We start from the raw sequence: 57,671 nt of genomic DNA on the forward strand, positions 1-57,671 counted from the left end.
AACAACAGGCCGAACTCCACCACATCCCCACCAACACCCGCCTCGTCTCCTTCGTCCCCCTGCACGCCCTCGCCCCCACCTGCTCCGCGGTGATCAGTCACGGGGGGACCGGCACGTTCCTCACCATGGCGGGGCAGGGGGTGCCGCAGCTGATCGAGCCGTTCATGTTCGACGACGGGCTCCGGGCCGAGCGGCTGGCCGGGCTGGGGGCGGGGCTGGTGGTGCGCGGCGGCGAGGCCACCGGAGCCCGGGTGCGCGAGGACCTGCTGCGCCTGCTCGGCGACCCCTCCTACACCCACGCCGCCGCACGGCTCCGCGAGGAGATGCACACCATGCCCACCCCCAACGACCTCGTCCCCGAACTGGAAAGACTCACCGCCCACCACCGCGGCGGCACGGGGACCGGCTGAGGCCGCGAGGCCGGGGCACCCGGTGGGTGAAGCGTCGGTCCCCGCGCCGCTCGACCGCGACGCGACGGGAGGACCCCGGCCCTCAAGATCTCGTTGCCCGATCACGGTCGGTCCACGTCCGGCATCGTCAGCCGGTTCCGGTGCCGGAGACGCAGGTCGCGAGGATCGAAATCGAACAGGGCGACGGAGGTCCTCAAACCCGGGAGAGGCTCAGAGCAGCCGCAGCGCGGAGGCGATGCCGCGGACGCTCTTGAAGGCCCGGGGATCCATCATCTCGAACGCCACGTCGATCCCCATCTCGTCGCGGATGTGACTCACCAGGATGGCGGTGTTGAGCGAGTTGAGGATCCCCCACTCCAGCAGCGGGGTGTCCTCGTCCAGCTCTCCCTGCGGATCCCCCGACAGGAACCGCTCCCTGATGAAGGCGATCAGCCGGTCCGATATCTCCCGCTCGGACAGGTCGGTGGTGGTCATGGTGGTCGTCTCCTTCACAGCCGGCCATACGGCGTGGTCTCCGAGCCCAGTGCGGCCCGGTCGATCTTCCCGTTGCGGGTTCTGGGCAGCTCGCCGACGAAGTGGAACTCGTCGGCGATCATGTAGGGCGGGAGTCGTTCCGCGCTGTGCCGCTTGAGGCTCAGCACGCCCGGTGTCCTGTCGCGTACGGGCACCACGAACGCGTGGAGCCGCGCGTCGGCGCCCTCGCCGCCGACGATCACGGCGACGTCGGCCACCTCGGGGTGACCGCCGAGGACGGCCTCGACCTCGCCGAGCTCCACCCGGTGGCCGCGTACCTTCACCATGTGGTCGCGGCGGCCGAGGTAGTCGAGCGATCCGTCGGCGAGCACCCGCACCATGTCGCCGGTGCGGTACGGGCCGCGCTGCGGCGCGGCACCCCAGTAGCCCCGCATCACGGTGGGCCCCTCCACGACCAGCTCGCCCTCCTCGCCGGGGCGCGCCTCCCCGCCGTCGGGCCGCGTCACCCGAACCGTGTCGCCGCAGGCCGCGCGGCCGATGGGCACCGAGCGGTCGCGGGTCAGGTCGCCGGGGACGACCTCGTGGAAGGTGCAGACGTTGGTCTCGGTCGGGCCGTAGAGGTTGAGCAGCCGTGCGCGGGTCCAGCCCGCCAGGTCGCGGACCCCCCCGATCGGGAAGGGCTCGCCCGCGAAGAGCAGCGCCCGCAGCGCGCCGGGCGCGGGCCTGTCGAGCAGGCCGCCGTCCCGCATCATCAGGGTGAGCGCGGACGGCACCGAGTACCAGACGCTGACGCGCTCGCGGTGCAGGAAGTCCACCATCCTGGCGGGGGCGTAGGCGAGCTCGGACGGGACGAGGCAGACCGCCGCCCCCGCGGAGAACGCCGCGTACAGGTCGAGCACCGACAGGTCGAAGGTGAAGGGCGCGTGGTTGGCGAACCGGTCGTCCGGCCGCGCGTCCAGCTCGGCCGCCGCCCAGTCCACGAAGGCGCGGGCGGCGCGGTGGCTGACACACACCCCCTTGGGAGTTCCGGTCGAGCCGGAGGTGTAGAGCACGTACGCCAGGTCGTCGGGGTCGACCGGATGGTCGACGGGCCGCACCCGGTCACGGTGCTCGCCGGGGTGCTCGTCGGGGTGTTCGCCGGAGTGCTCGTCGAGGTCCACGGCGCGCACGTCCGCCTCCAGGTCCTTGACGAGTCGCCGCAGCCGGTCGCCGGAGCCGCAGACGGCCCGGGGGCGGCAGTCGCGGACCATGGCGGCGACCCGGGCCACCGGCGTCGTCTCGCCGGCCGGCACGTAGGCGGCGCCCAGGCGCAGCACGGCCTGCATCGCCACGACGGCGAGCGGTGACTTCTCCGCCCAGATCACGACGCGGTCGCCGGGCCGCACACCCTCGCGGGACAGCGCGTGCGCCAGGACGTCGGCCCGGCGGTCGAGCTCGGCGTAGCGCATCTCGCCCGCCGGGCCCGCGACGGCCAGGTTGTCGGGGAAGCGGGAGGCGCTGTCGATGAGCAGCCGGTGCAGGCTCACAGTCCGAGCCCTCTCGCGACGAGTTCCCGCTGTATCTCCGTCGTACCGGAGAAGATCGTGCTCGGCACCGCGTCGCGCAGCTGGCGTTCGACGCCCGCGGCGCCGAGATAACCGGTGGCGCCGAATATCTGGATCGCGTCGAGGCTGCTCGCCACGGCCGCCTCCGAGACGGCGATCTTCGACAGCGCCGCCGCGGTGGCGGCGTCGGGGTCCTTCTCGTCCAGCGCCCAGCACGCCCGATAAAGCAGGAGCCTGGCTCCCTCCAGCCGCTGCTTCATCGTGACCAGCCGGTGCGAGACCGCCTGGAAGTCGCCCAGCGCGCGGCCGAACTGGCGCCGTGCACGGGCGTGTTCCACCGCCCGGCGCAGTTGCTCCTCCATCATCCCGAGGTAGACGGCGGGCAGGCACGCCCGCTCCCACGCCATCGAGCCCTGGAAGACGGCGCTTCCGCCGCCCTCAGGGCCGAGCCTGAACCTGGCGGGGACCCGGCACCCGGAGAACTCCACCCGCCCGGCCGGGCAGCTGTCGAGGCCCATCTTCGCCATCGGCTCGCCCACCCGGACCCCCGGCAGATCGCGGGGCACCGCGAAGGCGCTGATGCCGAGGAAACCGAGGGCGGGATCGGTGACGGCGTACGTGACGAGGACGTCGGCCATCGGGGCGTTGCTGGCGAAGGACTTCACGCCGTCGAGCACGTAGTGGTCGCCGCGGTCGCCGTCACGCCGGGCGGTGGTGGCGAGCCTGCTCACGTCGGATCCGGCCTCGTCCTCGGTCATCGCGTTGGCCGCGATCAGCTCCCCCGAGGCGAGGCCGGGGAGCAGCTCCGCGCGCACCTCCTCGCCGGCGTTGTCGCGGATCGCGACGCAGCAGGCCAGCAGGTGCGCCGAGACCGCGAAGGCGAGGCCGGTGTCGCCGCACCCCTCGGACAGGGCCTCCAGGCACAGCGCGGTGTCCAGGGCGCCGAGGCCGCCGCCGCCGTGTTCCCCGGGCAGGCACAGGCCGGTGGCGCCCAGTTCGGCGACGGCGCGCCAGCGCTCGCGGGTGAACGGCCGCGACGGCGACTCAGACGGTGGCGCCGACAGTTGCTCCGATGACGGCCCCGACGCGTCGTGGAGGCGCTTGCGCGCGCCGTCGAACATCGCGTCGCGCCGCTCGCGGCGCGCGCCGGTGAGACCGAACTCCATGAACCGGTCCTCCCCTTCCGAGACGGCTCCCCCTAGGTCCACGGGGGAGTGCTGAGGATCTCCAGGACCGCGCACGAGATGGTGACGCCGGGACCGATGCCCCCCAGGAGCACGTGGTCGCCGGGGCCGAGCTGCCCGGTCGACAGCAGGTGGTCCAGGGAGACGAGGTGGTCGCTCGCGCCGAGATGGCCGACGGTCCTGGCGTAGTCCCAGCTGGACTTCGACATGGGCATCCGGAGGACCGACATCCAGCGGTGCTCGACGGCCTCGGGGGAGAGGCTGGTGAACACGGTCCGGGTGAGATCGTTCGCCGTGATGCCGGCCTCGGACAGGGTGCGGCCGAGGACCCGCATCATCCGCTGCTGCACGATGACCCAGGCGAGCGCCAGGTCGCCGTCGACGGAGCACATGCGGCCGAACTCCTCGGCACGCGCGCTGAAGTCGACGGCCTCACCGGTGGTGGCGCTCGGAGGGAAGAGCGGAGTGCCCGCGCGGTGCAGTTCCTCGGCCTCGGGGACGGAGATCGAGCTCACCGAGAGCAGCCGGGCGAAGCCGGTCTCACGGCTGAGCACCACGGCGCTTCCCGCGTCGCCGAGGACGAAGTCGGGACCCGAGCACCACCGGTCCATCCGGGCGGTGCCGAAGTTGTCGGCCGTGACGATCAGCGCGTCGCGCCGGCGCGGATCGCCCGCCATGAACCCCCCGGCCAGCTCCAGGGCACTGAGCACGCCGTTGCACCCCTGACGCACCTCAAGGGCGAGCAGGTCGCCGCCGACGAGATGACGCTGCAGGTAGTACTGCGGCGACCAGCCGTCGGGGCCCTGGTGCCAGACGTCGGCGTACAGCAGCAACCCGAGGTCCCCGGCGTCGGCCCCGCCGCGTCCGATCGCCTCCCGCGCCGCCCGCAGCGCCATCTCGGGAGCGGGGATGTCACCGGCGACCGCCGCCCCCAGCATGTCGTGGACCTTGGCGTGCTCGGCGGAGCACAACCCGTCGGCGACCGCCGACTCCACGCTTACCGTCGGGGGGACGAACGCGCCGATCCCCCTGACGAAGACCTCCGGTGTGCGCAATGGCGTACCTTTCTGCTCGCCCGGCTCCTCACGCCGGCCGGCGCGAGGAGCCGGTGGGCCGCAACTCCGGTGACCCGTCCCGCAGCTGGGAGGTCGCCTCCAGATAGCGGTCGATCACGGTCCTGTGGTAGTCGGGACCGAAGTCCATCTCCTTCACCGCGGGCACCAGCCTCCGCAGCTTCTCCACGGATATGTGATGGGACGTGCCCTCGTCGATGATCTGCCTGCGGGCCGTGACGCCCAGGCGCGACTCGAGGTGGTCGACGATCAGCTTGATCGGCACGGACTCGCCGGTGGCGACGTTGACCACCTCCTGGGTGATCCGCTCGGCCAGCAGCATGTCGATGACCCGCACCCAGTCGGTGATGTCGATCAGGTCCCTGCGCGCGCTGCGGTACATCGTGAGGTTGTCGGAGCGGATCTGCTCGATGAGGGAAGGGATCAACCGGTTCGCCGGGACGTGCGGGCCGACGACATAGCCGAGCCGCAGGATGAGGTGGCGCACCCCCGAGTCCTGGATCCGCCGCTCCAGCGCGAGCTTGTGCCATCCGTACGGGGTCACGGGTTCCACGGGTTCGTCCTCGCGGCCACGGCAGCCGGGACCGCCGTACATGCTCATCGAGGCGGTCGAGAAAAAGACGAGTATCCGGTCCTGGCGAAGGCTCTTTGTGATCGTCTCCTCGACCAGAGCGGTTTCCCGTTCGTAGTCGGAATCGGAATTCTTCCACAGAGACACCCCGGCGGCGAGAATCGTCATCTCCGGGTGTGCGTCGCTGATCGGCCGCAGATGTCTCGCGAGAAAACCATTTCCGATGATCTCCATTCCCAGCACCGCTTTCCAGCTCTGGAGGTTAACGTATCGGTTCCGTTCGTCACCATATAGCGACGCGTGTAATAAGAAAGCTCCCCGCTCCCCGCGGCCGGAGGCCGTTTGTCCCGCCAGCGAGACAGATACGGGTTCCGGGGCGGTCAATGGGAATTCCGCGGCCTTCGCCGCGCTTCGGATCGCGTGCCGGGGGCGTTGGCGGAAGTGGTTCCCGCGGGGTCCGGGAGTGCGCGCCCCGGTGGGTCTTCGCACCGGCTGCCGGGGGTGCCGGGGGAGCGCGACGGCGCGTCTTCGCGCCGGGTCCCGGACGGCGCGGTCGTGCGCCTTCGCGCCGGGTCACGGGCCGGCCGGCACGTCCGCGCCGGGTCCGAGGTCCGCGGCGACCGAGGCGGCCCTCTCCTTCTTCAACGGCTCCCACCAGCTGCGGTTGTCCGCGTACCAGCGAGCCGTCGCCGCCAGACCCTCCGCGAAGGGGGTGAGCGGCCGGTAGCCCAGCTCGGCGGTGATCTTCGAGCTGTCGACCGAGTATCGGCGGTCGTGCCCCGGGCGGTCCTCCACCTGCCTGACCATGGACCAGTCCGCTCCGGCGATGTCCAGCAGTGCCCGGGTCAGCTCCCGGTTCGTCAGCTCGGCGTTGCCCCCGATGTTGTAGATCTCACCGGGCCTGCCCCTCCAGGCGACCAGGGCGATCCCCCGGCAGTGGTCGTCGACGTGCGTCCACTCGCGCACGTGCAGGCCGTCGCCGTACAGCGGCACGCGCTCCCCGTCCAGGAGGTTGGTGACGAACAGCGGGATCACCTTCTCGGGGAACTGGTAGGGGCCGTAGTTGTTGGGGCAGCGGGTGATCGAGACGGGGAAGCGGTAGGTCCTGGAGAACGCCCGCGCCAGCAGGTCGGCCGCCGCCTTCGAGGCGGAGTAGGGGGAGTTGGGCTCCAGCGGGTGGCTCTCCACCCACGAGCCCGACTCGATGGACCCGTAGACCTCGTCCGTGGAGACGAGCACGAACTTCCCCACCCCGGCGCGCAGGGAGGCCTCGAGCAGCGTCTGGGTGCCCACCACGTTGGTCGCGACGAAGTCGGCGCCGCTGTCGATCGACCGGTCGACGTGGGTCTCTGCGGCGAAGTGCACGACGAGGGAGACGCCCTTCATCACCCGCGCCATCAGCGAGGCGTCGCAGATGTCCCCCTCGACGAACTCCAGCCGGGGGTCGTCGACGACGGTGGACAGGCTCTCCATGGTTCCCGCGTAGGTCAGCTTGTCCACGATGACGACCCGGACGTCCTCGAACCCCTCGTAGGCGCCGGAGAGCGTGCGCCGGACGAAGTTCGAGCCGATGAATCCGGCACCGCCAGTGACCAAGATCCGCATTTGCCTGCACCTTTGCTGTCAGTCACGCGAGTGATCGAGCGATGTCCATGACGTACCGGCCGTATGCCGACTGCCTCATCTCGGTGCCCCGGTGGTAGCACGCCTCGGCGTCGATGAATCCCATGCGCAGGGCGATCTCCTCCAGGCAGGCGACCCGCACCCCCTGGCGGCGTTCGAGGATCTGCACGTACTGGCTCGCCTCGAGCAGGGACTGGTGCGTCCCGGCGTCCAGCCAGGTGAAGCCCCGTCCCAGCGGCAGCAGTCTCGCCTTGCCCTGCTCCAGGTAGACCCGGTTGACGTCGGTGATCTCCAGCTCGCCGCGGCCCGAGGGCCGCTGCTCCCTGGCGATGTCCACGACCTGCTTGTCGTAGAAGTACAGGCCGGTGATGGCCTGGTCGGAGCGGGGAACGCTCGGCTTCTCCTCGATGGAGACCAGCCTGCCCTCGGCGTCCAGCTCCCCGATGCCGTACCGCTCGGGATCGCTCACCGGGTAGCCGAACATGACGCAGCCGTCCAGTTCCTCCCGGGCCCTGCGCAGCAGGTCGGGAAAGCCCGCGCCGTGAAAGAGGTTGTCTCCCAGCACGAGCGCGCAGGGATCCCCGTCGATGTGCGAGTCGCCCAGCAGAAACGCCTCCGCGATGCCGCGCGGTTCCCGTTGCGGCACGTAGGTGAAGTTCACCCCCACGTGCGACCCGTCACCCAGAAGCGCGTGCAGTGACGGAAGGGTGTCCGGCGTGGAAATAATGAGGATGTCGCGTATCTGTGCCAGCATCAGCACCGCGATGGGATAGTAAATCATCGGCTTGTCGTAGATGGGAAGCAACTGCTTGGAGGTCGCGAGGGTCAGCGGATGCAAACGCGTCCCGTTTCCTCCGGCAAGGACTATGCCTTTCATCGGAGCTCCTGCGTTTTTGTCTGCGGCGGTGCCTGAGACTACTGTTCGAGCTCCTCAGGAAATCAACCCCCGCCGTCCCGCAAAATGGTATTGCCTTTTGGCGGAACAAATGTGATAGGGGTTGGAGTGTGTCCCGTCGGAAACCTGTCGCGACGGGGCACGGCCTTCGCCACTCCGCGTTCGCGCGCCCGGAAGGACGAGTATGCGTATTCTGTTCGCAACCTACGCTGAGAAGTCGCATTTCCTGGTCATGGTTCCGCTGGCGTGGGCGCTGCAGGCCGAGGGGCACGAGGTGCGGGTCGCGAGCCAGCCGGACCTGACCGACGTGATCACCCGGTCGGGGCTGACCGCGGTGCCGGTGGGCAGGGACCACAGCCTGTGGCGGGCCAACCGGGCGTTCGGCTTCTTCGACCCCCGCAAGAAGCACAAGAGGGCGGTGCCCTTCTTCGACATGGCGGACGACCACCCCGAACAGCTCACCTGGGAGCACTTCAAGCGGGGATACGCCCAGTTCGTCCCCTGGTGGTGCCGCCTGGTCAACGAACCCATGATCGACGGGCTCACCGAGTACTGCCGGAGGTGGGAGCCCGACCTGGTCATCTGGGAGCCGGTGACCTACGCCGGGCCGATCGCGGCGAAGGCGTGCGGAGCGGTCCACGCGCGGTTCATGTGGAGCCTGGACCTGTTCGGCCGGATGCGCGGCCACTACCTGCGGGCGAAGGCGGAGCAGCCGCCGCAGGAGCGCGAGGACATGCTGCAGGCGTGGATCGCCGCGCACGGCCGCAGGTTCGGCGTGGAGTTCTCCGAGGAGATGACCACCGGTCATTTCACCATCGACTACACACCGCCCTCCCTGGAGCTGCCGCCCGACCCGGCCGCGGGGCCGGAGCCGCACCGGGTCCCGGTCCGGTTCATCCCGTACAACGACCGCGCGGTGATCCCGCCCTGGCTGCGGGTCGCGCCCGAGCGGCCGCGGGTCTGCCTGACGCTGGGGACCACCTCGGCGGAGAACCTGGACGGCTATCTGGTGCCGGTCCAGGAGATCCTCGACGGGCTCGCCGACCTCGACGTGGAGATCGTCGCCACCCTGCCGGAGCACCACCAGGCGCAGCTGGAGCGGGTGCCGGACAACGTGCGGCTGGTGAGCTTCGTCCCCCTGCACGCGCTGCTGCCGACCTGTACGGCGGTGATCGACCACGGCGGGAGCGGCACGTTCTTCACGACGCTGGCGAGCGGGGTCCCCCAGCTCGTCCTGCCCAACCTGTTCGACGAGCCGCTGCGGGCGCGCTACCTCGCCGAGCAGGGGGCGGGCCTGACGATGCACAGCAGCGAGGCGACCGGCGCCGGCGTGCGGCAGGCACTGCTGCGGCTGCTCGAAGAGCCGTCCTTCGCCGAGGAGTCGCGCAGGATCCGCGACGAGATGAACGCGATGCCGGCCCCCGCGGAGGTGGCGGCCGGCATCGAGGCCCTCGTCGAGACCTACCGTGCCGCGGTCCCGGCCGCCGGCCGCTGAGAAGGGGAGGGGCATGTACGAGGCCGAGCTGGCGGACGTCTACGACGCGATCTACGCGGGGCGGGGCAAGGACTACGCGGCCGAGGCGGCGACCGTCGCGGAGCTGATCCGCGAACGGCTCCCCACGGCGGCCGCGCTGCTGGACGTGGCGTGCGGGACCGGGTCGCACCTGAGGTTCTTCGCCGAACTCTTCGACCACGTCGAGGGGCTGGAGCTGTCGGCGGACATGCTGGCCGTGGCGAGGACGCGGATCCCCGGGGTCGTCGCGCACCAGGGCGACATGCGCGACTTCGCGCTCGGCCGCGCCTTCGACGCGGTCACCTGCATGTTCAGCTCCATCGCCTACATGCGCGACGAGCGGGAGCTCGCGGCGGCGATCGGGCGGATGGCGGCCCACCTGGTGCCCGGCGGGGTTCTCGTCGTCGAGCCGTGGTGGTTTCCCGAACGCTTCCTGCCCGGCTACGTGGCCGGGGACGTGGTCACCGTGGAGGGGCGCACGCTGGCCAGGGTCTCGCGTACGGTGCGCGAGGGCGACGCGAGCGTGATGGAGGTCCACTACGTGGTGGCCGACGCGGCCACCCCCGTCCGGCACTTCACCGTCACCCACGTGAACACCCTGTTCACCCGGGAGCAGTACGAGGACGCCTTCACCGGGGCGAAACTGCGGGTGGACTACATCGAGGGCGGCCCCTCGGGACGCGGGCTGTTCGCCGGGACGCTCGTATGAGCCTCGGGCCGGGTGTGCAGGAAGTTCTGGATGAGGGGCGGGAGCCGTTCCTTGGCGTGGGACACGCCGTAGGCCTGGGCCTGCCGCGCGGCGACGGTGAGGTTGGGCAGTTCCGTCTCCAGCCAGTTCCTCGCCTGCTCGGGGCATTCGAAGCGCGGGCGCGGCACCCCCTGGGGTGCGGGGAGGGGTGGGATGACGGGACAGCGCCCCGGATACAGCAGGCGCAGCGCGATGTCCGCGGTCCGTACGTAGTGGCCGAGGAACCGCGAGACGGCGGCCCGCCTCGTCTGGTAGGGCATCTCGGCCACGGCGCGGTCCTTGGCGTACGCGCGCAGCATGCCGTCGTGGAACCGGAGCCGGTTGTCCGGCGTGATCCTCAGCAGATGCCCGCTCAGTAGGTAGTCGACGCTCTGTCTCGCCCGGTGCACGTCGACGTCCGCCGTGACGGCGGCCGTCGTCAGGTCGAACGTCGGGCCTTCGTGCAGGCTCATGAGGCGGAACATCTCCGCGGCGTCGTTGGGCAGCGCCAGGTAGGAGGAGGAGAACACCGAACGCATGGACGACTGCTCGTCGCACTCGACGTCCTGGCTCTCCAGCAGGTCCTCGCGTCCCGGCGGCGTCTGGCCGACGCTGGTGAGCCCGCCGTGAAAACGGCTCGTCATCCGCTCCGCCGCGATCCGCAGGGCGATCGGCAGGTGGTCGCCGACCTGGCAGAGCCGGTGGACGAGGGGATGCTCCGCGTACCCGTTCGCCTGCCTGATGACGTGCCTCACCAAGGTGGCCGCGTCCTCCTTCGGCATGAGGTCGAGCGTCATCCTGAGGGCGCCGTCGCGGGTGGTGAGCCCCGACAGCCTGTTCCTGCTCGTGACCAGCACCAGGCACGACGGGTCGCCGGGGAGCAGCGGACGCACCTGCTCGGCCGACCTGGCGTTGTCCAGCACGATGAGGATCCGCTTGCCCGCCACCAGGCTCCGGTAGCGGCTGGAGCGGACCTGGAGGTCCTCGGAGGGTTTGGGAGTGCTTCCCAGCCCGGCCAGCAGGTGGTCGAGGGCTTCGGCCGGCATCATCGGCTGGGCCGTGTTGGAGAAGCCCCGCAGGTCGAGGTGGAGCTGGCCTCCGTCGAAGCGCTCGGTCAGACTGCGGGCGAAGCGCAGGGCGAGCGCAGACTTGCCCACCCCGGGAGCACCGCTGATCAGGATGAGTCCGGCCTCGTCCAGCCGGTCTGCCGCCGTGACGAACCCCTCCAGCCGTTCCAGCTCCCTGAGCCGGCCGGTGAATCCGGGGATGTCGCGGGGCAGCTGGGCGGGGGGCGGCGCGAACGCCGGTGGGAGGGCGTTGTCGGGGGAGGAGAGTGTCACCGGGGAGTCGGGGGCCGGGGCGGGGGAGCGGAGGGTGCCGTTCAGGATCTGGTCGTGGCACCTGCGCAGGTCCTCGCCGGGCTCGATGCCCAGCTCCCTGATGAGCAGGCGCCGCACGCTGTGGAACTGCTTCAGCGCGTCCGCCCGGCGCCCGCAGCGGTAGTGGGCCACCATGAGCAGGTGGTGGAGCCGCTCCCGCATGGGATGGGTCCTGACGAGGCTGGAGAGGTCGCTGATGATCTCGGTGGCGCGGTCGGCCTCCAGCAGGAGCTGCGCGCGGTCCTCGATGGCGGTGACGCGCAGCTCGTCCAGGCGGATCCGCTCGGTGTCGGCGAGAGGGCCGACCGCGCCGCCGAACGCCGGCCCGCGCCACAGGGCGAGCGCCGCCTCCAGCCTCTTCACCGCCTCGGGCCAGGGGCCGGATCGTTGAAGCTCTCGTACGTCCTCCAGGTGCTTCTCGAAGACCTGGACGTCTATCTTGCGCGCGTCGAGCTGGAGCAGGTAGCCGTTGGCGTCGGCGACCAGGAGTCCGGAGGGCGCCCTTCGTGGCCTTTTCGGCTCAAAAGTACGTCGAAGGCGAGCTACATAGGTATAAATGCTGCTTTCGACAGTTATGGGAGGATTTGGGCCCCATACCGCATTGATTAACTCCTGTCGGCTAAGAGTGGTTCCGGGGCGCGTGGCCAGTGCCGCGAACAGCGCTCGCTGGGTCGGAGACCCCAGGTCAAGTTCGTGATCGCCCCGCGTTGCACGCACCGGCCCGAGCAGGTGCACCTGTACCAGGTCGTTCAACAACGCTCTCCCAGTCTCAGCCCGCCTAGAGACGCGATGAAAGGCCCTCCTGAGTGTGCGCTCAGGATCAAACGGTTGGACCTACGCATATAGCCATATCTGTGGAAACGAAGGGTCGGCAAGGGAGGTTCCTCGGGTGACACTATTGTTACCTGCGTCACAGGAGTTTCTGGACGAACTCAGGTCAATCCCGTAAGCAGGTGTCTCGCTGGCGGGACATCGTGTCATGCCAGGCGAAGAACCGCGGGACGGGCGCGCCGCCCGGGAGCGATCTCGCTCATCCCGGGGTCGCGGGACGGGTGTGGACGAGGAGCGTCCGGGGACGGCCGCGCGGCCGGGGCGCCGGGCGCGAAAGGGCGGCCGAGGGAGCACGGGGGAACGAGCGAGAGGGCGTCGAAAGGACGTCGAGGGTGCGGGCCGAGGGGCGTCGAGGGTGCGGGCCGAGAACGTGCGGGAAGCGGCGGAAATCAGCCGGGAAAACAAGACGGGAAGTGGCCGGGAAACCGCCGGCGGCCCCGCCCTCACCGGCAGGTAAAACCCGGCCGGGTCTTGTGAGACGGCACCTCCGTGTAATAGGAGTTTTTTCACCGCTCGCACCTGAAAAGCGTATCCGAGGCGGTGACGAATCCACTGGTCTCGGTTACCGTCGAGCCCGGCATCGGATTCCCGAACTTCCCGGTGAGGCGCTGGTGGTCATCGACGACATTCGTTCTCCGCGAGGTGCGCCGCTCAAGAGGGTGGTCGTCACCGGTTACGGAGTCATTTCCCCGTTCGGGGTGGGCTGGGAAACCGCGTGGTCGAATCTGATCCAGGGCGGAAGCGGTATTCGCGAGCTTTCTGGAATTGACACCTCGGGGCTCCCGGTGGGCATCGGCGGCCAGGTCCTGGACTTCGACCCCGGGGTGTGGCTCCCGGCCTCGCTGGTGCGCCGCACCACGAGACCGGCACACCTCGCCCTGGTCGCCGCCACCCTCGCGCTGAGGGACGCCAAGCTCGACGTCGACGCCGGGCTCGCGCCGAGGCTCGGGGTGACGGTGGGCACGGCCTGCGGCGCGAGCGCCGCCGTCGTGGACGCCGGCGCCGCGTTCGCCGAGCGCGGGTTCATGGCACTGAGCCCGTACACCTTCACCTCCACGGGCGTCGTCACGGTCGCCTCCGAGGTGGCCCTGCACGTCGGCGCGCAGGGGCCCGCCGCCTGCACGGCGACCGCCTGCGCGACCGGGGCGACCTGCGTCGGCGAGGCGATGCGGCTGATCCGGCTCGGTGAGGCGGACGTCGTCCTGGCGGGGGGCGCCGACGACACCATCACCCCCTTCGACATCGCCGCCGCGGCCAGGGCGAGGGCGCTGTCGCGCCGCTCCGGAGACCCGCGCGCCGCCAGCAGGCCGTTCGACACCGGTCGCGACGGGTTCGTGATGAGCGCGGGCGCCGGGATCCTGGTGCTGGAGAGCGAGGAACACGCCCTCGCGCGCCAGGCCCGCGTGTACGGGGAGGTGGCGGGATACGCGGCCACCACGGACGCCCACAACCTGACCAGCCCGCATCCGGAGGGGGTGGCCGTCGAGCGGGCGGTGCGTCTCGCGCTCCGGGACGCGGGAGTCACCCCCGCCGAGGTCGGCTACGTCAACGCGCACGGCACCGGGACCCGGATGAACGACACCGCCGAGATCAAGGTGATCCGCCGGGTGTTCGCCGAGCGGGCCACGTCCGTGCCGGTGAGTTCGACGAAGAGCATGACGGGTCACATGCTGGGGGCGGCCGGCGCCGTCGAGGCGATGATCGCGATGGAGGCCGTACGCACCGGGATCGTCCCGCCCACCGTCAACTGCGACGACCCGGAGGACCCGGAGATGAACTTCGTCGCGCACCGGGCCCAGGAGCACGCGGCCGACGTGGCCGTCAGCAACTCCTTCGGATTCGGCGGCCACAACGCGGTTCTGGTCCTGCGCCGCTGGCGGGACTGATCACTCTGACCGGCGTGAAAAGTCGGAAAAGCCGTCCGGTGTGACCGTGAAGGGATTTCAGAAAATGTCTACCAAGCAGCAGGAAATGCTCTCGAATTTGGCCGACATCGTGGAGAGGGTCGCGGGCGTGCCCGCAGAGCGGGTATTGCCAGAAAAGTCGTTCACCGACGACCTCGCACTCGATTCCCTGGCCGTCGTCGAGGTCGCCTTCTCCATGCAGGAGCAGACCGGGGTGGAGATTCCGGAAGAGGACCTGGCGCGCATAAGGACGGTCCAGGACTTTCTTGACTTCGTCGAACTCTCCGCGGGGTCGAATTGACCGCGCAACGAGTTCCCGAACACGGCGGCGTCGTGTCCGCCGACGCCGTGCCAGATGCCGTGCCTCGTGACGTGACCTACGAAGAGCTGACCCCCGCCGAGTTGCTCGGCTCCGGCTTCGCGGCGCCGCGGATCAACGAGAGTCCCTGGCTGGTCCGCTGGGACCTGCTCGGCGACGGCCCCGATGTCGAGAGGTTCGTCCTGGAGGCCCTCGCGGAGACCGTGGACCTGGAGACCTCGGGCAGCACAGGACCGAGCCGGTGCTGGCGCCGGACCCGCGAGCAGATGTGGTCGGAGGCGGGACTGCTGGCCGGCCTGATCGAGCGTGACCGCCCGAGCGCCCTGCTCTCCTTCGCGCCGCCCAGGCACGTGTACGGCGCGCTCGCGAGCGTGCTCGTACCGGCCAGGTTGCGGCTGCCCGCGTGGTACCGCCCGCAGTACTTCGGCGCGATGCCTCCCCCCGCGTCCCGGCGCTGGGCCGTGGTGGCCGTTCCCTGGACCTTCTCCATCCTGCGCAGGCAGGTGGCCTGGGTGCGGGGGACGGAGCACCTGAGCGTGCTGCACAGCACGGCGACGCTTCCCGCGACGGCGGAGTCCGTCGTCAAGGAGGCGGGGACGAGGCGGATGCGCATCGTGGAGGTCTTCGGCTCGACGGAGGCGGGCGGGATCGCCGCGCGGACCTGGACTCCGGACGGGCCGCCGTGGGAACTCTTCGACGACGTCGCGTTCGCCGTCCCCGGCGACCCCGCCGGCGGTCCGGCCGGCCTCCCGCCCGAAGGACGGCCCGGCGACCCGTACGAGGAGGAGGCGCCGCTGGTGGTCCGGAGCCCCCGGCTCGCCTTCCGGCCGGGCGAGGCGCCCACGGACGTCTGGCGGACCGACGACTACGTGCGGCGGCTCGACGAGCGCAGGTTCCGCTTCGACGGCAGGCGCGACCGGCTCGTGAAGATCAACGGCCGCAGGATCGACCTCGACAGGCTGGAGGAGTCGGTGAGATCGGTGCTCCACTGCGCGGATCTGGCCTTTCTCCCGGTGGAGGACGCCTTCAGCGGCGAGAACTTCGACCTGCTCGTGGTGCAGCAGGACGGCGCACCGCTGTCCGTCACGGAGGTGCGCGCGGCGGTGGGGCGGTTCGACGCCCGGCCGCGCCAGGTGCGCCTGGTCGATCGGATCGACCGCTCCGACACGGGCAAGCTCCGGCGACTACAGCGACCTTCCCTTTCCGACGCGGGAGCAGACACGTGACAGCATTGATCGACGGACGTTCCACCGAGAGCCTGGCCTCGATCGTCAGGAGCGCGCACTGGGACGCCCGGGTGGAGCCGTGCGAACACGAGGACGCCCACCGCATGCGGGCCAGCGTCGACCTGCTCGCCGAACGGCTCTCCGGCTCGGACTCCGTCTACGGGGTCACCCACGGGTTCGGCCCCCTGGTGGCGTTCTCCGCCGCCGACTCCCCCATGGAGCAGGGCGCGGGCCTCATCGCCCACCTGGGCTCGGCCCAGGGCAGGCCGCTGGACCCCGAGGTGTGTCGCCTGATCGTCTGGCTCCGCCTCAGCAGCATGCGCAAGGGCCACTCGGCCGTCTCGCCCGACTTCTGGCAGTCCCTGGCCGACCTGTGGAACGCGGGCTTCACCCCGTCGATCCCGCGTGACGGCACGGTGAGCGCGAGCGGGGACCTGCAGCCGCTCGCCCACGCGGCGATGGCCCACGCGGGCACCGGTGAGGCGTGGGTGCGCGGCGGCGACGGCGGCTGGTCGGTCGTGCCCGCCGCGCGGGCCCTCGCCGACATGGACGCCAAACCGGTCGAGTGGTCGGCCCGCGAGGCGCTGGCCTTCGTCAACGGGACCAGCGTGAGCCTGGCGGTGTGCATACTCAACCACCAGGCGGTGCTGCGGCTGGTCAGGGCGGTGGGGATGCTGACGGCGAGGATCGCCGACATCCTCGGCTCCAACCCGGAGGCCTACCACGCGGGCATCGGCCGGGCCAGGGGGCAGACGGGGCAGCTGACCGTGGCCCGGTGGATCCGCGAGGACCTTCCCGTCGGCATGAAACGCGACCCGCTCCGGCCGCTGCAGGAGCCCTACAGCCTCCGGTGCGCCCCCCAGGTCCTCGGCGCGGTGCTCGACCAGCTGTACGGGGCCGAGGAGATCCTCGTCCGCGAGGCGATGGGCTGCACGGACAACCCGATCTTCTACGAGGGTGAGCTGCTGCACGGCGGCAACTTCCATGCCATGCCGGTCGGCCTGTGCTCGGACCAGATCGGCCTCTGCGTGCAGCAGGTGGCCTTCCTCGCCGAACGGCAGCTCGCCCTGCTGTGCGATCCGACGTACAACGGCGGGGTGCCGCCGATGCTCACCCCCCGCCCGGGGGCGGGCAGCGGGCTGGCCGGGGTGCAGCTGAGCGCCACCTCCTTCGTCTCCAGGATCAGGCAGCTCGCCTATCCCGCCTCCCTCACCGCGCTGCCGACGAACGGCGGCAACCAGGACCACGTGCCGATGGCGCTCAACGGGGCCAACTCGGTGGCCGAGGCCGTGGAGCTGGCGTGGCTCGTCGTCGGCTCCCTCGCGGTCGGCGTGGCCCAGCGGGGCGCGCTCGCCGGGCGGAACGAGACGGCCTCCGGCCTCTGGGCCGATTTGGCCAGAGTGTCCCCGCCGCTGCGGGCGGACCGGCCGCTCGCGGCCGAGGTGCGTGCCGCGAGCGGCCTGCTGCAGGAGGCCGCCGAGGAACTGCTCTCCCGCGAGGGCTGAGGCCTTTTCCCGAGGTTCGCGAATTCACGGGACCGCGCGTCGGCAGGAACCGTGAATCCCGCCGTAAAAGGAACGCCGAGGGCACCTCGGCGAAGGAAAATCATTCCTCCCCGGGGAGGAACGCTCATGAGAACGTGAAATGCGAAAGGTCTGGTAACGACGGTGGCCAAAGCAACACGCCGTGGATTTCTGGGAGCGATGGCCGTCGCGGGAGGGGCGGCCGCAGGGCTGGCCACCGGTGAATCGGCGGCGAATGCGACGACCGCGGGCCGGTCGTCGCACGGGCGTTCCGAATGCGCACCCCCTCCGAACGCGGCGACGATAAAGCCGGACGACCCGAGATACGCGGAACTCATCACCAGGGGCTACAACTCCCGGTTTCTCGCGCAGCCGGAGTCGGTCCGTGTCGTCCACTCCGCGGAGCAGGTCGTGCAGGTGGTGAACGAGGCCGTGCGCGCGGGCAAGAAGATCGTCGTACGCAGCGGCGGTCACTGCTTCGAGAACTTCGTGGACGACCCCGCCACGTCGATCATCATCGACGTCTCGGAGATGAACGACGTCTACTTCGACCCCGCCCACAAGGCGTTCGCGATCGAGGCCGGTGCCACGCTCGGGCAGGCCTACCGTTCGCTCTACCTCGGCTGGGGCGTCACGATCCCGGCCGGTGGCTGCCCGAGCGTGGGGGCGGGGGGTCACATCGCCGGCGGCGGGTACGGTCCCCAGTCGCGCAGGCACGGGCTCGTGATCGATCACCTCCACGGTGTGGAGGTCGTCGTCGTCGACCGCTCGGGCCGGGCGCGGATCGTCGTCGCCACCCGCGAGGCCCGCGACCCCAACCGGGACCTGTGGTGGGCGCACGCCGGTGGCGGTGGCGGGAACTTCGGGATCGTCACCCGCTACCTGATGCGCTCCCCGAACGCCCGAGGCAACGACCCCGCGACCCTGCTGCCCAGGCCCCCCGCGCAGCAGCTCGTGGTCTCGGCCAGCTGGAGCTGGGAGAACATGACCGAGGAGGCGCTCTCCCGGCTGGCGGACAACTACGCCCGCTGGCAACAGCAGAACCACGGCGACCCCGCCTTCGAGAGCATCGACAGCTCGCTGACCATGTACCACCGCTCCAGCGGCAGGATCGAGCTGTTCACCGCGATGGACGGCGACGTGCCCGGCGCGGACGGCATCCTGTGGACCCTGGTGCAGATCGTCGGTGAGGGTGTCGGCATCGAGCCCACCTTCGACTACTTCAGCGTGGCGCCGTGGCTGCGGGTCACCCTCTCCTACGACTCGGGAGCCGGTGCCTACGCGCTCAGGTTCAAGTCGAAGGCCGGTTACCTGAGAAAGCCCTGGACGCCGGCGCAGCTCAAGGTCGTCTACAGGTATCTGACGGAGGGCGAGGGGGACGTCGGGGCCTCGGTCTACCTGATGTCGCTCGGCGGGAAGATCAACGCCGTGGATCCCGCGGCCACGGCGAACCCGCACAGGACCGCGCCGCTCATCGGCTTCTTCGACGTCGGCTGGTGGGACCCGGCGGAGGACGACAAGTGGCTGGCGTCGATCCGCGACGCCTATCGGGAGATGCACGCCGACACGGGCGGCGTTCCCGTCCCCGGCGAGGCCTACGACGGCGCGTACATCAACTACCCCGACAACGACCTCGCCGATCCCGCGCTGAACACCTCGGGAGTGCCCTGGCACAAGCTGTACTACAAGGACAACTATCCGAAGTTGCAGCAGGTCAAGGCAAAATGGGATCCCCGCGACGTCTTCAACCACGCGTTGTCGGTCCGGTTGCCCGGAGCCTCGGACACCCTGCCCTCGCTGCCCTCGCCGCCCCCGCAGACCCGCCCCAAGAACCCCCGCAAGGCCGAGACCAAGAAATACCCCCGGAGGGTTTCTCCGAGGCACGCGAACAACCTGCGTTCGCTCGGCCGCCCCGACTGAGCGAAGGGTCCCCCGCCGGGACTTTCCTCCCGGTGGGGGCCCTGCCCCGCTCCCTAGCGCGGTGTCAGATAGACGACCCCGAGGTCGCGCCGCCGGATCGCCTCGGCGAGCTCCTCACGGGTCGGTGTGCGGTCGACGTTGACGACGATGCCGAGCCGTTGCCGTGCCTCCTTGAGCCCGATCTTCTCGATCAGGGACTCCATCTCGGCGGCCATGGCGTCGGGATCGTCCATCAGCTCGGCGCGCATGGGGGTGCGCACCCCCATCTCGGTCACCTCGATATCGGCGCCACCGCGCAGGTTCGCCTTCCATCGGGCCTCGGTGTAGACACACGACCTGCCGCTCTCGTCCTGCTTCATGACAGGAATCTCGTATTTTTTCCCGGTCTTTCTTCCGGTGATATGAAGCAGTATGACGCCGGCGACGGAGCTCGATTTACCCTTGCGTATCTGCTTGCGCATCATAGGGTTGAAGAGGCGCATCATGAATTTCATCATGACGGGCGTTTCCTTGATGGTGACCGCGTGGGACGTGTTTTCCGGCATGACTCATTGTTTCATCTTCGCGGGGATTTAAAGAGGGGGTGCGGCCGATTCCTCGGACGGCGGACCGCGCGGCCCGCGCACCGCACGGCGAGCGGGGCGGGGTGCGGGCGAGATCAGGCGGGACGTCGGGGTGCGGGGGCGGGGTCAGGCCGGACGTCTGCTCTTCGCGTCACCGCTGTTCACGGTGCCGGGGGCGTTCGCGCTCTCGTCGAGGCGCCAGTGTGCCCGGCCGCCCACGAAGGTGGCCACGCACCGGCCGGGCCCCTCGTGGAGCAGGGCGGTGTAGGCGTCCCGCTCGCCGGCCTCCACGGCGAAGACGGCGAAGTCGGCCCGGCCGCCCCGTCCCAGGGAGCCCAGGCGGCCGGGTCCCTCGTCCATGCCCAGCGCCCGGGCGCCGCCCAGCGTCACCGCCTCGACCAGGAGGCGGTCGTGGTCCGGGGCGTGCGAGAGCGCGCGGGCGACCGAGAGCGGGTCGCCGCCGGTACGGGTGCCGACGGCGATCGCGCTCCCGCCGTCGAGGAGACCTTCCGCGGCGAACGGCGACGAGATGGCGATCACCGTGCCGCGGACCTTGAGGAGTTTGCGGTCGGCCTCGTCGAGCGGACCGGAGATCGCGATGTGACAGCCCGCGGTGAGCACCCCCACCTCGTCGAGGAAGGCGATCGGGCGGCGGCCGGGCTCGGCGTGCAGCCGGAGCCCGAACGTCCGTGACAGGACGGCGAGGTCCTCCATGACGAGGGGGTCGGGGGAGTGGGCGGCGATGCCGATGACGCCGGGGTGGTCGACCTCGCGGATCGCGGTGATCAGGCGGTCGCGTCCCTCGTCCTCCCACCGCTCCTCGTCCTCGCAGCGGGTCTCCAGGTAGGTCACGCCGTCCAGCCCGGCCTCGCCGAGGGTGGAGGCGGCGTCGAGATCCGCGGCGATGCCTCCCACCGCGGTGACGCCGTGCACGGAGGCCAGGGGCGAGGTCCTCTCAAGCCGGAGATGCGCGTCGATCAGCCCCGGAACGATCATGCCGGGCCAGTGCACCGGGGAGAGCAGGGGATGGGCGGCCTCGATCTCGGCGCGCGGTCCGACCCGCACGATCCGGTCGCCCCTGACGACGATCGCGCCGTCCCTGACGGGAGGACTCGCGACGGGCAGGACGAGGGGCGCGCAGTGGATGGAGACGACCGCCCGGGCACGCGTGCCGATGGTCCGACCGGCCCGCGTCGACATAGGCACTCCTGTAGGTTCGTCCCCTTTGGAGAGGTTAAGGGGATGAACCGAAGATCTCAAATGCATCTCGGGTAAACGTCTCGTGGACCTCCTTGACAGCGGGTTGTTGATCTATTTGAAAGCTGTCTATACCGTTTTAGCGTGATACGACCCCCCAGGTTGCTGAAGGTACTGCTTGCCGCGATCGTACTGATCCCCATCGGTCTCACCTCCGTTCCCGCCTCCGCCGAGCCCGCTCCCGACCCGGAAAACCCCTGGCGCGTGGACCACTGGCCCCGGACACAGCCTTGGCAGCAGGACGCCCCCGAGACAGGGGCCGCGCGGCGGGCCGACCCCGCCGCCCCGGCACCGATCGACCCGCAGAACTGGAAGAACCCGGACCACATGACGTGGGCGGACTACCGCAGACCACCCGGCACCAACTGGGCCGACCCCTCGGCTAAAGGGTCCAAGCGGACCTTCCGTGGCGCGCTCGTCCTCGTCGACTATCCCAACCAGCCGTTCGTGGTCACCCAGCCCAAGGGCTCGACCGTGTTCAAGAACCCCAGCGCCGAGGCCCACGACATCCCCCGTGAGAAGGTCGCCCGGTTCTACCAGGACTTCCTCAACACCCCCAACGAGCTCAACCGGGGGCACACCATCCACGAATACTGGATGGAGGACTCCGGAGGCCGCTACGGCGTGGAACTCGCCTCCTTCGGCCCATACCTGATGCCGGGCAAGTCACACGAGTACGCGATGGAGTTCCAGGGAGGCACGGCCTGCCCGTCCGGGGACACCTGCACCAGGAACATCAGGACCGACGCGCGGGCCGCGTGGGTCGGCTCCGTCGGCCAGGAGGTCCCCGCGGGCTTCGACTTCGTCTTCTACCTGAGCGCGGGGCAGGACGAGTCGGCGACCTGGCAGGAGTTCGGCCCGATCAAGTTCCCCACCAAGGAGGCGGTGACCGACGACTTCGGCCCGCCCGACCCGGCCCTGCCCAACTGGGCCAGGACCCGCTACGTGGAGTGGACGTCCTGGGCCTCGGCCGCGTCCATCTGGCCCAACGCCGGAGGCGGCTCCTCCACCCAGGCCGAGAGTTCGGGGCAGGGCGTCTACGCCCACGAGCTCAGCCACATCCTCGGCATCGGCGACAACTACAACAACCCGTTCGGGGTGCCACCGCGCCGGGCGTACACCGGAGTCTGGGAGATGCTCAGCCGGGGAAGCTTCAACGGCCCCGGCGGCCCGCACAGCCGCTGGCTGATCCCGCCCACCTCGGGCGGCTCGATGGGCGCCCAGCACATGCTCCGCAACAAGATCAAGCTGGAGATGGTGGACGAGGCGAACGTGCTGCGCCTGTCCAGGGAGGCGCTGGCCGACTCCGGCCTGGTGGTGGCCAAGGTGACCGCCCGGGTGGCGCAGCCGGGACCCGGCGGCCTGTCGGGCGTCAACATCGCCTTCGGGAACGGCGACCGCAGCCCGGCCTGCGACGTGAACACCGACCCGTTCTGCGACGGCGGCGGCTACGACAACTACACCGTCGAGGTCGTGGACAGGATGGGCGCCGACTCCTTCACCCCCGACTCCGGCGTGCTGCTGGCCAAGACCAAGAACGAGGACCGCGCGCCCTTCGAGTGGGTGGTCGACGCCAACCCGCAGGACATCGGCATGACCGACTACGTGCTGCCGGACGGCACCGCCGTGCCCATCACGATCGGCGACTACCGTCAGCTGTCGGACGCGCTGTTCCACGCGGGCACCGGCTCGGGCTCGGAGTTCGAGTACGTGGACCAGGCAAACCGGCTCCACTTCTACGTCCTGGACCTCAAGCGCGACCGCGAGGGCGTCCTGTCGTACACGGTGGCGATCCGCTCCCTGGACGGCGCCGGCCCGAACGGGCGCGGAGTGAGGCTGCTGCCGTCCGTCGGCGTCCCGAAGGGGAAGGAGCTGACGTCCTGCCGCTTCCCGCTGTTCAACACCGGCAGGGTCGCCCCGGCACGGGGGCAGCACCCCGAGGACGTGAGCGCCTACCTCAAGGGTGACGTCTACCGGCTGTCGGCGAGCGTCGAGGGCCGCGGCTGGACGGCCTCGCTGCCCAACGAGCTCGCGACCGCCGACTCAGGCGGGAACACCCTGGTCACCGTGAACGCGCTGCGCGCGGCGAAGGGCGGCCATCTCGCGAAGGTGACCCTCACCGCCACCTCGGAGAGCGACCCGTCCAAGAAGGCGAAGGCGACCTGCCTCGTGCTGGGACGTTAGCGCCGGGCCCGCGTCCCACCCGTCCCGTGCGGGGACCGGGGCGCGGGTCAACGCGTCGTCACCTCTGCTCGTGCCCGTGTGTGCCGTGCCCGTGCCTGTGAGTGCCGCGTGCCGTGCTCACGCCGAGGGTGGGACCGCGTGTCAGGACTCGGAGGCCGTCAGCAGGTGCCGGGCGGCGTCGCGCGCCTCGTCGATGCTCTCGTGGAACAGCTTCTCGACCTGCCGGGCCTGTTCGCTCAGGCGCTCAAGGCCGGGGAGGTCCAGCGTGTCCTCCGCGGTCTCGGCGACCAGCGCCTCGTAGCGCGGGGTCCGTTCCGCGAGTGTCCGCAGCTGCTGGTAGGCGCGGTAGACGCCGTCGGCCTTGCGCACCTGCCTGGCGTACTCCTCCAGCGCGCGGACCCGCCTGGTCAGCGAGATCTCGGCGGTCTCCAGGGCCTTCACGTAGGGGGCGAAGGACTCGGCCACCTCGGGTGGGGGTTCGCCGGGTACGAGCCGGTTGTGCTCGGCCCTCATGTCCGACAGGAGCACCAGTTTCCTCGCGATCTGCCAGGTCTGCTCGGGCAGGGTCACCGCGTTGTCGATGGTGTCGAGCAGGTTCGCCCTGTTGATCTCGGAGGTGAGGATCGACTCCTCGGCGTCCTGCGCGCGGCGGAGCAGGTCTCCGCAGTCACGGTCGAGGTCTTCCGGCAGGATGAACCGGTCCTTGTGCTCCATGGCCACCCGGACGCGCCGCCGTTCCCGCCGGCCCTCGGGATCGTCGCTCACACCGCGCAGCGTGGAGAAGACGACGAGGACGAGGACGGCGACGAAGCCTCCCGTAGGACTCAGGCTCGCCATGAGCAGCAGGAGGCCGGCGATCGCGACCAGCTTGACGGGGTCGGGTCCCCTGCGCCGGGGAGCCTGCCCCAGCCGGGCCGCGCGCAGCGCCTGCGGACTGGCGCGTAAGACCGAGGAGATCGGGGCCGGCAGGGCCGGATCGACCAGAAAATGCGGGGGACGTCTCCTCTGATCCACGCGACCTCCTTGTGGCGGGGAGTACAGGACCGGTCCTTCCACTGTCACCCATAAAGGGAGAAAAGGCGCACTTACCAATGCCAAACGAGGACATCGACGATTACGGATGCCGACGTCGGCAGTTAACGGTCCGGACGTAAGGCGATGTATAGACTCGAAGGCGATGAACGACTTCACGCGTTGGATCGATCTTGAAGGTGCCGTCAACGTCCGCGACCTCGGCGGGCTCGCCACGGTGGACGGCGGGACCACACGCTTCGGCCGGATCTACCGGTCCGACAACCTGCAGGGGCTGACCGGAAGAGACATCCGGCAACTCGTCACCGCTCTGAAGCTCCGCAACGTCGTCGACCTGCGCTCGGGTCCCGAGGTGCGTCTGGAGGGGCCGGGGCCGCTCACCAAGGTGCCGGAGGTGAACATCCACCACCACACCCTGTTCGCCGAGGGCGGCGTGTACACCGACGTCGAGGCCGACACCATCGAGGCCGACAAGGTGCTGCCCTGGACGGAGGAGCGGCTGGAGGAGGATCTCGCCGAGCTCCGGGTGACCGGGTTCTACTACGGCTACCTTCGCGACCGTCCCGACTCGGTCCTGGCCGCCCTGCGCGCCCTCGCCCTCGACGAGGGGGCCGCCATCGTCCACTGCGCGGCGGGCAAGGACCGCACGGGCGTCGTCTGCGCCCTCGCGCTGGAGGTCGCCGGCGCCACCCGCGAGGCGATCGTCGCCGACTACGTCGCCACGGGCGACCGCCTTGAGGGCATCCTGGCGCGGCTGCGCTCCAGCACCACCTACCGCGCCGACCTCGACACCCGCCCGGCAGACGACCACCGGCCGAGGTCGGAGTACATCGAGCGGTTCCTGAGCGTCCTCGACGACCGTTTCGGCGGACCGCTGGAGTGGCTCGCCTCCCACGGCTGGAGCGAGGGCGACTCGCGTCTCCTGCGCGCCCGCCTGCGCGACTGACGGTCAGGAACCGGAGGTTTCCAGAGTGACGACCCGGCGCTCGGCGGCCGAGCGCCGGGCGGCCTCCAGCACGGTGAGCGCCTCGACGACCTCTTCGGGGGCGACCGGTGGCGGGGCGCCCCGGGTGAGGCACGCCACCACGTCCCGGTAGAAGCCGGCGTAGGCGCCGGGCTCGGTGGGGACGGCACGGGCCTCCTCGCCGGGACCTCCGCCCTCCGCGCCGAGGGTGCCCCACCGCTCGGACGGCTCCTCGCCGAAGCCGGGGGAGGCGGGGGTCAGCCCGGCGCGCAACTGCTCCTCCTGCACGTCCAGGCCGTACTTCAGGTAGCCGGCCCGCGAGCCCAGCACCCGGAAACGAGGGCCCAGCCGGGGCGCGACCGCGCTCACCCACAGGTGGGAGCGGGCCCCGCTCGCGTGGGAGACGGCGATGAACGTGTCGTCGTCGGAGTTCACCCCGCGGCGGCGCACGTCGGACTCGGCGTAGACCTCGACGGCCGGACCGAGCAGCCGCAGGGCCTGGTCGACCAGGTGACTGCCGAGGTCGTACAGCAGTCCCGCGACCTCCTCGCTCCCGCCCGTCTCGCGCCAGCCGCCCTTCGGCACCGGCCGCCAGCGTTCGAAACGCGACTCGAACCGGCGCACCTCGCCCAGCGCGCCCTCGGCGACGAGGCGCTCGACGGTGCGGAAGTCGCCGTCCCAGCGCCGGTTCTGGAACACGGTCAGCATCAGGCCGAGATCGCCCGCCAGATCCGCCAGGCCGCGCGCCTGCGCGGTGGTCGCGGCCAGCGGCTTGTCCACCACCACGGGCAGGCCCGCCCTCAGCGCGGCCTGCGCGAGCGGGACGTGCGTACGGTTGGGGGAGGCGATCACGACCAGGTCGACGGAGTCCCACAGCTCGGCGGCGTCCCCGGTCGTCCGCGCGCCGTACTTCTCCGACACCTCGGCGGCCCGCCCGGGATCGCCGGTGACCACCGCGGACAGTCTCAGACCCGGCGTCGTGGAGATCAGCGGGGCATGGAAGAACGCCCCGGCCACGCCGTAGCCGACAAGGCCGACGCGCAGGTCGGTCATGGCGCGGCCGGCGGGTCGGCGGCCGGGGACGGGTGCCCGCTTTCGCGCCCGGCGAGGCCGGCGCGCGGGTCAGTCACCGCGCCGCTCGTCACGCTCGGCCAGGAACGCCTCGAACTGGGCGGCGAGTTCGTCGCCGGTCGGCATCTCCGAGGACTCGGCCATCAGGCTCTCGCGCTCGGAGCCCGCCGCGAACGCGTCGTACTGCTGCTCCAGGCCGGTGATGGCGGTGGACAGCTCCTGGGAGGCTTGGATCTGCTCGGCGATCTCGGCGTCGGTCTTCTCCGCGGCCTCGCGCAGGCTCTCCAGCGGGAACACCAGCCCGGTGCCCTTGGTGACCGCCTCCAGCGCGGTCACCGCGGCCGACGGGTATTCGGCCTGGGCGAGATAGTGCGGGACGTGCACGGCGTAGCCGAGGGCGTCGTGCCCCTTGGCGCCGAGCCGGAACTCGATCAGCGAGGCCACGCTGCCGGGCACCTGGACCTTGCCGAAGGCGCTGGTCTGGCCGGTGACCAGCTCGGGACGGCTGGCGTGGCCGGTGACGCCCAGCGGGCGGGTGTGCGGGACGGCCATCGGGATGCCGTGGGTGGTCACCAGCTTGCCGACCTTCAGCCGGGTGACCAGCGTGTCGACGGCCGCGGTGAACAGCTCCCACTCGCGGTCGGGCTCGGGGCCGCTGAGCAGCAGGAACGGGGTCCCCGTGGTGTCGTGGACCAGGTGGAGCACGAGCTCGGGGCTCTCCAGGGCGACCCAACGATCGGTGTCGAAGGTCATGGTGGGCCTGCGGGAGCGGTAGTCCAGCAGACGGTCCACGTCAAAGGTGGCCACGACCTGGTGCTCCAGCTCGTCGAGCAGGTGGGTGATGGCGAGTTTTCCGGCGCCGCCCGCGTCCACGAACCCGTCGAAGTGGTAGAGCAGCACCGGATCGGTCAGCTCAGGGACGTCTCCGCTGAGCCGGTAGAGATCCGTCGGGTCGAACACCGTTTCCAGCCTTTCGTCGGTCGTCTTTTCAGCTCAACCCGCTGGGGGGCCGCTGAATTCCGCCTGCTCTCGGCGATCACACGGCACCCTACCGGGGCGCGGTGGGTCACATGCAGCCTGACCCTGGGCATGAGGGGTTCGCAACTCGTCCGCCCCGGCCCGGCGAGCCGGGGCGGCTCCGAGCCCGCGTAGGAGCCGAGGTCGTGGCGGGCCGCACCGACGACGGGGGACGAACACCTGAAAATGATTCACGTGATGAATCAGAAGTCCACGATATCCAGGTGTTTCCTGATGTATAGGAAAACAAGCGCCCTTCGGCCATCCTTGGGGAGTGGGAACTACTACTACGCGTAGGTCAGACCTGTCTCTCCGCATCCCTCCGCTGCCCTGTCCCTTCCCCAGCGAGGTCAACCCTCACGTCGAGCGGGTCAACACCGAGACCCTCGACTGGCTGGTGGAAACGGGCATCCTGGAGGATCCCGAGACCGTCCAGCGCTACCGCCAGGCCAAGTACGGCTGGCTGGGAGCCCGCACGTATCCCTATGCCGAACACCACACGCTCCGCCTGGCGACCGACTGGTGCGTGTGGCTGTTCGCCTTCGACGACGCCTTCTGCGAGTCGGGCCGCGGCGCCGGTGAGATAAGCCGGGCCCTGCCCCGGCTGTTCACCGTCCTCGACGACCTTGAGGCCGGGCAGGAGGTCGACGACGTCTTCGCCAGGACGCTCCTGGAGATCAAGACCAGGATCTCCAGGTACGGCGACGACGACCAGCTCGACCGCTGGCGCGCCGTTACCAAGGACTACCTCTTCGCCCAGGTGTGGGAGGCCGCCAACCGCGAGGCCGACGTCGTGCCGCAGGTGGACGACTACATCTTCATGCGACGGCGCACCGGCGCCATGCTCACCGTATTCGCCCTCATCGACATCGCCAGCGGATGCAGCCTCACCCCCGAGGAGTGGCGCCACCCCGATGTCAAGGCGATCACCGAGAGCGCCAACGACGTCGTCGTCTGGGACAACGACCTCATCTCGTACGCCAAGGAGAGCGACGGCGCCAACTCGCGCAACAACCTCGTGAGCGTGCTCGCCAGGCACCGGGGCTACTCGCGGCAGCAGGCGATGGAGGCGATCGGCGCCATGCGCAACCGGGCGATCGCCGACATGGTGGCACTGCGCCCCTCGCTGGAGGCGCTCGGTTCCGAGGCGGTGCTCGCCTACGTGCGCGGTCTGGAGTTCTGGATCAGCGGCAGCGTCGACTACTCGCTGACCAGCTCCCGGTACACGTCCGCCTGGCAGGCCGAGGCGCCCGAGCCCTCCGCCCGATGACTCACCCCCGAACGATCTGACCGTCCTCGTGGTCTCCGAGCGCGAGGACGATCAGCTCCTCCAGGTTCAGCTTCTTGCCCTGGGCGAAGGCCTTCTCGTGAGCCTCCTCGCCGAGGATGCGCCTGCACTCCTTGACACAGCGGTCGTGCTCGGAGTTGAAGAACGGGGAGCCCAGCTGCGGCATCCCGAAGGTCCGCCAGTTGGCCTGGCCGCCGCCCATCAGCCGGGCCGCGAGCTCCGCCTGCCCGTCTTCCAGCGCCTGCTTGGCCACCACCTCGATCGCGAGGCCGATCCCGAGCACGTCGTGGAAGTAACGCTTGAGTCGCAGCGCCTCGCGCGCGTTCGACATGGCCTCGGGGGAGCGGCCCATCACCTGGTACACGCTGGCGAGCGCGTAGATGGCGTACGAGCGCAGCCACAGCTCGCCGCGCTGGGTGCAGACCGCGATGCAGTCGCGCAGCAGCACCTCGGCCTCGGCCGGCTCGTTCTGGATGAGCAGCACCATGGACAGCTCGACGATCGAGGGCAGCAGGCCCGGGTTGAGCTCGCGGCCGCTCTTGTGGAACTCGATCGCCACGCCCAGCAGCGCGCTCGCCTTCTGCAGGTCGTTCTGCAGGAACGCGGCCGTGCCGAGCATCTTGGTGGCGAGGATGACCGCGCCGGAGTCCCCGACCCTGACGGCGTCGGAGCTGCACTGCTCCGCGGCCTCGATGGCGCCGGTGATGTTTCCCTGCGCGCTGTTGATGTAGGACAGCACCCACAGCGCCTTGCACCGGTCGGGGCTCGGCTGGCGCGCCAGCTCCAGGGTCTTCTCCAGATAAAGCCTGCCCTCGCGGGCCAGCCCGCAGGCCACCCACATGAACCACAGCGAGGACAGAAGCTTCAGCCCCGCCTGCACCTCGCCGGGAGTGCGCAGGCAGTGGTCGAGCGCGACGCGGATGTTGTCGTGCTCGTGGCGCATCCTGACGTACCAGTAGACCTGACGGGCGCCCGACCAGGCGTCCTCGCTCCGCTTGGCCAGCTGCAGGTAGTAGTCGCGGTGCCTCTCCCTGATCACGGCGCTCTCGCCGAGCTTGTCCAGCCACTCCTCGCCGTACTGCCGCAGGGTGTCGATCAGCCGGTAGCGGTGTCCGGAGGGCGTGCCGTCGCTCAGCAGGATCGACTTCTCCACCAGGCTGGAGATGAGCTCCATGATGTCCTCGGAGGGGAGGTTGTCGCCCGAGCAGACATAGCGGGCGGCGTCGAGCTCGAAGTCCCCCGCGAAGACCGAGAGCCGCGCCCACAGCAGCCGTTCGGCCGGCTCGCACAGTTCGTGGCTCCAGCCGATCGCGGCCCGCAGTGTCTGGTGCCTGGGCAGCGCGGTGCGGCTCGCCCCCGCGAGCAGGCTGAACCGGTCGGCGAGCAGACCGAGGATCTGCTCCACCGACAGGGCGCGCATCCGGACCGCGGCGAGCTCGATGGCGAGCGGTATGCCGTCGAGCCGGCGGCAGAGCTCGGCCACCGGGCCGATGTTGCCCTCGTCCAGCATGAAGTTGGGCACCACCGCGCTCGCCCGCGTGACGAAGAGCTGAACCGCCTCGTTGGTGAAGACGTCCTCGCCCGAGGAGTCGCCGGGAACGGTGAGCGGCGGGATGGTGACCGTGTGCTCACCCCTGCAGTTCAGCGACTGACGGCTGGTCGCCAGGATGGTGAGCCCGCGGGCGCTGCCGAGCAGGTCCTCGAAGAGGGTGCCGCACGCGTCGACCAGGTGCTCGCACGTGTCGATGATCAGAAGGATCTCGCGGTCGCCCAGCCACTCGACCAGCGTCTCGTCCGCCGAGCGGGCGGACTGGTCGGCGATCCCGAGGGCCGAGGTGATCGTGTGACGGACCATCCCCGGGTCCTGGAGGCGGGCCAGGTCGGCGAACCAGACGCCGTCCTTGAAGTCACCCCGCATCTGGTGGGCGATCCGCAGGGCGGTGCGGGACTTGCCGACGCCCCCGATGCCGGTCACCGTGACCAGGCGGTGCTCGCCCAGCCGCTGCCTGAGTGTGGTGAGCAACCTGGTGCGCCCCACGAAGCTGGTCAGCTCGTTGGGCAGATTGCCGTCTCGCCGCCATCCTGCTGGCGTTGTCATGGCGCCTCACGGGGGGATAGCCGGAACCTGCCACCGCATCGTACCGTCTGGGCCTTGGCCTGTCCCCGTACAGCGCGGGCGCGGGCCCTCTCCGGACGCGGGGCGCGGGCTTTCCCGAGAAGGGGAGCGCGGGCCGCGAGGGTGGCTAGCATGGGGCTCGTGACAGTGCCCGAGCCCGATGACCTGCGCCCCGTCGACCTCGCCGACGACGGGCTGCCGATCCTGCCCGACCAGACCGTCGACGACACCGATCTCGGCTGGAACGAGTGGCGTGAGGCCGACGACGACGCCCGTCTGATCGAGGACCGTCCTCCCCACTGGTGACCTCTCCCGCGAGCCGGTCCCCGCGGCCGAGCCCCTTCGCGGGGCTCTCGTCGCGGGGGCCGGCCGGGAGGGCTTCGCGCGGCGGGAGGTCCCGCGGAAGACGCCCCCGCGCGTTCCGCTAGGAGACGACGTCCTTGGCGCGGAAACGGCGGAAGGCGAACGCGATCAGGATGGCCGAGTAGGTGACGGAGACGGCCACCCCCTTGAGCATGCCGTCATACTCCGGCTGGGGGGCGAGGGCGTCCAGCCACGCGGTGTTCCAGAACGTCGGCAGAAACTCCCTGAGCCCGCCGAGCGCCTCGACCGCCTGCAGGATGTTGCTCACGATCACCAGGCCGACCGCTCCGCCGACCGCTCCCAGCGGGGAGTCGGTGCTGACGGAGAGCAGGAAGGCCAGCGCCGCGACCACGAACTGGCTGACCAGGGCGTAGCCGATCACCACCGCGAACCTGGGCAGCACGTCCAGGGCGGCGATCGTCTCACCGGTCCCCGGCACCCGGACGTCGTTCCACCCGAAGGCGAGGGTCCCGGCGAGCAGGGCCATCACCGGCAGGCAGATCACCGCCGCCGCCGAGTAGCCCATCGCGACGATCAGCTTCTGGCGCAGCAGGCGGTCGCGCGGGATCGGTGCGGCGAGCAGATAGCGCAGTGACGACCAGCCGGCCTCGCTCGCCACGGTGTCACCGCAGAACAGCGCGACCGCGACGACCAGCAGGAAGCTCGCCGACACCGACAGGGCGAACGCCGCGAAGTTCAGCCCGCCCTCGGTGGCCAGGTCGGAGATGCGCAGCGTGGTGGTGGGCTGCCCGGATCCGGCGCCGAGCTTGAAGGCGATCACCAGGATCCACGGCAGCGCGAGCAACAGGCCGAACATCACCAGCGTGCGGCGCCGCTTGAACTGCCTGACGATCTCCACGGAGAGCGGCAGGGTGCGCCCCGGCGCGTACCCGCGCGCCGAACCGTTCTCCGCGACGCCGTTCCGCGGGGTCCCCGCCCGCGCGGGGCCGTCGCCCGCCGGGCCGGTCATGGTGCCACGAGCACCGTCGGTGTCGCTCACGCCTTCTCTCCGATCAGGTCCAGGAAGACGTCTTCCAGCCGGGTGCCGGAGCCGTTGACCGGGGTGCGGCTGCTCAGCAGTTCGGCCACGGTCCCGGCCGTGACGAGACGCCCGCGGTGCATGACCACCACGTGGCTGCAGGTCTGCTCCACCTCCGAGAGCAGGTGGCTGGAGACGATGACCGTACGTCCCCCTCCGGCGTAGCGGATCAGGACCTCGCGCATCTCGCGGATCTGGGGCGGGTCGAGACCGTTGGTGGGTTCGTCCAGGACGAGCAGGTCGGGCAGGCCGAGCATGGCCTGTGCGATGGCGAGACGCTGGCGCATGCCCTGGGAGTAGGTGCGGACCGCGCGGTCCAGGGCGTTGCCGAGCCCGGCGATCTCCAGGGCCTCGGCGAACCGGGCGTCCTCGACGGGGCGGCCGGTCGCCTTCCAGTACAGCTCCAGGTTGTCGCGGCCGTTGAGGTGCGGCAGGAAACCCGGCCCCTCGACGAACGAGCCGAGCCTGGACAGGACCGGGGCGCCGGGCACCACCCGATGGCCGAAGATCCGGATCTCGCCGCCGTCGGGCTTGATCAGGCCCATCAGCATGCGCAGGGTGGTGGTCTTGCCCGCCCCGTTGGGGCCGAGCAGGCCGAGCACCTGGCCGTGCTCGACGGTGAACGACAGGTCGTTCACCGCGAGCTCGCCGTTCCGGTACGCCTTGGTCAGGCCACCGATCCGCAGTGGCACGGAGTCGAGCTCGGGGTCGTGCTCGTCGGCGGCGCGGCGGCGTCCGGCGAGCAGCAGGACGGCCGCGACGACGAGGGAGAGCAGCGGCAGTGCCCAGATCCACCAGGCGGGGCCGGTCGAGGGGGTGCGCAGGGTGGCGTGGGTGGGGACGGTCACCTCCGGCGAGGCGAGGGCGACCGTGTGGACGGCCGGAGCCGCGGGGGTGCTGTAACCCAGGTCGGTGGTGGTGAACGCGACGCGCAGCCGGTGCCCGACGTCGAACCTGTGGTCGATGGCCGGCAGGGTCACCGTGGCCTCCCCCGAGCCGCCCTCGGGGATCGCGATCCTGATCGGGGCGACGAGCCCTTCCGGCAAAAGCGGTGCCTGGGTCGCGCCCGCGACGTCGTAGAGCTTGGCGAACAGCGTCACCTCGTCCGCCGCCCGCGCCTCACCGCTCCCGGTGCTGCTCTCAGTGTCGCTCTCCGGGCCGCTCCGAGTGCCGCTCTGTGGGCCGCCCTCCGCGACGTCACCGGCCGCGGGGGACCCGGAACGTTCGGGCGTCACCCGCACCCGTACGGTCGAGCTGCCGGTGACCTGGAGCGGGGTGGTGAGCGGGGCGGAGTCGAAGACGGCGCTCTGGCCCGCCATGTCGATCGACAGGTTCGCGGTGGCGGCGCCGCCGAGACCGCCGAAGCCGGGGACCGCGGAGATCGAGGCGGGGGAACCGCCCGGCGGGTTCGCGACCTGCTGCTCGGGGCCGCTGAGCGGCACGGAGGTCTGGCCGGTGCCGCTCAGCCCGGGGTAGCCGTCGGCGACGGCGTGCAACTGGACCGGGCGACGGGTGCCCGGGTCGCGCCCGCCGTCGCGGGTGACGGTGAAGGCGCCCTCCTGCCCGGCCGTCTCGCTCTCCTTCAGGTGGCGGTCGAACCAGCCGAGCGTCTTCTCGTGCAGCCAGTCGACCTCGCCGTTGCCGCCGTCGTGGCCGCCGTCGAACCAGGCGACCTCCACCGGGGCGCCGGTGGCGGCGATCGCCCTGGCGTTGGCGTCGGCCTGCCCCAGGGTGAACAGCGAGTCGCGCTGTCCCTGGAGCAGCAGCGTGGGGACCTTGATCCTGCCGGGTACCGAGATCGGGCTCGACCTGCGCAGTGTCTCCACCGCGTCCGCCGTCGCCCGTCCGCTTTCTGCCACCTTCTGGTACATGTCACAGATCTCCGGCAGGAACCGGCCGCACCGGACCTCCTCCGCGGTGAGCGGCCTGGGCTGGGCGGGCGGCGACCCGTTCCCGGCTTCCGCGTCCTCCTCGCCTCCCCCGGCTCCCGCGCCGGTCTGGCCGAGGGCGGCCAGACCGGCCGCGCCCGGGGTGGGACCGCCCCGGCTGAAGAACAGCCCGGCCCACATGCGCTTGAACACCCCGCTCTCCGGGCCCTGCCCGGTGGCGTTCGGGAACAGCGCGTCGGCCAGGTCGTACCAGGTGATCTGCGGGACGATCGCGTCGATCCTGGGGTCGTGGGCGGCGGCCATCAGGGAGATCGCCCCGCCGTAGGAGCTGCCCGCGATGCCCACCCGAGGGTCGCCCGCCGCGTCGAGCCGGACCTCGGGCCGCTTGGCGACCCAGTCGACCAGCTGGCGCACGTCCTTGACCTCGTAGTCGGGGGAGTTCAACGCGATCTGTCCCGAGGAGCGGCCGAAGCCGCGCGCCGACCAGGTCAGCACGGCGTAACCCTCCTGCGCCAGCCGTACGGCGGCGTCCCGCACGCTCAGCTTGCTGCCGCCGAACCCGTGCGCGAGCAGCACCGCAGGGGCCCTGCCGCCGCCGGCGGGAGGGAAGAAGCTCGTGTCCAGCGTGACCCGCTGGTCGTCCTCCGGCCCGTCGAGCACTGTGATCATCTGGTCCTGGGCCCGTACGCCGGGAGCGGACGGCCACACCAGCCAGGCCGCGGCGCCGACGACCAGCACGACGATCGCAGCGATCCCCGAGATGCGGATGGTCCGTTTTCCCCCACGTTGCATGACGAGAGCCTACTGATTGCAGCTGAAAGGCTCCTGAGACCGTTCTCAGGAGCGTTCCGGCAGTCATTCGCCGACCGGTTCGGTCGCCGGTCGTCGCGGCGGGGACGAACATGGGTGATCCACCCACGTGGAGCAGGGGAGGCGTCCCGATCCTCAGGGTTGTCCCCGATTGCGGACCGAGGTGAAGGAGCGGCATCATTTCGACGCGTGAAGCCAGTAGAGAGCCTTCGAAGAAGAGCCACTCCCGTGATCGAGTGGGCTCTGCCGTATTGGACGCGCGGGGAGGCCGGCAGGGAGACCCCGGAGGATCTGTTCAGGGTCCTCTACCTCGGGTGGCTGGTGGCTTTCTCGTTCAAGGTGCTCGGAGCGTCCTGGGACGTCTCCTGGCACTTCAAGTGGCTTCGCGACGACCTGGCGCCGCCGCACCTGCTCAACAGCGTCGGCACCGCTCTCGCCCTCGCTCTCACGATCATCCACATCTACACCGGCTACGGCGTGGACAAACTCGCGCAGCGTCTCATCGCCTGGGGCACGGGCATCTTCCTGGTCGCCGTCCCGCTGGACCTGATCAACCACCGGATCAACGGGCTCGACATCACCTCGTGGAGCCCGTCCCACCTCATGCTCTACATCGGCACGCTTTTCATGATCTGCGGCGTCATCCGGGGCTGGTTCGTGCGGGCGCTCCCGGGACGGACGCGCACGCTGGTCCTCGGCGGGCTCTTCGTGTTCCTCTTCGAGAACGTCTGGTTCCCGGCCCAGCACCAGGAGTACGGCGTGTACGCCATCTCGGCCTGGGACCGGGGGGCGCCCGAGGCCGAGCCGATCCTGATCAAGTTCGCCGCCGACCAGATCGGCCTGCCGGTGACCGACAGGGCCGTGGCGCTCCACTTCGCGCTGCCCGTGCCCGACCAGCTCTACCCGCTCTACGCGGCGATCGCCGCCGTCCTGGTGGCCGTCTACGCCCGCGCGATGATCGGCCGGATGTTCTCGGCCACCGCCGTGATCGGCGCCTACGTCGTCTTCCGTACGCTGATCTGGCCGCTCCTCGCCGCGGCCGACTTCCCGCGCTCGGCGATCCCGGTCTTCCTCATCGCCGGGGCGCTCGCCGTCGACCTGGCGTTCCTGATCAGGAATCCCGTGGTCAGGGCGCTGGTCGGATCCCTCGGCGCCACCCTCCTGATCGACCAGGCACTGCGCTTCCAGCACGCGATGTTCATGGCGCCGCCGCTGGTGCCCCCCACGACCATGGTGATCGGGGGGGCGGGACTCGCGGTCCTGTGGCTGGCCGCAGAGTGGTCCTTCGGCCGCCACACGCTGCGGGCTCAGGACAGGGAGGCAGTGGTCAGCGCGACCGCGACCCCGTAGGCGAGCCCCATCACGGCGATCTCGGCGGCCGCCCACGCGACGACCGCCGTCGCCCGCCTCTCGGCGATGTGCGGCAGCAGGCGGAAGCGGATGTGGGCGGCGAACGGGATCAGCAGTGCCACGCACGCGACCTTGGCCAGCACCAGCAGGCCGTACTCACTGGTCAGGAGAGCCCCGGGGAGTTCCACCCCGGGGGTGAGGGCCATCGTGGCCAGGCCGTTCACCAGGCCGGAGGCACTGACCACGACGAGTGCGAGGGTCGCGAGCCTGGAGAACGCGGGCAGCACCCGCGCCAGCAGCTCCCGGTCCCCGGTGACCAGCAGGATGATCGTGAGCAGGCCGCCGGTCCACGCCGCCGAGCCCATCACGTGCAGCTCCATCGAGATCATGATGGGGTCGTGCCAGAGCGAGTCGACCGCGTGGCCGGTGACCGGGATCGGCAGCAGCCCGAAGAAGGCGATCACGATCCGCAGCTCGGCGGGGACCTTCTCGCCGTACCGCACGGCCAGCAGCCCGATCCCGGCGTAGGACAGCGCGCAGGCGGCGCTGAAGAGCATGCCCTGCCCGGCGCCGACGCTGTCGACGTACTCGGCGATCATGCCGGGGGTGGGGACCAGGCCGGGGTTCAGCTCGGCCGTCTGGAAGACGATCACGACCAGCGCCAGCAGTGCCCAGGCCCAGGCGAAGGTCACGGCCGTCGGCCGGGCCCGGCGCATCACCGGCTCCGTGCGGTCGGGGTCGTCGAACCCGAGCAGCTTCGGCAGCAGGCTGAGCCCGACCACCGCCACCGCGGCGAGGTCCAGCAGCACCCGCAGCACCGGCAGCCCGTACTCCACCAGCGGTCCGGGAATGGCGATCCCCGGCACCGCCTCCTGGCGGGAGAGCGCCGTCGCGGTCAGCACGGCCACCAGGGCTCCGGAGACGAGCCCGCCGACGACCAGCCTCCTGGCGGTGCCGGCCTCGGCGGCAGGCTCGGCGGTCAGGGTCATCCCGCGCCCCCCTGCTCCTTCGTGCGGCGCATCGCCACGACGGTGGCCCCGCCCAGCAGGACGATGGAGCCCGCGATCCACAGCACGGCCATCCCGGCACCGCCGTTCTGCGCGGCCTCGGCGGCCTGGGCGCCCAGATCGGGTTCCTGCGGCGCGGCGGCGGAGGCGACGGGGGCGGCCGGGGTGGCGGCGGCCGGATCGGCGGAGGACTGGGCGGACGCGCCGGGGCCGGGGGCGGTGAGGGTGAAGGTGATCTTGCTGGAGACCGGGTGGCCGTCGGAGGAGAGGATCCGGTAGCCCACCGCGTACTCCCCGGCGGAGCCGAGGGGTTTCACACCGACGCTCACCTTCGCCCTGTCGACGGTCGTCTTGCCCTCCTCCCAGCGCGTGCCGTCCGGGCCGATCACGCTGATCTGCGCGAAGCCCTGCCGGACGGGCTGGTCGAAGGTGAGTGTGATCTTCTCAGGACCGGTGGCCAGCTCGGTACCGTCCTTGGGGTCGCTGCTGATCAGCACGTTGTGGGCCTGTGCCGGGACGCCCGCGCCGAGCAGCGCGGCGGACGCGAGCAGCAGGACCGTGAGTAGCCGCCTCACCGGTCGTGGCCTTCCTTTGGGGTCGTCATGACGAATGACATGCTCCCACCCCGGCCTCCCGCCCGGGAATCGCGCTCGCGCGTCTCATCTCGTCCGTCCATCCGTGCCCGTGCCCCGGTGAGGGGGCCCGTGCGCCGGCGGACGGGCCGATTCCGGCGCTCCGGCCACCGAGGGGGAACGACGGGGGCGATGGGGGCCGGCGAGGGCTGACGGGAACCGCTGGAGGCGGACGGGACCGGCAGGGACCGATGGGGGACCGGCGGGGGCCGATGGAGACAGGGAAGGCCCGGGAACATCCCGGCGGAGAGCAGGAGCCCGGCGGGACGGAGTCAATGACTAAGAGGATGACAAATTTTCAAAGAATGAAGAATAGGTCGATTTATCTGGTAAAAGCCCTGGAGAGATATTTTGTTTAGTTTTATCGGACTGTAAAACAACCGTGAAACCTTGACGAATTCGGCGCGTGATCCTTAGCCTCACTCCAAGCGACGCCACCGATTCGCCGCGCTCGTGCACGGCGAAGAAGTCGCCGTGCCCTCGCACGGTGTGAAGGCGTGACATGTGGTCGGGACACGTCACGCCGGGCGTTCGCGCATCTCGGTGTCGGAGCCGTATTCCGTGCCGCGCAAGTCCTCAACGCCATCGGATCCGCGCGTCCCCTCGGGGCCGGGCCGATCCGGTCGGTCGTCATGGGATCCCCCATTCGGGAGATGCCATTTTCCGCCGTAAGGGAACGCGCCCGGGTTCCCCTCCCGACAGTACGGAGGCGTCGTGACGCGCACCGGCCTCTCGCCGGACAAGAAGGCGGTATCCGCCCGCGCCGGTGTCGAATCAGGCCCTTTCCAATGGAACGCCCCGGCCAGGCGCGAGACGCCCGAGCGCATACCCGTCGTCGGCACCCCGCCGGCGAAACGGCGGGGGAGAAGTCATCACAGGGAGCCGCGGGGGTCGTTCGAGGCCGCCGCGACAGGCCGGACGGAAGGCGCCTGAAATGTCGATGTCGCAGGTGAACGGATGGAACAGGGCGCCCCACGAGGGCGTCGGCGAAGAGAACGGCCGGACCCGATGACGGCCGGCCTCGCGCGGCTGAGCGCGACGTCCGTGGAGTTCACCGGCGTACGGGGCGGTGAGGCGCCGTTCAGCTGGGGCCAGCTCGCCATCTGGCGGCTCACCCGGTGGCTGGACGACGACGACCCCTACTTCAACATGCCCTGGGTGCTGCCCGTCTACGGCAGACGCGACCTCGACACCGTCCTGCGGGCGCTGCGCGTGCTCGTCGAGCGGCACGAGACGCTGAGGACGACGTTCGAAGAGACGCCCGGCGGGCTGGTCCAGCGCGTGGCATGCGAGGGCCGCTTCACCGTCGAGGTGTACGACGCGGAAGGCGCCAAACCGACCACCGCGGCGCGGGAGATCTCCACCAGGCTGGCGGCCACCGCGTTCGACTACGCGAGCGAGCTGCCGTTCCGATGCGCCGTCGTGACCGTCGACGGCCGCCCGAGGGCGATGGCCCTCACCCTGTCCCACCTGGCCGTGGACGGCGGGGCACTGGACGTGCTGGCGCGCGACTGGCGGGACCTGCTCGCCGGTGGCGAGCCGCCCGCGCCCGCCTGGCAGCCGATGGACCAGGCCGCCTTCGAGCGCGAAGGTCCTGGCGCCGCCCGAGGCGAGCGGACGCTGCGCCACTGGCGCGCGGTCCTGGAGAGGGCCCCGCTGAGCATGTTCGACTTCCCCCGTACGACGCCGGAGGAACCGAGGTTCGTCAAGGTCGGCATGGAGTCGGCCGCCACCGCGGCGGCGGCCGAGGTGCTGGCGGCGCGCTGGTCGATCAGCACGGCCAGCGTGCTGACCACGGCGAGCGCCGTGCTGCTGGGCACGCTCACCGGCCACGACGAGGTGGTCATGCAGCTCGTCGTGGCCAACCGGCACGATCCCCGCGTCGCGGCGATGGCGGGCAGCGCCGTGCAGGACGGGATCTTCGTCCTGGACCTGCCGGGGGGCACGTTCGCCGACGCCGCCCGTGCCGGGCACCGGCAGGCGCTGACCGCCTACCGGAACGCGCAGTACCACCCGTACCGGATGATGGCGCTGCGCGAGGAGGTCGGCCGCGAGCGCGGCGGACCCGTCGACCTGTCGGCCTACTTCAACGACACGCGGACCGTCGGCCACTGGCCCCACCTGCCCGCGGTGGAGCCACCGGGCGACCCCGCCGCGATCGCCACGCTCACCGAGCGGACCAGGACCTTCCACGTCGGATCCTGGCCCGAGGTGGACGCCACGGCCCTGTTCGCCACCGGCACCGCCACCAACACCTGCGAGCTGTACCTGACGGCCGACACCGCCTACCTGCCGCGTCCCACGGCCTACGCGCTGCTGCGCGGGGTGGAGAGTCTGCTGGTCGCCTCGGTGGCCGGGGACGTCCCGCTCGGCGAGGTCGCCGGACTGTGCGGCATCGTCCCGGTCGAGCGACCCTCCGTCCACGGCCAGAACGGTTCCTCCGCCGGTTCACCGGGCGGCGGCGGGGCGCGGGCCGTCCAGGATCTCGGCGCGCAGGGTGTGCGGGAGGTGGCCGGTGGTCACGTCTGACCACCGGGCGGGGCCCGACGGCCGTGCCGCGCTGCTCGAACGACTGGCGCGCCTCCCCGAGGCGCAGCGCGCCGCGCTGCTGAGCAGGATGCGGGAACGGGACGGGGAAGGCGGCGGGCAGTGGCCGCTGTCGTTCGGGCAGGAGCGTCTGTGGTTCCTCGGCAGGTTCGACCCCGGCGACACCACCTACCACACCCCCTGGTGCGTGCGCCTGCGCGGTCCCGTCGACGCGGAGGCGATCGCCGCCGCCTTCACCCGGGTGGCCGAGCGGCACCACGTGCTGCGCACCCGGTTCCGGCTGGCCGGTGACCGTCCCGTCCAGGTCGTCGTACCGTCCCGGCCGGTACCGGTGGAGCGGGTGGACGTCACCGGCGATCCGGCTCCGGTCGTGGTGGATCTCATCAACAGGCCCTTCGACCTCGAACACGGCCCGCCGCTGCGCGTGGCGCTGCTGCGACTGGGCGAGCAGGACTTCCTGCTCTGCATCGTCCTGCACCACATCGTCGTCGACGGCTGGTCGCTCGACGTCCTGATGCGGGAGGTGGCCGAGTGCTACGCCGCGCACCGCGAGGGCAGGCCGCCAGGGCTGCCGGAGCTCCCGGCGCAGTACCCGCAGATCGCCGAGGAGCAGAGGCGCCGCGCCGAGTCGGACGAGGACGCCTCAAGCCTCGGCCACTGGACGAGGACGCTCGCCGGGGCGCCCGCCCTCGACCTTCCCGCCGACCACCCCCGCCCGGCCCGCTGGAGCGGACGCGGAGGTCAGGAGAGCCTGCTCGTTCCCGAAGAGGCGATCGCCCGGCTGGAGAACGTCGCCAGGGGGATGCGCTGCACGCTCTTCATGGCGCTGCTCGCCGCCTACCAGGCGACCCTCGGGCTGGCCTCCGGGCGAGAGGACCTGTGCGTCGGGGTACCGGTCGCGGGAAGGGACCGGCCGGAGATCGAGCCGCTGATCGGCTACTTCGCCACCACGCTCGTGCTCCGCGCCGACCTGTCCGGCGATCCCACCTTCCGCGAGCTGCTCAAACGCACCCGCACCGCGCTCTTCGGGGGACTGCGGCACGCCGACACGCCGTTCGAACGGATCCTCGGCGCGCTGCGCCTGCCCCGCGACCTGAGCAGGCCGCCGCTCTTCCAGGCCATGTTCAACCTGCACAACCTGCCCAAGGGGGACCTGCTGCGGAACACGATGGGTGATTTGTCGGTCGAGGTCTATCCCGCCCCCGCGGCGGGGCGCACCAAGGCCGAGGTGTCCGTGGACGCCTGGCGGGGCCCCGAAGGTCTCGGCGGCGTCCTCGACTACAGCAGCGACCTGTTCTCCGCCGGAACCGCTCGGCGCCTCATCCGGACCTTCACCGACGTGGTGGAGCGCGCCGGAGCCGACCCGGACCTCCGGCTGTCCGACCTGAGAGGTGTACAACCGTGGTGACGACCCTGGAACCGGCGCGTGAACCGCTGGAGACGACGCCCGACGCGGTGGCGGTGAGCGGACCCGGAGGCACGCTGACCTACCGGGAGCTGTACCGGCGGGTCGACGACCTCGCCGCGACACTCCGCGGGCAGGGGGTGGGCCCCGAGGTTCCGGTCGGACTGTGCATGGAACGCACCACGGGGATGGTCGTCGCGGTCCTGGCGGTCTGGGCCGCCGGCGGCGCGTACGTCCCGCTCGATCCCGCCTTCCCCGAGGAGAGGCTGCGGCTCATGCGCGAGGACGCCGGGATCGAGCTGGTGCTGACCCAGTCCGGGGTGGACCGGCGCCTGCTCGCGGACGTCCCCAGGACGCTTCTCCTCACCCCCGGCGGCACCCCCGACGGCGCCGTTTCCCCGCCGTCCCGGTTCACTCCCGACGATGCTGTCTCCTCGGCGTCCCGGCGCGCCCTCGATGGCACGGTCCCACCGCTCCCCGCGCTCGTTCCCGACGGTGCCGCACTCCCCGGGCCGGGCGGGAGCGACTCGCAGCCGCTCCCGCCCGCCCTCGGAGACGACACCGCCCCGGCCCGCCGCCGCGACATTCCGGGAGGGCCGGGAAGCGGTCTGGCGTACGTGATCTACACCTCGGGCTCCACCGGGCGGCCCAAGGGCGTGGAGGTGCCGCGCCGCGCGGTGGAGAATCTCCTCGGGGCGTTCTCCGGCAGGCTGGGACTCACCCCGGAAGACCGCTGGCTCGCCGTGACCACCCTGTCGTTCGACATCTCCGTGCTGGAACTGCTGCTGCCCCTGGCGTGCGGGGCGCGGATCGTCGTGGCCTCGGCGCGGGAGGCCGCCGACGGCGCGGCGCTGCGGGCGCTGGCGGTCGCGGAGGGGATCACGGTCCTGCAGGCCACCCCGGCGACCTGGCGCATCCTGCTGGAGGCGGGCGGCGTACCGGAGACGATCCGCACCCGGCTCTGCGGGGGAGAGGCGCTGCCGCGCGACCTCGCCGACGCGCTCCTCGCCCCGGGGACGAGCCTGTGGAACGTGTACGGGCCGACCGAGACGACCGTGTGGTCCACCGCCGGGACCGTCGCGCCCTCCCCCACGGGGATCGGCCTGGGAGAGCCGATCTCCGAGACGTCCCTGTACGTCCTCGACGACGGCGGCCTGCCGGTCGCGGACGGTGCGGCGGGGGAACTGCACATCGGCGGGGACGGGGTGGCCCGCGGCTACCGGGGCATGCCCGCGCTGACCGCCACCCGCTTCCTGCCCGACCCCTTCACGAGCCGTCCGGGAGCGCGCATGTACGCGACCGGCGACCTCGTCAGGCGCGCCCCGGACGGCCGCCTCGAATACCTGGGCCGCGCCGACAGACAGGTCAAGATCCGCGGGTTCCGCATCGAGCTGGACGAGATCGAGACCGTCCTGCGCTCGGCCGACCAGGTTCGCCAGGCCGCCGTCGGCGCCTGCGAGGGACCCGACGGCCTGCCCGCTCTGGTGGCGTACGTGGTCCCCGCGGCGGGGTCGGCGACGGCGGGGCTGTGGGAGGCGCTGCGCGAAAGGCTCAGGTCGAGCCTGCCCGACTACATGGTTCCGGCGCAGCTCGTCACGCTCGACGCCCTGCCGCTCACCCCCAACGGCAAACTCGACCGCGCGGCCCTGCCGGTACCCGTCGGCGCGCCGGTGAGGACGGTCCCCTACCGGCCGCCGTCGACGGCGGCGGAGGACGAGCTCGCCGCCATCTGGGCGGAGGTGCTGGGAATCGACGAGCCGATCGGGGTCGACGACGACTTCTTCGAGCTGGGCGGCCACTCGCTGATGGCCGCCCAGATCGTCGCGAGGGTCCAGGCGCGCTTCGGCGCCGCCGTGCCGCTTCCGGCCCTCTTCGAGGACCCGACCGTCGCGGGGCTCGCCAGGCGGCTGGACCGTCTGGACGACGACCTGGACCTCGCCGAGGTCGCCGCGCTGCGCGAGCGGCTCGACGGCCTCGACGCCGAGGAACTCGCGGCGATCTTCGACGAACTGGCGCCGGGCGCATGAGGGCGCCCCTGTCCCCGGCGCAGGAGCGGCTCTGGCTCCTGCAGCGCCTCGACCCGGGCAACGCCTCCTACAACGTGTATCTCGTACGCCTGCTCGGCGGCACCCTCGTCCCGGCCGCGCTGACCCGGGCGTTCACCGACCTGCTGGCCCGCCACGAGAGCCTGCGCACCAGGTTCGCCGAGGAGGAGGGCGTGCCCTGGGCCGTGGTGGAGGAGGCGTCGGCACCCCGGATCGAATGGCTGGACTCCGGCGGCCGCGAGGAGGCGGAACGCCTGGTCACCGAGCGGGCCAACACGCCGTTCGACCTGGAGGCGGCACCGCCGCTGCGCGTCGCGGTGATCCGGGTCGCCGAGGACGAGCACGTGCTCTGCCTCACCATGCACCACATCATCGCGGACGGCTGGTCACTCAACGTCATCCTCGACGACCTGGCCGACTGCTACGCCGCCCGCCTGTCGGGGGAGGAGCCCCGGCTGCGCCCGCTGCCCGTCCAGGCGGGCGACTACGCGCGATGGCACCGGCGCAGGGCCGAGCGGGCCGTGCCGTACTGGCGGGAGAAACTCGCGGAACCGCCACCGGCCGAGCTGCCGTTCCGCCGCCAGGGGAAGGCGAGCGGGCAGGGGGAGGTCCAGCGCGTCCTGCTGCCCCCCGCCGCCGCGCGGAGGCTGGAGCGGCTCGCCGCCGAGCACCGCACCACCCTGTTCACGGTGCTCGTCGCCGCCTACCAGACGCTGCTGCTGCGGCACACCGGGCAGAGCGACCTCCTGGTCGGCACCGTCGTCGCCGGCCGGGACCGGGTCGAGCTGGAGCCGATGGTCGGCTACGTCTCCCAGACGGTGATCCTCCGCGGTGACCTGTCGGGCGACCCGCCGTTCACCGGACTGATCGGCCGTACCCGCGGCGAGGTCTTCGGCGCGCTGGGCAACCCCGCGGTCCCCTTCGAGCAGCTCAGCCATCCCGCCGAGTCGCTGCTGCCCTCCATGCTCATCCTGCACACCCAGGACGCCAACCCGCGCAGGACGTTCGGCGACCTGAAGGTGGCCGACCTCGACGCCGGATTCCACCAGGCCAAGGTGGACCTCCTCGTCGAGGCCTGGTCCGGTGAGGACGGGCTCGACCTGTCCTTCTGCCACGACACGGGCCTGTTCGAGACCGGGGAGGTCGGCCGGCTGGCCGCGAGGTTCGCCCTCCTCCTCGAATCCGTCGCGGCCGCCCCCGGCACCCCGCTCTCCGCCCTGCCGATCTGGACCGACGCCGACCACGCCGAGATCCGCGCCCTGTCCGCCGGGCCGGTCCCGGACATCGACCGTGCGGCGAACACCGGTCCCGTCTCGACCGTCTCGGACCCCGTCTCGGGTTCCGTCTCGGGTTCCGCCTCGGAGGCCGGTCTGGTTCCCGGGATGATCCTGGAGGCCGCGCGGCGGGCACCGGACGCCGTCGCCGTGGTCTGCGGGAAACAGAGCGTCACCTACGGCGAGCTGCTCGCCCGCGCGGGCGCGCTCGCCGAGGTCCTGCGCGAGGGCGGCGTGCGGCGGGGGGACGTCGTCGGGGTCTGCCTGCCCCGCTCGGTCGACGCGATCACCGCGCTGCTCGCCGTCTGGTGGGCCGGGGCCGCCTACCTGCCGTTCGACCCGGAGGTCCCCGACGAGCGGCTGGCCTTCTCGATGGCGGACAGCTCGGCCACCCGCCTGATCACCCTGCGCGAACCGCCACCGGGCCGCGTCGCCGTCGCCCCCACGACCTCTCCGAGCCATGGAGGCCTCGGAGAAGTCATCGACCTCCCCGCGCCGTGGGACGCCGCGTACGTCATCACCACCTCCGGATCCACCGGCGTGCCCAAGGGGGTGCTGGTGGAGCACGGCGCGGTGGCCGCGCGGGTGCGCTGGATGCGCGAGGACTACGGCCTCACCCCGGCCGACCGGGTCGTCCAGTTCGCCTCGCTCGGCTTCGACGCCCACGTCGAGGAGGTCTTCCCCACGCTGGCGGCGGGAGCCACGCTGGTGCTCCTGCCGGAGGGCGCGGTGTCGCTGCCCGCCCTGCTCGCCTCCCCCGAGGGAGCGGCGGTCACCGTACTCGACCTGCCGACCGCCTACTGGCACTCGCTGACCGAGGACCCGAGGGAGACCGCGTGGCCGTCCTCGCTCCGCCTGGTGATCCTCGGTGGCGAGCAGGTCTCGGCGGCGGCGGTGGAGCGCTGGCGGGGTCTGCTCGGCGACCGTGTCCGGCTGGTCAACACCTACGGCCCGACCGAGGCGACGGTGATCGCCACCGCCGCCGACCTGGGGGCGGGGGACGTCGCGGGACGCCCTCCGATCGGCCGCCCGATCGGCGGGACCGTCGTCCACGTGCTCGACGGCAGGGGAGACCCCCTTCCGCCCGGCGCGACCGGGGAACTGGTCATCGGCGGAGCCGGAGTGGCCCGGGGCTACCTCGGCAGGCCGGCGCTCACCGCCGCCGCCTTCGTCCCCGACCCGTACGGCGCCCCGGGAGCGCGCCGCTACCGAAGCGGCGACCGGGCGCGCTGGCGCTCCGACGGGCGGCTGGAGTTCCTCGGGCGGCTGGACGCCCAGCTGAAGATCAGGGGGTTCCGGATCGAGCCGGGCGAGGTGGAGAGCCGCCTGCTCGCCCACCCCGGGGTGCGGCAGGCCTTCGTCACCGGCAGGGGGGAGGAGCTCGTCGCGTACGTCACGGGCACCGCGGGCCCGGCCGCCCTCAGGGAGCACCTGGAGCGGTCGCTCCCGCGGCAGCTCGTCCCCACGGCATGGGTGACGCTGGACGCGCTTCCCCTCACCTCGGGCGGCAAGGTCGACGCCGCCGCGCTCCCCGAACCGTCCGCCGCCCTCCCCGCCACGCGCCGCGTCGCGCCGCGTACGGACGCGGAGAGGCTGGTCGCCGAGATCTGGGAGGAACTGCTCGGCACGGGGCCGGTCGGCGTCCTCGACGACTTCTTCGCGCTGGGCGGGCACTCCCTGCTGGCGACCCGGGTGGGGGCGCGGATCAGGCGGGACACCGGGGTCGAGGTCCCGATCCGGACGATCTTCGCCAAGAGTACCGTCGCCTCCCTCGCCGAGGCGCTGGAGGAACTGCTGATCGAGGAACTGGACGCCCTGACCGAGGAGGAGGCGCTGGAGTTGCTCACGGGCACCGACCGTTCCTGAGCCCTTCTCCGGGCGCTCCGCTTCTTCGCCCCGGTTCCCCCGTGGGGACGCCTCCCGGCCTCTCCGGCTTTCCGCCACCGGGAGGCCGTCACCCGGTGCCACCGGGAGGCGTTGAGCCTCAGGACGGCGATCCGTTTCGCGGAGATATCGATCTGTGAGGATGTCGAGACGGGAAACGCTGGACCGCGTAGGCGCCGAGCCGTGAGGATGTCGAACCACGAAGATGCCGAGGCCCACGAAGAGCCGAGCCGCGGAGATGCGAGGTTCCATGAGCGTCGCCCAGCCTGTCCCCGACCCGCGGGCGGCGCTCGCCGAGCCGACCCGCAGGGTGGGGCCCTGGTGGGTGGCCGGCATCTCGCTCGCCAACCTCGCGCTCTGGATGGCCTACTTCGGGCCGCTCCAGGTGCTGTTGCCCTCGCAGGTGGCGGCGATCGACCCGGCGGGCAAGGAAGGGTCGCTGGCACTGGTGACCGGGGTGGGGGCCGCCGTCGCGATGCTGTTCAACCCCGTCGCCGGAGCGCTGTCGGATCGTACGGCGGGGCGTTTCGGGCGCAGGCATCCGTGGTCGCTGGGCGGGGCGCTGGCCGGTGCGGGGGCGCTGGTCCTGCTGGCGGGCCAGGGCTCGATCCTCGGTGTGACGGCCGGCTGGTGTCTCGCGCAGGCCGGGCTCAACGCGATGCAGGCCGCGCTCGGTGCCGGGGTGCCCGACCACGTACCGGTCGGTCAGCGAGGTGAGGTCTCGGGCTGGATCGGGATTCCCCAGTCGCTCGGGGTGGTGTTCGCCGTGGTCCTGGTCACCATGGTCGCCACCACCATCGAATCCGGATATTTCTTGATAGCGGCGCTGATCCCGCTCTGCGTGCTCCCCTTCGTCCTCACCACCACCGACCCCCGCCTGACGGACAGGCCGCCCTTCGACCTCGGAGCCTTCCTGAAGGGGTTCTGGATCAGCCCTCGCACCCACCCCGACTTCTTCTGGGCCTGGCTGACCCGCTTCCTGATGCAGCTGGGCAACGCCGTCGCCACGCTCTACCTGCTGTACTTCCTCGCCGACGCGGTCGGCTACGAGAGGCTCTTCCCCGGTGAGAAGGCCGAGGACGGTCTGCTCGTGCTGATCCTGATCTACACCGTGGCCGTCGTGCTCACCACCGTCGTCGCGGGCGTCGTCTCCGACAGGCTCGGCCGCCGCAGGGCGCTCGTCACGATCTCCGGCCTGATCAGCGTCATCCCCGCGGTGATGCTCGCCTTCTGGCCGCACTGGCAGGTCGCGACGGTCGGCGCCGCGATCATGGGGATCGGCTTCGGCATCTACCTCTCGGTCGACAACGCCCTCGTCACCCAGGTCCTGCCCGCCGCCGAGGGGCGTGCCAAGGACCTCGGCGTCATCAACATCGCCAACTCCGGCCCCCAGGTGCTCGGCCCCGCCATCGCCGGTCCGATCGTGGCAGGTCTCGGCGGTTATCCCGTCCTCTACATGACCTCGGCGGCCCTCGTCCTCCTCGGCGCCGTCCTCGTCTGGAAGATCCGCTCGGTCCGCTGAGCTCCGGGCCGCCGTCGGCCCCCTGTCGGAAGGGCACCCACTGAGCGCTGTGCCCCCGTCGGCTCCCGTCGGCCCCGGCGGAAAGACAAGTGGAGGTATGAGGCCCCTCGTGCCGGTGTTGCGTCTTTCACTCAGCGTTGTATCCGTGTCACCCCCGACCCTTTCGGTGACCATTCGGTCGCCGAGGGTGATGCGACCCTTCGGATATGGCAGTGGTAACCCCCCGGCCCGTTCTGGGAATCGTGCTTCTGATCTTCGTCAGCGCCGCATGGGGGTCGGCTTTCCCGCTGATGAAGGATCTCATCGTCCGCGTGCCGGTGGCGGACCTTCTCGCCGAGCGGTACGGCATCGCCACCCTCGTGCTGCTCGCGCTGCGCCCGAGAAGCCTTCGAGGGCTCTCGGAGAACACCTGGCTCACCGGCATCCTGCTCGGCCTGCTGTTCGGCGTGGCCCAGACGGCCCAGGCGGTCTCACTGCACGATCTGCCCTCGTCGGTCTCGGGGTTCACGGTCGGCTCGTACGTGGTGATCACCCCTGTTCTCGGACTGTTCCTGCTCGGAGCCAGGACGTCGGCCCGCGTCTGGGCCTCGGTGGCGCTGGCCACGGCCGCGATGACCGCGTTCGCCCTGATGAGGGAGGCGGAGGGGGACATCGCCCTGCCCGCGCTGGTCGCCACCCTGTTGGCGGCGGTCCTGTACGCGGTCCATACGCTGCTGCTCGGCAACTCCGCCGAGGCGCGGCAGAACGCCTACGCGGTCACGGTGATCCAGCTCGGCACCATCGCCGCCATGACGGGTGCCCTCGCCACGCCGGACGGTCTCACCCTGCCCTCGACGCCGGGCGACTGGGTGATCCTCGGCCACCTGTCGATCGTGGCCTGCGCCCTGGGTTTCCTGGCCCGCTCCTGGGGCCAGGTCCACGTCTCGCCGGTGTCCGCCGCGGTGATCCTGTCGACCCAGCCGCTCTGGGTGACCGCCCTCGCCGTGGCACTGCACGGGGAACCGCTCACCGTGGGCGTCTACCTCGGCGGCGGGCTGATCGCCCTCGCCATGCTCCTGGTCGTGTCGCCCGGGGGACTGTTCAACTCAGCTCGGCGGGGGAGAGGCCCAGTTCCGCCGCCGTGGCCGTCCGGATGAACTCGGTCATCCGCGCCCGCGAGAGCACCCGCCGGTGCACCGTCACCTGCGTGGAAAGGCCGTCGATGAGAGACATGACCCGCCAGGTCGTGCCCTCGGGGTCCGCACAGGTGAAGACCTCCGCCGCGACGCCGTCGTCGATGATCGCGCGGAGCGCCTCCTTCCAGCGCATGTCGATCCTGCGGGACGTCTCCTCAAGCTCGGTGTTGCGTATCGACTCGGCCCAGGCGTCGATCCACAGGGCCCACGACTTGGATTTCCCGCTGGGCGGATAGAACCTGAGCAGAGCCCGCAGCCGGTCGAGGGGAGAGCCGCCGGACTCCTCCACCTTGGTGAGCGCGTCCAGGTCGAGCTGGGCGGCGTAGGAGAAGGCCTGGGCGAAGAGCTTCTCCTTGGTCTCGAAATGGTAGAAGAGCAGCGCCTGGCTGACGCCGGCCGCCTGGGCGATGTCGGCGGTGCGCGTGTGACCGAAGCCCCGGGCCGCGATCACATCGCAGGCGGTCCGGAGCAGATCTTCGCGACGTAATCGCCCAAATCCCCTTGCCACAAGGGAACACTAGCGCGTCAGGAAGCGCCGTCCGGGCCGGGGTGCGGCCGGGGTACAGAGGTATGCACAGGACGAATCGGGCACCCCACGCGCTGTCACCTACCCGTGGGTAGGAACGCTACGGACGGTGAGGAGCCGAGACTCAACGAGGGATTCCGTCGCACCGCGCCCCGTCGCCCGGGCACCGGCCGGGCTCGCTCAGGCGGGCCTGCCCAGTTCGGCGCGGAACAGGCGGTGTACGTTGCCGCCGATGATCTTCGTGATCTCCTCGTCGGCGAAGCCGTGCTTGAGCAGGGCGTCGGTGACCAGGGGCAGCCCACTCGGCCCCGACAGCCCCGGCAGGGCCGCGAAGGGATCGACGTCGTAGTCCATCTCACAGCACGGGGGAGTCACATCCTGCAGCACCTCACGCACGAAATCGGGGCCCAGGCCGACGTGGTCGATACCGCCGACACCCGCGACGTGCGCGAGGTGGTCCACCAGCCGATCCACGGTGTACTCGGCCGGATCCTCGGACAAGAAGGCGGCCACGAAGTTCACGCACACCACCCCGCCGGTCGCGGCGACGGCCCGGATCTGCTCGTCGGTGAGATTACGGTGATGCTCGCGCAACGCGCGAGCCGAGGAGTGGGTGGCCATCACCGGCCTGCTCGCCAACTCCAGCACATGCTCCACCCCCGAGGCACTCAGGTGGGAGATATCGAAGATCACCCCGAGGCGTTCCATCTCCCGCAGCGCCTGGATCCCGGCGCCGGTGAGCCTGCCGCCGGTGGCGTCCTCGCCGCTGCCGTCGGCCAGCGCGGTGCGGCCCCAGTGCGCGATCGAGGCGATCCGCACACCCAGCCGGTGCACGGTGGGCAGCAGCTCGACCGAGGCGTCCAGGCCCGGCATGCTCTCCATCGCCAGGACCAGAGCGATCTTGCCCTCGGCGAGGGCCTGGTCGATCTGCGCACCGTCCAGGCACAGCCGGACGGACTCGGCGTTGCCCTCGGCCAGCACGTGCGCACACTCGATCATGCGCAACGTCTGGCGCAACGCCCCCTCGGGACGGTACTGCTCGTCGACGAACACCGGCAGCACCTGGAGGTTCACCCCTCCCTCACGCAACTGCGGCAGCCAACGCTCCCGGAAGAACGACGCCCAGCGGCGAGGCGGACGAGCGGCGACCGCCATCAGCAGATCGTTGTGGGTATCGGCGACCACGGAGTCGCGGTGGAGGTCGGCGGACACGGGCGGGCCCTTCTGCGCGGACGGCTCTGGTTCGCCACGACGCTATCGGCCCGCCGGGCCTTCGCGTACTCGCCTGCGCGGAGTGGGTGTCCCGCTGGACGAGGAGGGCGCCCGCGAACTCTTCGCGTACTCGCGTGCGTGGAATGGGCGTTGACCGGGAGAGCGACGACGATCTGGGTGACTTCGGGTACCCGCGCACGCGGGTACCCGCGTACCCGCGTACGCGGAGTGGGTCAGCGTGCGAACTGGAAGGCCTCGGGGCGCGGGGTCCTGGTGAGACGGCGGTAGGCGGTCGCGCTGCCCGGCCAGTTGCCGGTGACCCTGCCCGAGGCGTTCTTGTACCAACTCGTGCAGCCCGCCTGCCAGACCATGCCCTCCATGTCCCGGTCGAGGTTCTGCCGCCAGGTGTCCATCGCCTCCGGCCTCACCTCCATCGGCCCGCGCGAGGCCAGCTGCGGCAGGCAGCCCATGATGTACCGGACCTGGCATTCGAGCATGAAGACGATCGAGGTGTGACCGAGGTTGGTGTTGGGGCCGTACAGCAGGAACAGGTTGGGGAAGTGCGGCACGGCGATGCCCAGGTACGCCTCGGCGCCGTCCTTCCACTCCTCGGCCAGTCGCCGCCCGCCGCGTCCGGTGACCTCGATCGTGCTCAGAAACTCCGAGGTCTCGAAGCCGGTCGCGTAGACGATCGCGTCGGCCTCGCGGACTCCGGTGACGGTCTCCACGCCGCCGGGGACGATCCGGGTGATCCGGTCGGTGACGACGTCCACGTCGGGGCGGGTCAGCGCGGGATAGAAGTCGCTGTCGATGACGACCCGCTTGCAGCCGAGCGGGTAGGAGGGGGTCAGCTTGGCCCGTAGCACCGGGTCGGAGACCTGCTCGTGCAGGTGCCCGAGGGCGTACTTGCGCACCAGGTCCGTGCTCCAGCCCCCGGCCAGGGCGGGGTAGAGGATGTGCTCCGCGTACCGGTAGACCCACTCGCGGTAGGCGCGCTGCAGGAACGGCACGAGGCGGAAGGCTGTCCGCACGCGCGGGCTGAAGTCGGTGCCCTGCTTGGGAATCACCCAGTTGGGGGTTCGCTGGAAGAGGTCCAGGTGCCCGGCCACCTCGGCCACCTTCGGGACGAGTTGCGCCGCCGACGACCCGTTCCCGATCACGGCGACTCGTTTGCCCGCCAGGTCGACGGAGTGGTCCCAGCGCGCGGAGTGGAAGGCCGCTCCACTGAATGTCGATATTCCCGGAATGTCGGGCAATTGGGGCCGGTTCAGCTGACCTATCGCCGACACCACCACGTCGAACAACTCTTCTCCGGCCGACGTACGGACCCGCCATTTGCCCAGCGACTCGTCGAAGGCGGCGGAGACGACCGCGGTGTTCAGCCGGATACGGGAACGCAGGCCGTACTTGTCGGCACACCCCCGCAGGTAACCCAGGATCTCCGGCTGCCCGGCATAGCGACGCGTCCGGCTGGAGTATCTCTCGAAGGAGAAGGAGTACAGATGCGAGTGGGTGTCGCAGCCCGCCCCCGGATAGGTGTTGTCGCGCCAGGTCCCCCCGACGTCGGACCCCTTCTCGAAGATCGTGTACGAACGGATGCCGGCCTTCTCCAACTGGATGGCCATGCACAGGCCGCCGAATCCGGCACCGATGATCGCGACATTAGGCCCCATGCGCACGCCCTCCGGGTGTCAGTGTTCACTGACGCTAGGCGATGCCCCCACGCCGTGGAAGCCGCCGGGGCAATCACTGGGGAAATCCCGAGGAGGCCGTTGGCAGACCACCGGGAGCCTGGCGCTCCAGGAGGAGGCCTGACGGTGGAAAGGGCCGATATTCTGCGCACGTGCCTACGCTTGCCGACATCGTCACAGAGCTGGAGTCCCGCTACGACCCGAGATGGGCCGAGTCGTGGGACGCGGTCGGGCTCGTCTGCGGGGATCCCGCCGCCGAGGTGCGCAAGATCCTGTTCGCGGTCGACCCGGTCGCCGTCGTCGCCGAGGAGGCCCTCGACTGGGGCGCCGACCTCGTCGTCACCCACCATCCGCTCTACCTGCGCGGCACCACGAGTGTCGCGGCGACCACCTCCAAGGGCCGCCTGATCCAGACTCTGATCAAGAACGACATCGGGCTCTTCACCGCCCACACCAACGCCGACGTCGCCGACCCCGGAGTCTCCGACGCGCTCGCCCGCGCCGTCGGCCTGACCGGCCCGCTCGTCCCCCTCAGCCCCGCCGCCGACGACCCGAGGCGCGGACTGGGCCGCGTCGGCTCGCTGCCCGAGCCCGTCTCCCTCGCCGAGTTCACCAGGCAGGCCGCCCGCGGGCTCCCCGCCACGGCGGGCGGCCTGCGGGTCGCCGGAGATCCTGACCGTGCCGTCCAGCGGATCGCGGTCAGCGGTGGATCCGGAGACTCCCTGCTCGGGACGGCCCGCGCCGCCGGGGTGGACGTCTTCCTCACCGCCGACCTGCGCCACCACCCGGCCAGCGAGTTCATGGAGAACTCCGGCGGCCCCGCGCTGATCGACGCGGCCCACTGGGCCACCGAATGGCCCTGGCTCGCCGACGCGGCACACCATCTCGCGTCCGCATCGGCCGCCAGGGGGATTACTGTTGAGACGCGCGTATCCGAGACGGTCACGGACGCCTGGAACACAACAGCAAAGTGCGAGGATTTCACGTGAAAGCAGCCCCTGCGGCCCAGAAGCGTCTGCTTGACCTGGCCGAACTCGACTCCGCCCTCGACCGGCTGGCCCATCGCCGCCGCACCCTTCCCGAGCTGGCCCAGATCGACGAGCTCTCCGGGCGCATCGCCCGCATCGCGACCCAGGTGATCGCCGCCGAGACCGAGTCCGGCGACCTCGCCCGCGAGCAGAGCAAGGCCGAGGCCGACGTCGACTCGGTCCGCACCCGCGCCGAGCGCGACCAGAAGCGCCTCGACTCCGGCCAGGTCACCTCGCCCAAGGACCTGTCCAGCCTCCAGTCCGAGATCGTCTCCCTGAAGCGCAGGCAGGACGATCTGGAGGAGGTCGTGCTGGAGATCATGGAGCGCCGCGAGGCGGCCGACGAGCGGGTCACCAAGCTCGTGGCCGAGCGCGACGAACTCGCCGGCACCCGCGGCTCCGCCGAGGACCGCAGGGACGCCGCCTTCGCCGAGATCGACAAGGAGAAGGACGAGGTCCAGGGCAAGCGCACCGAGGTCGCCGGCGACATCCCGGCCGACCTGCTCGCCCTCTACGAGAAGCTCAGGGAGCAGTTCGGGGTGGGCGCCGCGATGCTCCAGGGAGCCCGCTGCCTCGGCTGCCGTACGAGCCTGTCCATCGCCGAGATCAACCGCATCAAGGCCGCCTCCCACGAAGAGGTCATCCGCTGCGAGGAGTGCCGCCGGATCCTCGTCCGTACCGCCGAGTCCGGTCTGTGAGCCCTGTGACCTCGTACGTCATCGAGGCGGACGGCGGCTCGCGGGGCAACCCGGGCCCGGCCGGTTACGGTGCCGTCGTCAAGGACGCCGCCGACGGCCAGGTGCTGGTCGAGACCGCCGAGTCGATCGGCACCCAGACCAACAACGTCGCCGAGTACCGCGGGCTCATCGCGGGCCTGACCTCGCTCCTCGCCCTCGCCGGCGACGGCGCGCAGGTCGAGGTCCGGATGGACTCCAAGCTGGTCATCGAACAGATGGCCGGCCGGTGGAAGATCAAGAACGAGGGCCTGCGCCCTCTCGCCCTGGAGGCCGCGGCCCTCGCCAGACGTCTCAGGGTGACCTGGCGCTGGATCCCTCGCGAGAAGAACAAGGACGCCGACCGCCTCGCCAACGAGGCGATGGACGCCGCGGCCAAGGGGCGCCCCTGGCGCCTCTCTGACTCCTCGGCCTCGTCCGGCTCTTCCGGCTCTTCCGGCGCGGGAGCGCCTGGGAGCCGGTCCGCTGTCGGTGAAGCGCCCGGCGGGAGGGGAGTCTCCGGCGCGGGGGGTCCCGGAGGCCGGGCCTCCGCCCCGGAGGCATCCGGTGGCAGAATCTCCGGCACGCGGGACCGGCCGGCGCAGGCGCCGGAGACATCGGCACGGGCGGGCCGGACGGGAGAGCCTGCCGAGGGTACGGCCCAGGCGACTCCGACGATCGCTCCCTCCGGTTCGAGCACCGGCTGGCGTCCACCCACCTCCACCGCGACCTCGCTGTATCTTCTCCGGCACGGTGAGACGCCGCTCTCCATCGAACGGAGGTTCTCCGGGCTCGGAGACCCCGAACTCACGCCCAACGGCGTCGCCCAGGCCGAGGCCGCCGCGGTCAAGCTGGCCGGGAAGCCGTACGACATCCAGGTGATCGTCAGTTCGCCGCTCAAGCGCGCCCGCGCCACCGCGGAGATCGTCGCGGCGAGGACGGGACTTGAGGTCGTCGTCGAGGAGGGGCTGCGGGAGGCCGACTTCGGAGCCTGGGAAGGCTACACGTTCACCGAGATCCAGCGCCGCTGGCCCGACGAACTCGCCGCGTGGCTGGCGGACCCGTCCGCCGCGCCGCCGGGTGGGGAGAGTTTCGGGGTGGCGGCGCGGCGGGTCCAGGCGATCGGGGACCTGCTGATAGAGCGCTACGAGGGAAGGACGGTCCTCGCCGTCTCCCATGTCACGCCGATCAAGATGCTGCTGCAGTCCGCGCTGCTCGCTCCCCTCGGCGCGCTGTACCGCATGCATCTCGACCTGTCAGCTCTGTCCCTGATCGAGTATTACGCCGACGGCCCGGCGGTGGTGAAGGCGTTCAACGACACCTCGCACCTCCACTGAACCGTCGATCTCACCTCGACAGACCGTGAAGGCGATGAGCCCCCCGCTTCGGGGGTCTCCCGTCCACGAAAGGCCGCAGGGGTGGTGGAGCCCTGTGCCAGAAAGGCCGCGGGGGTGCTGAGATCCCCGCGCGGACGGTCTCTCACGTCCATGACAGACCTCGGCCGCGGAGACGGTGAAACACCCGCCCTCCGCGGCGGCCGAAATCCTCACGGCGTGCGAAACCGGCCGCCTCGCCGGTTGTCGGTGCTCTCATCGGTTCCCCCGCTGCTCGTCCGTCCCGTCTCGCTTGATCCGTATTCCAGCGCACGCGACTTGCCGCTCGGTTGGAGTCCACTTGGGAGCCGTTAGGCTTGGATCACGGCGGACGAGCCGGCCGGGCGGCCGCGTCGGGTCTCTTGCGAGACCCGCCGAGGAAGGTCCGGGCTCCACAGAGCAGGGTGGTCGGTAACGCCGACCCGGGGTGACCCGCGGGAAAGTGCCACAGAGAACAGACCGCCTCGTCGCAGGACGGGGTAAGGGTGAAACGGTGGTGTAAGAGACCACCAGCGCCCACGGTGACGTGGGCGGCTCGGTAAACCCCACCTGGAGCAAGGTCAAGAAGGGGCGCTCTCCGGAGCGTCCCGCGCGCGACGCCTGAGGGCTGCTCGCCCGAGTCGCGCGGGTAGACCGCTTGAGGCCGACGGCAACGTCGGTCCTAGATGGATGGTCGCCCCTTCACACACGTGAAGGACAAAACCCGGCCTACAGGCCGACTCGTCCGCCTTTCCCGCCCCTGACCTGCGGCGGAACCCTCATTCAGGAAGATCGAATCCTTGAGGGGGCACATCGGGGGCACATTACGCGGACCCGAGGGCCGAGGCGAAGGCATTGTCCAGCGCCGTGCGCGCCCGCTCAGATGCCTCCGGGACCAGATGCCCGTACAGGTCCACGGTCGTGGTGATGGACTTGTGCCCGAGCCACCGCGACACCTCGGAGATCGGCACGCCTTCGGCGAGCGCCGTACTGGCGAAGGTGTGCCGAAGATCGTGGAACGTCATGTCCGCCGGTACTCCCGCCGAGAAGATCGCGGGCTTCAGGACGTCGGCGTTGAAGTAGTCGCGGCGGACCAGGTTCCTGCGCGTCGTCCGGAAGAGCACGTCCTCGGGTTTGTGCCTGTCGATGTACTCGGTCAGAGCATGGGCGAGAACGGCCGGTATCGGAACGTCGCGGACAGAGGCCTTGGTCTTCGGCGGAGCCAGCGTCGGACGCCGATCGATCACCACGACCTGCTGGTCCACCGTCAACATGCCCTCGGCGAAGTCGATCCGGTCGACGGCCAGACCGAGAGCCTCTCCCTGTCGGAGACCGGCCGCAGCGCCCAGGAGGATCAGTGGCGCGTAGTCGGGCCGCATAGCCAGGTAGAGCGCGAGCACCTCGGCGGGGGAGAGGAGTCGGATCGTGGTCTTGTCCGGCTCCGGCAAGCGGATGTCGACGCATGGTGAGCGGCGGATCATGGTCCCGTACGGCTCCGCGCCCGCTCCGGCCCGGAGAGCGCCTGCCGCTCCTCCTGCGCGCTCGCGATCGGATGGCGGTTCACCCAGCTGCCCAGCGTGCTGACGTTGATGTCGAACT

General features: G+C 70.9%; 45 protein-coding genes and 1 other RNA gene (1 of these 46 running past the window's edge). 23 read left to right on the forward strand and 23 right to left on the reverse strand.

The window, feature by feature from the left end; genetic code table 11:
• The coding region (locus AB0B96_RS37290) for a nucleotide disphospho-sugar-binding domain-containing protein (RefSeq protein WP_362906562.1) at positions 1-410 on the forward strand (410 nt) is incomplete at its 5' end.
• A 210-nt stretch (positions 411-620) separates the two neighbouring features.
• Here AB0B96_RS37290 and AB0B96_RS37295 read toward each other — a convergent pair.
• The 7 genes from AB0B96_RS37295 to rfbA form a co-directional block, all read right to left on the reverse strand.
• Positions 621-884: a phosphopantetheine-binding protein gene (locus tag AB0B96_RS37295; protein WP_350949588.1), complete on the reverse strand. Its 264-nt coding sequence runs from the start codon at positions 882-884 to the stop codon at positions 621-623.
• A gap of 14 nt (positions 885-898) precedes the next feature.
• Positions 899-2,410, reverse strand: coding sequence for an amino acid adenylation domain-containing protein (locus tag AB0B96_RS37300; RefSeq protein WP_362906565.1), 1,512 nt, complete (start codon positions 2,408-2,410; stop codon positions 899-901).
• Positions 2,407-3,594 carry an acyl-CoA dehydrogenase family protein gene (locus tag AB0B96_RS37305; protein WP_362906567.1) on the reverse strand — a complete coding sequence of 396 codons (1,188 nt, stop codon included), beginning with the start codon at positions 3,592-3,594 and terminating at the stop codon, positions 2,407-2,409. Before AB0B96_RS37305 ends, AB0B96_RS37300 begins: the two co-directional genes overlap by 4 nt.
• Positions 3,595-3,626: 32 nt before the next feature.
• A complete protein-coding gene (locus AB0B96_RS37310; protein WP_362906569.1) occupies positions 3,627-4,667 on the reverse strand; it encodes a ketoacyl-ACP synthase III family protein in 1,041 nt (346 codons plus the stop codon).
• Positions 4,668-4,695: 28 nt separating this feature from the next.
• Positions 4,696-5,490, reverse strand: a complete 795-nt coding sequence (locus tag AB0B96_RS37315; RefSeq protein ID WP_362906571.1) for an NAD-dependent epimerase/dehydratase family protein — start codon at positions 5,488-5,490, stop codon at positions 4,696-4,698.
• 339 nt (positions 5,491-5,829) lie between these two features.
• Entirely contained in the window at positions 5,830-6,861 is a 1,032-nt protein-coding gene (gene rfbB, locus AB0B96_RS37320; RefSeq protein WP_362906573.1) for a dTDP-glucose 4,6-dehydratase, read from the reverse strand.
• Positions 6,862-6,883: 22 nt separating this feature from the next.
• Positions 6,884-7,756, reverse strand: a complete 873-nt coding sequence (gene rfbA / locus AB0B96_RS37325; protein WP_362906575.1) for a glucose-1-phosphate thymidylyltransferase RfbA — start codon at positions 7,754-7,756, stop codon at positions 6,884-6,886.
• 202 nt (positions 7,757-7,958) lie between these two features.
• Here rfbA and AB0B96_RS37330 point away from each other — a divergent pair, with 202 nt between their 5' ends.
• Both AB0B96_RS37330 and AB0B96_RS37335 read left to right on the forward strand, forming a co-directional pair.
• Complete coding sequence (locus AB0B96_RS37330) at positions 7,959-9,269, forward strand: activator-dependent family glycosyltransferase (RefSeq protein WP_362906577.1); 1,311 nt, start codon at positions 7,959-7,961, stop codon at positions 9,267-9,269.
• Positions 9,270-9,282: 13 nt separating this feature from the next.
• Entirely contained in the window at positions 9,283-9,996 is a 714-nt protein-coding gene (locus AB0B96_RS37335; protein WP_362906579.1) for a class I SAM-dependent methyltransferase, read from the forward strand.
• On the opposite strand, the gene AB0B96_RS37340 is transcribed toward AB0B96_RS37335, so the two are convergent.
• Positions 9,942-12,146 carry a BTAD domain-containing putative transcriptional regulator gene (locus AB0B96_RS37340; RefSeq protein ID WP_362906581.1) on the reverse strand — a complete coding sequence of 735 codons (2,205 nt, stop codon included), beginning with the start codon at positions 12,144-12,146 and terminating at the stop codon, positions 9,942-9,944. The genes AB0B96_RS37335 and AB0B96_RS37340 overlap by 55 nt on opposite strands.
• A gap of 689 nt (positions 12,147-12,835) precedes the next feature.
• Between AB0B96_RS37340 and AB0B96_RS37345 the strand changes: the two genes are divergently transcribed.
• The 5 genes from AB0B96_RS37345 (at position 12,836) to AB0B96_RS37365 (ending at position 19,116) form a co-directional block, all read left to right on the forward strand.
• Complete coding sequence (locus AB0B96_RS37345; RefSeq protein ID WP_350949578.1) at positions 12,836-14,110, forward strand: beta-ketoacyl-[acyl-carrier-protein] synthase family protein; 1,275 nt, start codon at positions 12,836-12,838, stop codon at positions 14,108-14,110.
• A 64-nt stretch (positions 14,111-14,174) separates the two neighbouring features.
• A complete protein-coding gene (locus tag AB0B96_RS37350; RefSeq protein WP_362906583.1) occupies positions 14,175-14,429 on the forward strand; it encodes an acyl carrier protein in 255 nt (84 codons plus the stop codon).
• Complete coding sequence (locus AB0B96_RS37355) at positions 14,426-15,673, forward strand: long-chain fatty acid--CoA ligase (RefSeq protein WP_362906585.1); 1,248 nt, start codon at positions 14,426-14,428, stop codon at positions 15,671-15,673. The genes AB0B96_RS37350 and AB0B96_RS37355 overlap by 4 nt, the downstream gene beginning before the upstream one ends.
• Positions 15,670-17,178: an aromatic amino acid ammonia-lyase gene (locus AB0B96_RS37360; RefSeq protein WP_350949575.1), complete on the forward strand. Its 1,509-nt coding sequence runs from the start codon at positions 15,670-15,672 to the stop codon at positions 17,176-17,178. Before AB0B96_RS37355 ends, AB0B96_RS37360 begins: the two co-directional genes overlap by 4 nt.
• Before the next feature lie 162 nt (positions 17,179-17,340).
• Positions 17,341-19,116 (forward strand): FAD-binding oxidoreductase, encoded by a 1,776-nt coding sequence (locus tag AB0B96_RS37365; RefSeq protein WP_362906587.1) that lies wholly within the window; start codon positions 17,341-17,343, stop codon positions 19,114-19,116.
• A 53-nt stretch (positions 19,117-19,169) separates the two neighbouring features.
• Here AB0B96_RS37365 and AB0B96_RS37370 read toward each other — a convergent pair whose 3' ends face one another.
• Together AB0B96_RS37370 and AB0B96_RS37375 are read right to left on the reverse strand one after the other, a co-directional pair.
• Entirely contained in the window at positions 19,170-19,661 is a 492-nt protein-coding gene (locus AB0B96_RS37370) for a nitroreductase/quinone reductase family protein (RefSeq protein ID WP_362906589.1), read from the reverse strand.
• Between the two features lie 144 nt (positions 19,662-19,805).
• Positions 19,806-20,879 (reverse strand): hypothetical protein, encoded by a 1,074-nt coding sequence (locus AB0B96_RS37375; RefSeq protein WP_362906591.1) that lies wholly within the window; start codon positions 20,877-20,879, stop codon positions 19,806-19,808.
• A gap of 141 nt (positions 20,880-21,020) precedes the next feature.
• Here AB0B96_RS37375 and AB0B96_RS37380 point away from each other — a divergent pair, with 141 nt between their 5' ends.
• On the forward strand, positions 21,021-23,120 hold the full coding sequence (locus AB0B96_RS37380) for a M6 family metalloprotease domain-containing protein (RefSeq protein WP_362906593.1): 2,100 nt from the start codon (positions 21,021-21,023) through the stop codon (positions 23,118-23,120).
• A 141-nt stretch (positions 23,121-23,261) separates the two neighbouring features.
• On the opposite strand, the gene AB0B96_RS37385 is transcribed toward AB0B96_RS37380, so the two are convergent.
• Complete coding sequence (locus AB0B96_RS37385; RefSeq protein WP_362906595.1) at positions 23,262-24,134, reverse strand: hypothetical protein; 873 nt, start codon at positions 24,132-24,134, stop codon at positions 23,262-23,264.
• 163 nt (positions 24,135-24,297) lie between these two features.
• Here AB0B96_RS37385 and AB0B96_RS37390 point away from each other — a divergent pair, with 163 nt between their 5' ends.
• A complete protein-coding gene (locus AB0B96_RS37390; protein ID WP_350949570.1) occupies positions 24,298-25,098 on the forward strand; it encodes a tyrosine-protein phosphatase in 801 nt (266 codons plus the stop codon).
• A gap of 3 nt (positions 25,099-25,101) precedes the next feature.
• On the opposite strand, the gene AB0B96_RS37395 is transcribed toward AB0B96_RS37390, so the two are convergent.
• Together AB0B96_RS37395 and AB0B96_RS37400 are read right to left on the reverse strand one after the other, a co-directional pair.
• A complete protein-coding gene (locus tag AB0B96_RS37395) occupies positions 25,102-26,169 on the reverse strand; it encodes a Gfo/Idh/MocA family oxidoreductase (RefSeq protein WP_362906598.1) in 1,068 nt (355 codons plus the stop codon).
• A gap of 69 nt (positions 26,170-26,238) precedes the next feature.
• The gene (locus AB0B96_RS37400; protein WP_362906600.1) at positions 26,239-27,147 is read right to left on the reverse strand and encodes a PAC2 family protein; all 909 of its coding nucleotides are present in this window, start codon (positions 27,145-27,147) and stop codon (positions 26,239-26,241) included.
• A gap of 331 nt (positions 27,148-27,478) precedes the next feature.
• On the opposite strand from AB0B96_RS37400, the gene AB0B96_RS37405 reads away from it, so the two are divergent.
• Positions 27,479-28,474: a 4-epi-cubebol synthase gene (locus AB0B96_RS37405; protein ID WP_362906602.1), complete on the forward strand. Its 996-nt coding sequence runs from the start codon at positions 27,479-27,481 to the stop codon at positions 28,472-28,474.
• Position 28,475: 1 nt separating this feature from the next.
• Here the strand turns inward: AB0B96_RS37405 and AB0B96_RS37410 are convergent, their stop codons facing one another.
• Positions 28,476-30,590, reverse strand: a complete 2,115-nt coding sequence (locus tag AB0B96_RS37410; protein WP_362906604.1) for an ATPase — start codon at positions 30,588-30,590, stop codon at positions 28,476-28,478.
• Positions 30,591-30,749: 159 nt separating this feature from the next.
• Between AB0B96_RS37410 and AB0B96_RS37415 the strand changes: the two genes are divergently transcribed.
• Entirely contained in the window at positions 30,750-30,914 is a 165-nt protein-coding gene (locus AB0B96_RS37415; protein ID WP_350949594.1) for a hypothetical protein, read from the forward strand.
• Positions 30,915-31,032: 118 nt separating this feature from the next.
• Here AB0B96_RS37415 and AB0B96_RS37420 read toward each other — a convergent pair whose 3' ends face one another.
• Entirely contained in the window at positions 31,033-31,971 is a 939-nt protein-coding gene (locus AB0B96_RS37420; RefSeq protein WP_350949565.1) for an ABC transporter permease subunit, read from the reverse strand.
• Positions 31,968-34,691, reverse strand: a complete 2,724-nt coding sequence (locus tag AB0B96_RS37425; protein ID WP_362906607.1) for an alpha/beta fold hydrolase — start codon at positions 34,689-34,691, stop codon at positions 31,968-31,970. Before AB0B96_RS37425 ends, AB0B96_RS37420 begins: the two co-directional genes overlap by 4 nt.
• Before the next feature lie 246 nt (positions 34,692-34,937).
• Between AB0B96_RS37425 and AB0B96_RS37430 the strand changes: the two genes are divergently transcribed.
• A complete protein-coding gene (locus AB0B96_RS37430; protein WP_362906609.1) occupies positions 34,938-36,059 on the forward strand; it encodes a hypothetical protein in 1,122 nt (373 codons plus the stop codon).
• Here the strand turns inward: AB0B96_RS37430 and AB0B96_RS37435 are convergent.
• Positions 36,017-37,048 carry a CopD family protein gene (locus tag AB0B96_RS37435; RefSeq protein WP_362906611.1) on the reverse strand — a complete coding sequence of 344 codons (1,032 nt, stop codon included), beginning with the start codon at positions 37,046-37,048 and terminating at the stop codon, positions 36,017-36,019. The genes AB0B96_RS37430 and AB0B96_RS37435 overlap by 43 nt on opposite strands.
• A complete protein-coding gene (locus AB0B96_RS37440) occupies positions 37,045-37,641 on the reverse strand; it encodes a copper resistance CopC family protein (protein ID WP_350949561.1) in 597 nt (198 codons plus the stop codon). Before AB0B96_RS37440 ends, AB0B96_RS37435 begins: the two co-directional genes overlap by 4 nt.
• Before the next feature lie 1,065 nt (positions 37,642-38,706).
• Here AB0B96_RS37440 and AB0B96_RS37445 point away from each other — a divergent pair.
• The 6 genes from AB0B96_RS37445 (at position 38,707) to AB0B96_RS37470 (ending at position 49,511) form a co-directional block, all read left to right on the forward strand.
• Entirely contained in the window at positions 38,707-40,227 is a 1,521-nt protein-coding gene (locus AB0B96_RS37445; protein ID WP_362906614.1) for a condensation domain-containing protein, read from the forward strand.
• Complete coding sequence (locus AB0B96_RS37450; protein ID WP_362906616.1) at positions 40,214-41,653, forward strand: condensation domain-containing protein; 1,440 nt, start codon at positions 40,214-40,216, stop codon at positions 41,651-41,653. Before AB0B96_RS37445 ends, AB0B96_RS37450 begins: the two co-directional genes overlap by 14 nt.
• Complete coding sequence (locus AB0B96_RS37455; protein ID WP_362906618.1) at positions 41,647-43,677, forward strand: non-ribosomal peptide synthetase; 2,031 nt, start codon at positions 41,647-41,649, stop codon at positions 43,675-43,677. Before AB0B96_RS37450 ends, AB0B96_RS37455 begins: the two co-directional genes overlap by 7 nt.
• Positions 43,674-46,835, forward strand: a complete 3,162-nt coding sequence (locus AB0B96_RS37460; protein WP_362906620.1) for an amino acid adenylation domain-containing protein — start codon at positions 43,674-43,676, stop codon at positions 46,833-46,835. Before AB0B96_RS37455 ends, AB0B96_RS37460 begins: the two co-directional genes overlap by 4 nt.
• Before the next feature lie 268 nt (positions 46,836-47,103).
• Complete coding sequence (locus tag AB0B96_RS37465) at positions 47,104-48,375, forward strand: MFS transporter (RefSeq protein ID WP_362906622.1); 1,272 nt, start codon at positions 47,104-47,106, stop codon at positions 48,373-48,375.
• A 206-nt stretch (positions 48,376-48,581) separates the two neighbouring features.
• On the forward strand, positions 48,582-49,511 hold the full coding sequence (locus AB0B96_RS37470; RefSeq protein ID WP_362906624.1) for a DMT family transporter: 930 nt from the start codon (positions 48,582-48,584) through the stop codon (positions 49,509-49,511).
• On the opposite strand, the gene AB0B96_RS37475 is transcribed toward AB0B96_RS37470, so the two are convergent.
• From AB0B96_RS37475 to AB0B96_RS37485, 3 genes are all read right to left on the reverse strand, one after another.
• On the reverse strand, positions 49,456-50,058 hold the full coding sequence (locus AB0B96_RS37475; protein ID WP_350949553.1) for a TetR/AcrR family transcriptional regulator: 603 nt from the start codon (positions 50,056-50,058) through the stop codon (positions 49,456-49,458). The genes AB0B96_RS37470 and AB0B96_RS37475 overlap by 56 nt on opposite strands.
• A 198-nt stretch (positions 50,059-50,256) precedes the next feature.
• The gene (locus tag AB0B96_RS37480; RefSeq protein ID WP_362906627.1) at positions 50,257-51,288 is read right to left on the reverse strand and encodes a dipeptidase; all 1,032 of its coding nucleotides are present in this window, start codon (positions 51,286-51,288) and stop codon (positions 50,257-50,259) included.
• Between the two features lie 233 nt (positions 51,289-51,521).
• Positions 51,522-52,961 carry an NAD(P)/FAD-dependent oxidoreductase gene (locus tag AB0B96_RS37485; protein ID WP_362906629.1) on the reverse strand — a complete coding sequence of 480 codons (1,440 nt, stop codon included), beginning with the start codon at positions 52,959-52,961 and terminating at the stop codon, positions 51,522-51,524.
• A 170-nt stretch (positions 52,962-53,131) separates the two neighbouring features.
• Between AB0B96_RS37485 and AB0B96_RS37490 the strand changes: the two genes are divergently transcribed.
• The 4 genes from AB0B96_RS37490 to rnpB all read left to right on the forward strand — a co-directional run bounded on the left by AB0B96_RS37490 (position 53,132) and on the right by rnpB (position 56,820).
• Complete coding sequence (locus AB0B96_RS37490; RefSeq protein ID WP_362906631.1) at positions 53,132-53,968, forward strand: Nif3-like dinuclear metal center hexameric protein; 837 nt, start codon at positions 53,132-53,134, stop codon at positions 53,966-53,968.
• Positions 53,965-54,705, forward strand: coding sequence for a C4-type zinc ribbon domain-containing protein (locus AB0B96_RS37495; RefSeq protein ID WP_350949549.1), 741 nt, complete (start codon positions 53,965-53,967; stop codon positions 54,703-54,705). Before AB0B96_RS37490 ends, AB0B96_RS37495 begins: the two co-directional genes overlap by 4 nt.
• Positions 54,706-54,710: 5 nt before the next feature.
• The gene (locus AB0B96_RS37500; protein ID WP_362906638.1) at positions 54,711-56,057 is read left to right on the forward strand and encodes a bifunctional RNase H/acid phosphatase; all 1,347 of its coding nucleotides are present in this window, start codon (positions 54,711-54,713) and stop codon (positions 56,055-56,057) included.
• A 368-nt stretch (positions 56,058-56,425) separates the two neighbouring features.
• Positions 56,426-56,820, forward strand: an RNA gene (rnpB, locus tag AB0B96_RS37505) — RNase P RNA component class A.
• A gap of 76 nt (positions 56,821-56,896) precedes the next feature.
• Here the strand turns inward: rnpB and AB0B96_RS37510 are convergent.
• Complete coding sequence (locus AB0B96_RS37510) at positions 56,897-57,553, reverse strand: site-specific integrase (RefSeq protein ID WP_362906634.1); 657 nt, start codon at positions 57,551-57,553, stop codon at positions 56,897-56,899.
• Positions 57,550-57,671 carry the 3' portion of a transposase gene (locus tag AB0B96_RS37515; protein WP_362906636.1) on the reverse strand. 97 nt of this gene lie beyond the right edge of the window, so the window shows 122 of its 219 coding nt (coding positions 98-219); the start codon falls outside the window, past its right edge — the gene reads right to left on this strand; its stop codon occupies positions 57,550-57,552. The genes AB0B96_RS37510 and AB0B96_RS37515 overlap by 4 nt, the downstream gene beginning before the upstream one ends.

The sequence above is a fragment of the Streptosporangium sp. NPDC049046 genome, assembly GCF_040649155.1.
GTDB lineage: Bacteria > Actinomycetota > Actinomycetes > Streptosporangiales > Streptosporangiaceae > Streptosporangium.

Excerpts from the sequence above, each read along its gene's own strand:
- AB0B96_RS37295 (WP_350949588.1), bottom strand. The coding sequence starts at position 884 with ATGACCACCACCGACCTGTCCGAGCGGGAGATATCGGACCGGCTGATC.
- AB0B96_RS37305 (WP_362906567.1), bottom strand. The coding sequence starts at position 3,594 with ATGGAGTTCGGTCTCACCGGCGCGCGCCGCGAGCGGCGCGACGCGATG.
- AB0B96_RS37315 (WP_362906571.1), bottom strand. The coding sequence starts at position 5,490 with ATGGAGATCATCGGAAATGGTTTTCTCGCGAGACATCTGCGGCCGATC.
- rfbB (WP_362906573.1), bottom strand. The coding sequence starts at position 6,861 with ATGCGGATCTTGGTCACTGGCGGTGCCGGATTCATCGGCTCGAACTTC.
- rfbA (WP_362906575.1), bottom strand. The coding sequence starts at position 7,756 with ATGAAAGGCATAGTCCTTGCCGGAGGAAACGGGACGCGTTTGCATCCG.
- AB0B96_RS37330 (WP_362906577.1), top strand. The coding sequence starts at position 7,959 with ATGCGTATTCTGTTCGCAACCTACGCTGAGAAGTCGCATTTCCTGGTC.
- AB0B96_RS37335 (WP_362906579.1), top strand. The coding sequence starts at position 9,283 with ATGTACGAGGCCGAGCTGGCGGACGTCTACGACGCGATCTACGCGGGG.
- AB0B96_RS37350 (WP_362906583.1), top strand. The coding sequence starts at position 14,175 with ATGTCTACCAAGCAGCAGGAAATGCTCTCGAATTTGGCCGACATCGTG.
- AB0B96_RS37370 (WP_362906589.1), bottom strand. The coding sequence starts at position 19,661 with ATGCCGGAAAACACGTCCCACGCGGTCACCATCAAGGAAACGCCCGTC.
- AB0B96_RS37375 (WP_362906591.1), bottom strand. The coding sequence starts at position 20,879 with ATGTCGACGCGGGCCGGTCGGACCATCGGCACGCGTGCCCGGGCGGTC.
- AB0B96_RS37390 (WP_350949570.1), top strand. The coding sequence starts at position 24,298 with ATGAACGACTTCACGCGTTGGATCGATCTTGAAGGTGCCGTCAACGTC.
- AB0B96_RS37395 (WP_362906598.1), bottom strand. The coding sequence starts at position 26,169 with ATGACCGACCTGCGCGTCGGCCTTGTCGGCTACGGCGTGGCCGGGGCG.
- AB0B96_RS37410 (WP_362906604.1), bottom strand. The coding sequence starts at position 30,590 with ATGACAACGCCAGCAGGATGGCGGCGAGACGGCAATCTGCCCAACGAG.
- AB0B96_RS37425 (WP_362906607.1), bottom strand. The coding sequence starts at position 34,691 with ATGCAACGTGGGGGAAAACGGACCATCCGCATCTCGGGGATCGCTGCG.
- AB0B96_RS37435 (WP_362906611.1), bottom strand. The coding sequence starts at position 37,048 with ATGACCCTGACCGCCGAGCCTGCCGCCGAGGCCGGCACCGCCAGGAGG.
- AB0B96_RS37445 (WP_362906614.1), top strand. The coding sequence starts at position 38,707 with ATGACGGCCGGCCTCGCGCGGCTGAGCGCGACGTCCGTGGAGTTCACC.
- AB0B96_RS37460 (WP_362906620.1), top strand. The coding sequence starts at position 43,674 with ATGAGGGCGCCCCTGTCCCCGGCGCAGGAGCGGCTCTGGCTCCTGCAG.
- AB0B96_RS37465 (WP_362906622.1), top strand. The coding sequence starts at position 47,104 with ATGAGCGTCGCCCAGCCTGTCCCCGACCCGCGGGCGGCGCTCGCCGAG.
- AB0B96_RS37470 (WP_362906624.1), top strand. The coding sequence starts at position 48,582 with ATGGCAGTGGTAACCCCCCGGCCCGTTCTGGGAATCGTGCTTCTGATC.
- AB0B96_RS37485 (WP_362906629.1), bottom strand. The coding sequence starts at position 52,961 with ATGGGGCCTAATGTCGCGATCATCGGTGCCGGATTCGGCGGCCTGTGC.
- AB0B96_RS37510 (WP_362906634.1), bottom strand. The coding sequence starts at position 57,553 with ATGATCCGCCGCTCACCATGCGTCGACATCCGCTTGCCGGAGCCGGAC.